This window comes from Microbacterium oxydans (assembly GCF_000956525.1).
GTDB lineage: Bacteria > Actinomycetota > Actinomycetes > Actinomycetales > Microbacteriaceae > Microbacterium > Microbacterium oxydans_A.
Genome location: NZ_JYIW01000024.1, coordinates 1 through 55983, shown reverse-complemented (window position 1 = coordinate 55983; position 55983 = coordinate 1). Strand labels below are relative to the sequence as shown.

The 55983-nt window shown below is 68.3% G+C and carries 53 protein-coding genes and 1 pseudogene (1 of these 54 only partly in view); 29 read left to right on the top strand and 25 right to left on the bottom strand.

Annotated elements, in window-relative coordinates; all coding sequences use genetic code 11:
• The 3 genes from RS83_RS18965 to RS83_RS08710 all read right to left on the bottom strand — a co-directional run.
• Nucleotides 1–32, bottom strand: partial view of a DUF4333 domain-containing protein gene (locus RS83_RS18965; RefSeq protein ID WP_197072095.1) — the 5' end (the start) only. It extends 577 nt beyond the left edge of the window; the window shows 32 of its 609 coding nt (coding positions 1–32); its start codon is at nucleotides 30–32; its stop codon lies beyond the left edge, outside the window.
• A gap of 62 nt (nucleotides 33–94) precedes the next feature.
• Nucleotides 95–1363 carry a hemolysin family protein gene (locus tag RS83_RS08715; protein WP_045279131.1) on the bottom strand — a complete coding sequence of 423 codons (1269 nt, stop codon included), beginning with the start codon at nucleotides 1361–1363 and terminating at the stop codon, nucleotides 95–97.
• A gap of 105 nt (nucleotides 1364–1468) precedes the next feature.
• A complete protein-coding gene (locus RS83_RS08710) occupies nucleotides 1469–2479 on the bottom strand; it encodes a TerC family protein (RefSeq protein WP_045279130.1) in 1011 nt (336 codons plus the stop codon).
• A gap of 269 nt (nucleotides 2480–2748) precedes the next feature.
• On the opposite strand from RS83_RS08710, the gene RS83_RS08705 reads away from it, so the two are divergent.
• From RS83_RS08705 to RS83_RS08690, 4 genes are all read left to right on the top strand, one after another.
• The gene (locus tag RS83_RS08705) at nucleotides 2749–3120 is read left to right on the top strand and encodes a DoxX family protein (protein WP_045279129.1); all 372 of its coding nucleotides are present in this window, start codon (nucleotides 2749–2751) and stop codon (nucleotides 3118–3120) included.
• Nucleotides 3111–4013 carry a VOC family protein gene (locus RS83_RS08700; RefSeq protein WP_082071598.1) on the top strand — a complete coding sequence of 301 codons (903 nt, stop codon included), beginning with the start codon at nucleotides 3111–3113 and terminating at the stop codon, nucleotides 4011–4013. The genes RS83_RS08705 and RS83_RS08700 overlap by 10 nt, the downstream gene beginning before the upstream one ends.
• A 95-nt stretch (nucleotides 4014–4108) precedes the next feature.
• A complete protein-coding gene (locus tag RS83_RS08695; protein WP_045279128.1) occupies nucleotides 4109–5071 on the top strand; it encodes an SDR family oxidoreductase in 963 nt (320 codons plus the stop codon).
• Between the two features lie 41 nt (nucleotides 5072–5112).
• Nucleotides 5113–5619 (top strand): hypothetical protein, encoded by a 507-nt coding sequence (locus RS83_RS08690; protein ID WP_045279127.1) that lies wholly within the window; start codon nucleotides 5113–5115, stop codon nucleotides 5617–5619.
• 259 nt (nucleotides 5620–5878) lie between these two features.
• On the opposite strand, the gene RS83_RS08685 is transcribed toward RS83_RS08690, so the two are convergent.
• Nucleotides 5879–6727: a helix-turn-helix transcriptional regulator gene (locus RS83_RS08685; RefSeq protein ID WP_045279126.1), complete on the bottom strand. Its 849-nt coding sequence runs from the start codon at nucleotides 6725–6727 to the stop codon at nucleotides 5879–5881.
• 161 nt (nucleotides 6728–6888) lie between these two features.
• Here RS83_RS08685 and RS83_RS08680 point away from each other — a divergent pair, with 161 nt between their 5' ends.
• The 3 genes from RS83_RS08680 to RS83_RS08670 all read left to right on the top strand — a co-directional run bounded on the left by RS83_RS08680 (nucleotide 6889) and on the right by RS83_RS08670 (nucleotide 9237).
• Nucleotides 6889–7914, top strand: coding sequence for a zinc-dependent alcohol dehydrogenase family protein (locus RS83_RS08680; protein WP_045279125.1), 1026 nt, complete (start codon nucleotides 6889–6891; stop codon nucleotides 7912–7914).
• A 72-nt stretch (nucleotides 7915–7986) separates the two neighbouring features.
• A complete protein-coding gene (locus RS83_RS08675) occupies nucleotides 7987–8772 on the top strand; it encodes a DNA/RNA non-specific endonuclease (protein ID WP_045279406.1) in 786 nt (261 codons plus the stop codon).
• Nucleotides 8773–8838: 66 nt separating this feature from the next.
• Entirely contained in the window at nucleotides 8839–9237 is a 399-nt protein-coding gene (locus RS83_RS08670; RefSeq protein ID WP_045279405.1) for a VOC family protein, read from the top strand.
• On the opposite strand, the gene RS83_RS19120 is transcribed toward RS83_RS08670, so the two are convergent.
• Nucleotides 9213–9893, bottom strand: coding sequence for a helix-turn-helix transcriptional regulator (locus RS83_RS19120; RefSeq protein WP_045279124.1), 681 nt, complete (start codon nucleotides 9891–9893; stop codon nucleotides 9213–9215). The two genes, RS83_RS08670 and RS83_RS19120, sit on opposite strands and share 25 nt — an antisense overlap.
• A gap of 67 nt (nucleotides 9894–9960) precedes the next feature.
• On the opposite strand from RS83_RS19120, the gene arr reads away from it, so the two are divergent.
• A complete protein-coding gene (gene arr, locus RS83_RS08660; RefSeq protein ID WP_045279123.1) occupies nucleotides 9961–10368 on the top strand; it encodes an NAD(+)--rifampin ADP-ribosyltransferase in 408 nt (135 codons plus the stop codon).
• A gap of 26 nt (nucleotides 10369–10394) precedes the next feature.
• Nucleotides 10395–11288, top strand: coding sequence for a dihydrodipicolinate synthase family protein (locus RS83_RS08655; RefSeq protein ID WP_045279122.1), 894 nt, complete (start codon nucleotides 10395–10397; stop codon nucleotides 11286–11288).
• Here the strand turns inward: RS83_RS08655 and RS83_RS08650 are convergent, their stop codons facing one another.
• Nucleotides 11289–12470 carry an MFS transporter gene (locus tag RS83_RS08650; protein WP_052679008.1) on the bottom strand — a complete coding sequence of 394 codons (1182 nt, stop codon included), beginning with the start codon at nucleotides 12468–12470 and terminating at the stop codon, nucleotides 11289–11291.
• A gap of 84 nt (nucleotides 12471–12554) precedes the next feature.
• Between RS83_RS08650 and RS83_RS08645 the strand changes: the two genes are divergently transcribed.
• The gene (locus RS83_RS08645) at nucleotides 12555–13013 is read left to right on the top strand and encodes a winged helix-turn-helix transcriptional regulator (RefSeq protein ID WP_045279121.1); all 459 of its coding nucleotides are present in this window, start codon (nucleotides 12555–12557) and stop codon (nucleotides 13011–13013) included.
• A 21-nt stretch (nucleotides 13014–13034) separates the two neighbouring features.
• On the opposite strand, the gene RS83_RS08640 is transcribed toward RS83_RS08645, so the two are convergent.
• Genes RS83_RS08640 through RS83_RS08625 form a run of 4 tightly spaced genes read right to left on the bottom strand, consistent with a single transcriptional unit; the run spans nucleotide 13035 to nucleotide 16730 of the window.
• Nucleotides 13035–14048, bottom strand: a complete 1014-nt coding sequence (locus RS83_RS08640) for a sensor histidine kinase (protein WP_045279120.1) — start codon at nucleotides 14046–14048, stop codon at nucleotides 13035–13037.
• A complete protein-coding gene (locus tag RS83_RS08635) occupies nucleotides 14045–14686 on the bottom strand; it encodes a response regulator transcription factor (protein ID WP_231587751.1) in 642 nt (213 codons plus the stop codon). The genes RS83_RS08640 and RS83_RS08635 overlap by 4 nt, the downstream gene beginning before the upstream one ends.
• A 14-nt stretch (nucleotides 14687–14700) precedes the next feature.
• Nucleotides 14701–15447 carry a phosphatase PAP2 family protein gene (locus tag RS83_RS08630; RefSeq protein ID WP_045279118.1) on the bottom strand — a complete coding sequence of 249 codons (747 nt, stop codon included), beginning with the start codon at nucleotides 15445–15447 and terminating at the stop codon, nucleotides 14701–14703.
• Nucleotides 15448–15479: 32 nt separating this feature from the next.
• A complete protein-coding gene (locus RS83_RS08625; protein WP_231587750.1) occupies nucleotides 15480–16730 on the bottom strand; it encodes a hypothetical protein in 1251 nt (416 codons plus the stop codon).
• A 167-nt stretch (nucleotides 16731–16897) separates the two neighbouring features.
• On the opposite strand from RS83_RS08625, the gene RS83_RS08620 reads away from it, so the two are divergent.
• From RS83_RS08620 to RS83_RS08610, 3 genes are all read left to right on the top strand, one after another.
• The gene (locus tag RS83_RS08620) at nucleotides 16898–18448 is read left to right on the top strand and encodes an Ig-like domain-containing protein (RefSeq protein ID WP_045279116.1); all 1551 of its coding nucleotides are present in this window, start codon (nucleotides 16898–16900) and stop codon (nucleotides 18446–18448) included.
• Nucleotides 18449–18588: 140 nt separating this feature from the next.
• Nucleotides 18589–19224: a hypothetical protein gene (locus RS83_RS08615; RefSeq protein WP_045279115.1), complete on the top strand. Its 636-nt coding sequence runs from the start codon at nucleotides 18589–18591 to the stop codon at nucleotides 19222–19224.
• Nucleotides 19225–19328: 104 nt separating this feature from the next.
• Nucleotides 19329–19613, top strand: coding sequence for a PASTA domain-containing protein (locus RS83_RS08610; protein ID WP_045279114.1), 285 nt, complete (start codon nucleotides 19329–19331; stop codon nucleotides 19611–19613).
• Between the two features lie 64 nt (nucleotides 19614–19677).
• Here the strand turns inward: RS83_RS08610 and RS83_RS08605 are convergent, their stop codons facing one another.
• On the bottom strand, nucleotides 19678–20904 hold the full coding sequence (locus RS83_RS08605) for an MFS transporter (RefSeq protein ID WP_197072094.1): 1227 nt from the start codon (nucleotides 20902–20904) through the stop codon (nucleotides 19678–19680).
• 139 nt (nucleotides 20905–21043) lie between these two features.
• Between RS83_RS08605 and RS83_RS08600 the strand changes: the two genes are divergently transcribed.
• Nucleotides 21044–21940: a LysR family transcriptional regulator gene (locus RS83_RS08600; RefSeq protein ID WP_045279113.1), complete on the top strand. Its 897-nt coding sequence runs from the start codon at nucleotides 21044–21046 to the stop codon at nucleotides 21938–21940.
• 115 nt (nucleotides 21941–22055) lie between these two features.
• On the opposite strand, the gene RS83_RS08595 is transcribed toward RS83_RS08600, so the two are convergent.
• Entirely contained in the window at nucleotides 22056–22481 is a 426-nt protein-coding gene (locus RS83_RS08595) for a cupin domain-containing protein (protein ID WP_082071629.1), read from the bottom strand.
• Nucleotides 22482–22590: 109 nt separating this feature from the next.
• On the opposite strand from RS83_RS08595, the gene RS83_RS08590 reads away from it, so the two are divergent.
• The 3 genes from RS83_RS08590 (at nucleotide 22591) to RS83_RS08580 (ending at nucleotide 25741) form a co-directional block, all read left to right on the top strand.
• A complete protein-coding gene (locus RS83_RS08590; protein ID WP_045279112.1) occupies nucleotides 22591–23637 on the top strand; it encodes a cation diffusion facilitator family transporter in 1047 nt (348 codons plus the stop codon).
• 95 nt (nucleotides 23638–23732) lie between these two features.
• The gene (locus RS83_RS08585) at nucleotides 23733–24497 is read left to right on the top strand and encodes a GntR family transcriptional regulator (protein WP_197072093.1); all 765 of its coding nucleotides are present in this window, start codon (nucleotides 23733–23735) and stop codon (nucleotides 24495–24497) included.
• Nucleotides 24498–24523: 26 nt separating this feature from the next.
• The gene (locus tag RS83_RS08580) at nucleotides 24524–25741 is read left to right on the top strand and encodes an ROK family transcriptional regulator (protein WP_045279111.1); all 1218 of its coding nucleotides are present in this window, start codon (nucleotides 24524–24526) and stop codon (nucleotides 25739–25741) included.
• 11 nt (nucleotides 25742–25752) lie between these two features.
• Here the strand turns inward: RS83_RS08580 and RS83_RS08575 are convergent, their stop codons facing one another.
• The gene (locus RS83_RS08575) at nucleotides 25753–27093 is read right to left on the bottom strand and encodes an aspartate aminotransferase family protein (protein WP_045279110.1); all 1341 of its coding nucleotides are present in this window, start codon (nucleotides 27091–27093) and stop codon (nucleotides 25753–25755) included.
• Between the two features lie 34 nt (nucleotides 27094–27127).
• On the bottom strand, nucleotides 27128–28195 hold the full coding sequence (locus RS83_RS08570; protein ID WP_045279109.1) for a phosphotransferase: 1068 nt from the start codon (nucleotides 28193–28195) through the stop codon (nucleotides 27128–27130).
• A 135-nt stretch (nucleotides 28196–28330) separates the two neighbouring features.
• On the opposite strand from RS83_RS08570, the gene RS83_RS08565 reads away from it, so the two are divergent.
• From RS83_RS08565 to RS83_RS08545, 5 genes are read left to right on the top strand one after another with little or no spacing between them, the layout of a single operon-like run.
• Complete coding sequence (locus RS83_RS08565) at nucleotides 28331–29005, top strand: HAD-IA family hydrolase (RefSeq protein WP_045279108.1); 675 nt, start codon at nucleotides 28331–28333, stop codon at nucleotides 29003–29005.
• 30 nt (nucleotides 29006–29035) lie between these two features.
• Nucleotides 29036–30319, top strand: a complete 1284-nt coding sequence (locus RS83_RS08560; RefSeq protein WP_045279107.1) for an NAD(P)/FAD-dependent oxidoreductase — start codon at nucleotides 29036–29038, stop codon at nucleotides 30317–30319.
• Between the two features lie 3 nt (nucleotides 30320–30322).
• Nucleotides 30323–31426, top strand: coding sequence for an alanine racemase (locus RS83_RS08555; RefSeq protein ID WP_045279106.1), 1104 nt, complete (start codon nucleotides 30323–30325; stop codon nucleotides 31424–31426).
• Nucleotides 31427–31454: 28 nt separating this feature from the next.
• Nucleotides 31455–31961 (top strand): RidA family protein, encoded by a 507-nt coding sequence (locus RS83_RS08550; RefSeq protein ID WP_045279105.1) that lies wholly within the window; start codon nucleotides 31455–31457, stop codon nucleotides 31959–31961.
• A complete protein-coding gene (locus tag RS83_RS08545) occupies nucleotides 31958–32698 on the top strand; it encodes an SDR family NAD(P)-dependent oxidoreductase (RefSeq protein WP_045279104.1) in 741 nt (246 codons plus the stop codon). The genes RS83_RS08550 and RS83_RS08545 overlap by 4 nt, the downstream gene beginning before the upstream one ends.
• A gap of 75 nt (nucleotides 32699–32773) precedes the next feature.
• Here RS83_RS08545 and RS83_RS08540 read toward each other — a convergent pair whose 3' ends face one another.
• The 6 genes from RS83_RS08540 to RS83_RS08515 all read right to left on the bottom strand — a co-directional run bounded on the left by RS83_RS08540 (nucleotide 32774) and on the right by RS83_RS08515 (nucleotide 42092).
• Complete coding sequence (locus RS83_RS08540; RefSeq protein ID WP_082071593.1) at nucleotides 32774–34276, bottom strand: aldehyde dehydrogenase family protein; 1503 nt, start codon at nucleotides 34274–34276, stop codon at nucleotides 32774–32776.
• Nucleotides 34277–34311: 35 nt separating this feature from the next.
• A complete protein-coding gene (locus RS83_RS08535; protein WP_231587762.1) occupies nucleotides 34312–35589 on the bottom strand; it encodes an NAD(P)/FAD-dependent oxidoreductase in 1278 nt (425 codons plus the stop codon).
• 88 nt (nucleotides 35590–35677) lie between these two features.
• Nucleotides 35678–37189, bottom strand: coding sequence for an ABC transporter substrate-binding protein (locus tag RS83_RS08530; RefSeq protein WP_045279103.1), 1512 nt, complete (start codon nucleotides 37187–37189; stop codon nucleotides 35678–35680).
• A 129-nt stretch (nucleotides 37190–37318) separates the two neighbouring features.
• Nucleotides 37319–39238: an ABC transporter permease subunit gene (locus RS83_RS08525; protein WP_082071591.1), complete on the bottom strand. Its 1920-nt coding sequence runs from the start codon at nucleotides 39236–39238 to the stop codon at nucleotides 37319–37321.
• Nucleotides 39239–39257: 19 nt separating this feature from the next.
• The gene (locus RS83_RS08520) at nucleotides 39258–40907 is read right to left on the bottom strand and encodes an ABC transporter ATP-binding protein (RefSeq protein WP_045279102.1); all 1650 of its coding nucleotides are present in this window, start codon (nucleotides 40905–40907) and stop codon (nucleotides 39258–39260) included.
• Nucleotides 40908–41036: 129 nt separating this feature from the next.
• On the bottom strand, nucleotides 41037–42092 hold the full coding sequence (locus tag RS83_RS08515; protein WP_045279101.1) for an isocitrate/isopropylmalate dehydrogenase family protein: 1056 nt from the start codon (nucleotides 42090–42092) through the stop codon (nucleotides 41037–41039).
• Nucleotides 42093–42236: 144 nt separating this feature from the next.
• Here RS83_RS08515 and RS83_RS08510 point away from each other — a divergent pair, with 144 nt between their 5' ends.
• Nucleotides 42237–43511, top strand: coding sequence for an aspartate aminotransferase family protein (locus tag RS83_RS08510; protein WP_045279100.1), 1275 nt, complete (start codon nucleotides 42237–42239; stop codon nucleotides 43509–43511).
• Entirely contained in the window at nucleotides 43508–44995 is a 1488-nt protein-coding gene (locus tag RS83_RS08505) for an NAD-dependent succinate-semialdehyde dehydrogenase (protein WP_052679003.1), read from the top strand. The genes RS83_RS08510 and RS83_RS08505 overlap by 4 nt, the downstream gene beginning before the upstream one ends.
• Before the next feature lie 51 nt (nucleotides 44996–45046).
• On the opposite strand, the gene RS83_RS08500 is transcribed toward RS83_RS08505, so the two are convergent.
• On the bottom strand, nucleotides 45047–45769 hold the full coding sequence (locus RS83_RS08500; protein WP_082071590.1) for a GntR family transcriptional regulator: 723 nt from the start codon (nucleotides 45767–45769) through the stop codon (nucleotides 45047–45049).
• A gap of 77 nt (nucleotides 45770–45846) precedes the next feature.
• Between RS83_RS08500 and RS83_RS08495 the strand changes: the two genes are divergently transcribed.
• Both RS83_RS08495 and RS83_RS08490 read left to right on the top strand, forming a co-directional pair.
• Nucleotides 45847–47106, top strand: a complete 1260-nt coding sequence (locus RS83_RS08495; protein ID WP_045279098.1) for an MFS transporter — start codon at nucleotides 45847–45849, stop codon at nucleotides 47104–47106.
• On the top strand, nucleotides 47099–47494 hold the full coding sequence (locus RS83_RS08490) for an ArsR/SmtB family transcription factor (RefSeq protein WP_045279097.1): 396 nt from the start codon (nucleotides 47099–47101) through the stop codon (nucleotides 47492–47494). The genes RS83_RS08495 and RS83_RS08490 overlap by 8 nt, the downstream gene beginning before the upstream one ends.
• Nucleotides 47495–47680: 186 nt before the next feature.
• On the opposite strand, the gene RS83_RS08485 is transcribed toward RS83_RS08490, so the two are convergent.
• A complete protein-coding gene (locus tag RS83_RS08485) occupies nucleotides 47681–48157 on the bottom strand; it encodes a DUF6301 family protein (RefSeq protein ID WP_045279096.1) in 477 nt (158 codons plus the stop codon).
• A 288-nt stretch (nucleotides 48158–48445) separates the two neighbouring features.
• Here RS83_RS08485 and RS83_RS08480 point away from each other — a divergent pair, with 288 nt between their 5' ends.
• The 3 genes from RS83_RS08480 to hrpB all read left to right on the top strand — a co-directional run bounded on the left by RS83_RS08480 (nucleotide 48446) and on the right by hrpB (nucleotide 53348).
• Entirely contained in the window at nucleotides 48446–48874 is a 429-nt protein-coding gene (locus tag RS83_RS08480; protein WP_045279095.1) for a MarR family winged helix-turn-helix transcriptional regulator, read from the top strand.
• Nucleotides 48875–48983: 109 nt separating this feature from the next.
• Complete coding sequence (locus tag RS83_RS08475) at nucleotides 48984–50594, top strand: SPFH domain-containing protein (RefSeq protein WP_045279094.1); 1611 nt, start codon at nucleotides 48984–48986, stop codon at nucleotides 50592–50594.
• A 201-nt stretch (nucleotides 50595–50795) separates the two neighbouring features.
• Nucleotides 50796–53348 (top strand): ATP-dependent helicase HrpB, encoded by a 2553-nt coding sequence (gene hrpB / locus RS83_RS08470; protein ID WP_045279093.1) that lies wholly within the window; start codon nucleotides 50796–50798, stop codon nucleotides 53346–53348.
• 105 nt (nucleotides 53349–53453) lie between these two features.
• Here hrpB and RS83_RS08465 read toward each other — a convergent pair whose 3' ends face one another.
• The 3 genes and pseudogenes from RS83_RS08465 to RS83_RS08455 all read right to left on the bottom strand — a co-directional run bounded on the left by RS83_RS08465 (nucleotide 53454) and on the right by RS83_RS08455 (nucleotide 55785).
• Entirely contained in the window at nucleotides 53454–54188 is a 735-nt protein-coding gene (locus RS83_RS08465; protein WP_045279092.1) for an ABC transporter permease, read from the bottom strand.
• Nucleotides 54185–54966: pseudogene (locus tag RS83_RS19250) on the bottom strand (ABC transporter ATP-binding protein). The gene RS83_RS08465 and the pseudogene RS83_RS19250 overlap by 4 nt, the downstream one beginning before the upstream one ends.
• A gap of 63 nt (nucleotides 54967–55029) precedes the next feature.
• Nucleotides 55030–55785, bottom strand: a complete 756-nt coding sequence (locus RS83_RS08455; protein ID WP_082071628.1) for an AAA family ATPase — start codon at nucleotides 55783–55785, stop codon at nucleotides 55030–55032.
• Between the last annotated feature and the right edge of the window lie 198 nt (nucleotides 55786–55983).

Below are 55983 nucleotides of genomic sequence, written 5' to 3'. Positions count from 1 at the left end.
GTGGCGAGCAGGACGGGACGAGACGTGCGCATGGAATGGTTCCCCTGATCGGATCGTCCGGCCAGCGTATCGCGCCCTGTCCTGCAGCCCCGGGTCATTCGTCGGCGTGAGGGGTGACCCGCACTCTGGCGATGCGCCGGCGATCGAGCTCGGCGACCTGGATGGTCGCGCCATCCACATCGACCGTGTCGCCGACGACCGCCAGGCGTCCGAGCTGCTCGGTCACGAAACCGGCCACCGTGTCGGACGAACCGCGCGGCAGCTCGATCCCGGTCGCCTCCTCGAAGTCCTGCAGATTGAGGCGACCGTCGAGGTCTCCGCCCGGCGACTCCAGCACCGCGGTGTCGTACTCGTCGAAGATCTCGCCGACGACCTCCTCGACCAGATCCTCGAGCGTGACGAGCCCGTCGGTTCCGCCGTACTCGTCGACGACCACCGCGATGTGGTGACCGTCTGCGCGCAGGCGAGTCAAGGTCGGCAGCACGCGGGCCGTCGAGGGGATGTATGGGATCGGACGCACGAGCGTGTCGAGCGGACGCACCGGATCGGCGGCGAATGCCTCGAACAGGTCGCGGACGTGCACGAAGCCCGTGATGTCGTCGATCGACTTGTCGGAGACCGGGTATCGAGAGAACGGCAGCTCACGAACCTGCGCCATGGCCTCGGCGACGGTCGCGGTCTCATCGAGCGCGACCACCTCCGGCCGCGGCCGCATGACCTCGCTGATCTGGCGGCCGCGCAGCGAGAGGACGTCGTCGAGGATCCGCCGTTCGTCGTCGGGGAGCCCCTGATGCGACGCCACGATGTCGCGCACCTCTTCGTCGGTGAGCTCGTCGGAGGTCTTGTCCGGATCGCCGCCGAGCAGACGCACGAGCGCGTTCGTCGAGATCGACAGCAGCCAGATCACCGGCCGCATGACGACTGCGAAGCCGTTGAGCGCCGGGGCGATCGCGTACGCGAACTGTACGTTGCGCTGGATCGCCAGCCGCTTGGGCACCAGCTCGCCCAGCACGAGGGAGAGGTAGGCGATGATCAGCGTCAGCACGAGCGTCGCGATCGTCAGCGACAGCGCGGGAGCCAGCCCCCACGACTCGAGCATCGGGGCCAGCGACGGCGCGATCGAGGTCGCACCGTACGCTGCCGACGCGAATCCGGCGACCGTCACGCCGATCTGCACCGCCGAGAGGAACGTGTTGGGGTTCCGCGCGAGCGCAGCGACCTTGGCCCCGCGGCGGCCACGGAGCGAGATCGCGTTGATCTGGCTGTCACGGAGTGTGACGAGGGCCATCTCGGTCGCCGCGAACACACCACCGATCAGGACGAACGCGAAGACGAGGGCGATGTTCCAGACGAGATCGCCCATCAGCGGGCGGCCTGCGTCGTGGTGAGGTGCGCGCCCGGCGTGAACCGGGCGCTCGTACTGTCAGAGTCCGAAGAGTCAGAACAGTGGGCGTTCAAGGAGGGCTCCTTAGTTGTCGGTGGATTCGGTGTGTTCGGATGCTGCGGTGACGGATGCGGGCGAGCGACGCGTCTTGATGAGGCTCGCCACGGTGGCGACGGCGATGGTCGCGCCGATGAACAGCAGCGAGAACCAGATCGGGATCTCGGGCGCCCACTCGACGCCGTGTCCACCGTTGATGAACGGCAGCTCGTTGACGTGCAGAGCGTGCAGCACGAGCTTCACACCGATGAAGGCGAGGATGACCGCGAGGCCCTGCGCCAGGTAGACGAGACGCTCGAGCAGACCGCCGATGAGGAAGTACAGCTGACGCAGACCCATCAGGGCGAAGGCGTTGGCGGTGAAGACGATGTACGCCTGATCGGTGAGGCCGTAGATGGCAGGGATCGAGTCGACCGCGAAGACCAGGTCGATGAAGCCGATCGCGATGATCGTGAGCAGCATCGGGGTGACGAAGCGCTTGCCGTTCTTGACGACCGTCAGCTTGTCGCCGTTGTACTCGTCGCTCACCGGAAGGTGGCGGCGCACGAAGTTCATGAAGCGGCCGTTCGCCGGGTTGCTGTCGTGGTTGCTGAACGCCTGGCGGTAGGCGAGCACGAGGAGCAGCGCGCCGAACAGGTAGAAGATCCAGGAGAAGTTCTCGATGAGGGTGGCGCCGACCGCGATGAAGATGCCTCGCAGGATCAGCGCGATCACGATGCCGATCATCAGCACCTTCTGCTGGTACTTCTTCGGCACCGCGAACCCGGTCATCACGATCAAGAAGACGAACAGGTTGTCGATCGACAGCGCCTTCTCGGTCAGGTAGCCGGCGAAGTACTCGCCGCCGTAGGTCCAGCCGGAGAACATGCCGATGCCGACGCCGAACAGCAGCGCCAGGCTGATGTAGAACACCGACCAGCGCGCGGATTCGCCGATCGTCGGCTCATGCGGCGTGCGGACGTGCGCGAAGAACTCGTACACGAAGAATGCGATCGTGACGGCGATCGTGATGATCCAGATGAGGGGGGTGATGTCCAAGAGAGGCTCCAGAGTCGGCGTAGCAGAAAGCAGCGCCAAAGTCTTCTCCATTCCTGAGATCAGGAACCGATGGACCGGGATGCGATTGCAACCGTAATGACGAACCCACCGTGTCGGAGTACTCCCCTTGGTGCGTCCATTCTACGGGACGCGGAACCCACTCGTCGACCATCGGCCGAGACGAGCGGAATGCGGAGGCTCCGATCGTGGTTGTTTGAAAAGTCAATCAATCTGCCTCGACAGGCAGCACCCTCGCAGAAGGACTTCACATGCAGATCGCGTACTGGATCGTCGCCGGTATCCTCGCTCTCGCCTACCTGGCAGCCGGCGGGCTGAAGGTCGTGCGACCGCCGAGGAAGCTCGCGGAGTCCGGCCTCACATGGGCGCCCGACTTCCCCACCTGGACCGTCAAGACGATCGGCCTGCTCGAAGTGCTGGGCGCGATCGGCCTGATCCTCGCTCCGCTCACCGGCATCGCCACGGTCCTGGCCCCGCTCGCGGCACTCGGCCTCGCGCTCGTGCAGATCGGCGCGATCATCACGCACATCGCGCGCGGCGAAGTGAAGACGCTCGTCGTCAACGTCGTACTGCTGCTCCTCGCTGTCGCGGCCGCCTGGCTCGGATTCGCGACATGGGCGTGACGCCGGCCGCCTGGCGCGGCACCCCGACCGCCACCGCCGGCTCCGCTCCCGACGGCACGCAGATGGACACCGTCGAGCTGCTCGTGCGCGACCTCGACTCGATGACCGCGTACTACCAGCAGGCCGTCACGCTCGACGTGCTCGACCAGTCCGGCGCCACCGCCGTGCTCGGCCGAGGCACCCAGCGGATCATGACGTTGCGCCAGGAGCGAGAGCTGCCGACCGCCGCTCCGCGCAGCGCAGGGCTGTACCACACGGCCATCCTGTTCCAGGATCAGCGGCACCTCGCAGCCTCGCTCGCCTCGATGGCGCAGCACGTGCCGCAGACGTACACCGGTTCGGCCGACCACCTGGTCAGCGAGGCGTTCTACTTCACCGACCCCGAGGGCAACGGCCTCGAGCTCTACCACGACCGCCCGCGCGATCAGTGGCAGCTGCTGCCCGGCGGAGGCGTGCAGATGGGATCCCTCCCGCTCGACCCGAACGGGTTCCTGCGGGAGTGGCTCGACGAGGATGCCGTTGATGCCGGCGACACCGCGGCGATCGGCCATGTGCACCTGCAGGTCGGCGACATCCCGACCGCCAAGCGGTTCTACGTCGACATGCTCGGCTTCGACGTCACGGCCGACATGGGGTCGGCGCTCTTCGTCTCGGCCGGCGGGTACCACCACCACATCGGCATGAACACCTGGCAGAGCGCGGGCGCAGGTCCTCGTGCCGCCGCGCTGGGGCTCGGCGATGTGCGCATCGTCGTGCCGACCCGCGACGACGTCGAGAGCATCGCCGAGCGCATCCGCTCCCACGGCATCGCCGGGGCCGACGACGGGCGCGCACTGCGCCTGGCCGACCCGTGGGGCACGAGCCTGGTGATCTCGCCCGAAGGCGCCGCCTGACCTGAGACGAGGGGTGCTCGCGCTCCATGGATCGGTGCTCCCTGGATACCCGTTCCGACCTCGGGGAGAGTGATGTGCGACAGAAGGAGTGCGACATGGCACCGAGATCGATCGACATCCCCGTCCCGTCACTGAACGGTCGACGTGCGCTGGTGACCGGCGGCAGCGACGGGATCGGGCTGCATATCGCCACCCGTCTCGCCGCGGCCGGCGCAGATCTCGTGCTGCCGGTCCGCAACCAGGAGAAGGGCGAGCGGGCGGCATCCGGCATCCGCTCTGCGATCCCGGCGGCGACCGTGACCGTTCTCCCGCTCGACCTGTCGTCGCTCGACTCCATCGCGACCCTCGGCGAGACCCTCCGCGCTGAGGGTCATCCGATCCATCTGCTGATCAACAACGCCGGGGTCATGATGCCGCCGAGCCGGCAGGTCACCGCCGACGAGTTCGAACTGCAGTTCGGCACCAACCACCTCGGTCATTTCGCGCTCGTCGCGCACCTGCATCCGCTGCTGCGCGCGGGGAACGCACGTGTGACATCACAGGTGAGCGTCTCCGCGACCGCCGGGTCGATCAACTGGGCGGACCCCAACTGGGAGAAGTCGTACAACGGGAGCACCGCCTACAGCCAGTCGAAGATCGCCCTGGGGCTGTTCGGCCTCGAGCTCGATCGCCGCAGTGAGGCATCGGGCTGGGGGATCACGAGCAATCTCGCGCATCCGGGGGTGGCGCCGACGAGCCTGCTCGCCGCCCGACCGGAACTCGGACGATCACGCGACACCGTCGGGGTCCGCGTCATCCGATGGGGCTCCGCTCGGGGGATCCTCGTCGGCACCCCTGAGACCGCGGCGCTCCCGGCGCTCTACGCCGCGACGTCTCCGGAAGCGCGACGAGCTCGCTTCTACGGCCCCCGAGGAATCGGACACCTCGGGGGCGCCCCGGCAGAGCAGCCGATGTACTCCCGACTCCGCAGCCCGGAAGAAGCCGCACGCGTCTGGGAGCTCTCGGAGGAGCTGACCGGCGTCGCCTTCCCTGAGAACGACACAGCGATGCGCTCGTAAGCTGAGGCGATGGACAGCACTCCCAGAGGGTCGGCGACAGCATGACCGCGGACATCGACGAGCCGGAACGCGCCGCACGTGCCGCGCACCTCAAGGAACGCATCTACCTGACGTTCGCGGCGCTCGCGGTCGTGATCACACTGTCGACACACGGCCACGTCACCGCAGGGGATGCGGCGAAGACACTGATCGTCACGGTACTCGGCACCCTGCTTGCCGTGTTCACCGCCGACCTCGTGTCACATCTGGTCGTGCACGGTCGACTGTTCACCGGTCCTGAGCTGCGGCACGCGGTGAGCTCGAGCTTCGGGGCGCTCAGCACCGTCGCGCTGCCGTTCATCTTCCTCGGCTTCGCAGGGCTCGACGTCTGGCACACCGACACCGCCCTGCGCGCGAGCGCGATCGCGCTGGTCGCCTCACTCGTCGTGATCGGATGGGTGGCTGTGCGGCGCATCCCGCTCACGTGGTTCCAGCGTCTGATCGCACTCGGCGCCGAAGCAGCCCTCGGTCTCGCCGTGATCGGGCTGCAGGTGCTCGCGCACGGATGACCTGACGCTGGGGCGCCTCTGGGTCGCCTCTGGGGCGCCTCTGGGGCGCTGAGCTGCCTCTGGGTCGCTGAGCCACCTCTGGGTCGCTGAGCTTGTCGAAGCGCGCCCCTCAGGACCCTTCGACAGGCTCAGGGACCCAACCTGGAGAGTCCCGACCCTTCGACAGGCTCAGGGACCCAACCTGGAGACTCCGGGCCCTTCGACAAGCTCAGGGACCCAGCCTGGAGACTCAGGGACCCAGCCGGCAGGGGATCACCGATCACCGCGCCTCGGTCGCGACCCAGCTGGCGAGCATCTTGAGCTTGTCCTCGGAGGGCGTGTTCGGCTCGGCGGTGTACGTCGCCATGCGGAGTCCCGGGTCGGCCGGCAGCTCGAAGGCCTCGTAGACGAGCTCGATCTCGCCCACCAGAGGATGGTTCAGGCGTTTCACCCCGCTGCGGTGATAGCGCACGTTATGTGCGGCCCACAGTGTGCGGAACCGGTCGCTTCGCGTGGAGAGCTCCCCGACCAGGTCGCTGAGCTTGCGGTCGTAGGGGTTGCGCCCGGCCTCGCCACGGAGCGCGGCCACGAGGTCCTGCGTGCTGCGCTCCCAGTCGACGTAGAAGTCGTGTGCCGCGGGGTTCAGGAAGGCGAAGCGCGCACTGTTCGGCTCGGCCTCGGCCCAGACCGGCGCGTACAGCGCTCGGCCGAGTTCGTTCGCGCCGAGGTAGTCGAAGTAGTTGTTGCTGACGAGGGCGGGCGCGCCGGTCATGGCGTCGAGCAGACGCTGGATGCTCGGGCGGATCGACTCGGTCTTCTTGCGCGGCTTGCGCGCGACCGGAGACGCGTTCGCGGTACGGGCGAGGTCGAACAGGTGCGCGGTCTCGGCGTCGTCGAGCTGCAGGGCTCTGGCGAGCGAATCGAGCACGCTGTCGGAGACGCCGGAGAGATCGCCGCGCTCGAGGCGCGTGTAGTAGTCGACGCTCACGCCGGCGAGCAACGACACCTCTTCGCGGCGCAGACCGGGCACCCGACGGTTGCCACCGAATGCCGGGAGCCCAGCCTGGTCGGGGGTGATGCGGGCGCGCCTCGTGGAGAGGAACTCGCGCACGTCGCTCCGGGTGTCCATACTCAGACGCTACGCCCTGCAGGCCCGAGAAGGGAGGTAACACCAGCCCCTCCCACTCCCCCGCATCCGTTCCCACACTGGAAGTGCGACCATGAATGCCATGGCAGCCCTGCCGACGGCCTGACTCGAAGACACCCACTCACCCGAAGGAGCATCACCACATGCGTGGAGTCATCATGCACGGACCCGGCGACGTCCGGGTCGAGGACCGGCCGAAGCCGACCATCACCCGACCGACGGATGCCGTCATCAAGCTCGCCGCGACCTGCATCTGCGGATCCGATCTCTGGCCGTACCGCGGCGCGGACGGCGTCGATGCCACGCCGATGGGACACGAGTACGTCGGCGTCGTCGAGGAGATCGGCGATGCCGTCGAGCACATCAAGGTCGGCGACTTCGTCGTCGGATCGTTCATGGCATCCGACAACACCTGCGAGATCTGTCAGGCCGGCTACCAGTCGCGCTGCGTGCATGTCGTCTCGATGGGCAGCATCGGCACCCAGGCCGAGTACGCGCTGATCCCGCACGCCGACGGAACCCTGGTCGCGACGCCAGGACAGCCCGATCCCGATCTGGTGCCCGCCCTGCTCGCGGCATCCGACGTGCTCGGCACCGGCTGGTTCGCCGCCGTCGCCGCTGAGGTCGGGCCCGGCAAGACCGTCGCCGTGGTCGGCGATGGCGCGGTCGGACTGCTCGGCATCCTCGCCGCCAAGGAGCTCGGCGCCGAGCGGATCATCGCGATGAGCCGGCACGCCGACCGGCAGGAGCTCGCCCGCAGCTTCGGCGCGACCGACATCGTCGAGGAGCGAGGGGATGCCGGCGTCGCCAGGATCAAGGAGCTGACGAACGGTCTCGGCGCGCACTCCGTGATCGAGGCGGTCGGCACGCAGGAGTCGATGATGCAGGCGATCCGCTCGACTCGCCCCGGTGGGCACATCGGCTACGTCGGTGTCTCGCACGACGTGGAGCTGCCGGGAGCGGAGCTGTTCTTCTCGGGCGTGCATCTGCACGGTGGTCCGGCTCCGGTGCGGCGGTTCCTGCCGAAGCTGATCCAGCTCATCTGGGATCGCGAGATCGACCCTGGCGTGGTGTTCGATCTCACGCTGCCGCTCGAGGATGCCGCGGAAGGCTACAGGGCGATGGACGAACGCCGCGCCACGAAGGTGCTGCTGACCCTCGGCGCGTGACGGCGGCGGGGCGCGGCCGACCCTGACGAACCGCCTCCCCGGATGTCACAGGCCTGCGGCACCATGGGACGCATGACCGACGGCTACGATCCCGCGTTCCTCGCCACAGCTGTGCCGATCCCCCGACCGTCCGGGGAGGTCCGCGATCTCGCCTATCCGCGATTCTCGGTCCTCCTCGACCCGGCACGGCGTCTCGCCGCCGTCACCGGGGTGAACATCGACGGTGCGCTGCTTCGCGATCTCCCTCGGGCGGGCGACTGGCGGCTCGACCCGAGGATCCCGGCAGCGGAGCAGACCGGAGCCGAGGTGTACTCCCGGAACGACCTCGACCGCGGTCATCTGGTTCGTCGGCGTGATCCGGGATGGGGAGAGACTGCGGCGGCGCAGGATGCGATGGCCGCGACGTTCTTCTATCCGAATGCTGCGCCGCAGGCGGCCGGCTTCAACCAGTCGAAGGAGCTCTGGCTCGGACTCGAGGACCACGTGCTCGCCTACGCCGAGGCCACGGATCAGCGGTTGAGCGTGTTCACGGCTCCGGTCCTCGGCGACGACGATCCCGCGTACCGCGGCATCCGGATCCCCCTCCGGTTCTGGAAGATCGCAGCCTGGCAGGCACCGACCGGTCTTCGCGCTGCCGGCTTCGTGCTCGACCAGACCGAGCTCGTCGACACCCGCGACGGGCTGCTCGCCCAGCCGCCACTCGGCGCCTTCCGCACGTTTCAGGTTCCGGTGGCGGACATCGCCGGAATCACCCGTGTCGACCTCGGACCGTTGCCTGCGGCGGATGTCCTGCAGGACCGGAACGTGCAGGCTGGTGGATGGCGCTCGCTCGGTTCGATCGGCGACGTGATCCTCTGAGTCGCGCCGCGACATGTGGCCGTTCTGTTCACGACGCCGCTGTTCGCGTCGCCATACGGTGAGACCATGACATTGAGATTCGGCTTCATCGGCATCGTGACACATGACATGGCGGCCTCGCTCGCGTTCTATCGGGCGCTGGGCGTGTCGATCGACGAGGGCCAGGATGACGCGCCCCACGTCGATGCGACGCTCGACGGCGGCGTGACGATCGCCTGGGACACGATCGAGACGATCCGCGGATTCGACCCGGGCTTCGTGCCGGCGACCGGCGGGCATCGCATCGCCCTCGCCTTCGACCTGGGCACCCCGGACGAGGTGGATGCCGCGTTCGCGGCCATCGTCGCTGCCGGGTACCCCGCGCACGTCGAACCGTGGGACGCGCACTGGGGCCAGCGTTATGCGACGCTGCTCGATCCTGACGGCAACTCCGTCGACCTCTACGCGGCGTTGCCTGCGAACTGAGCCGGGCTCACGCCGGCCAGCCGTCGGAACTCTCGCGAGAGATGCGGCTGGTCGGCGTAGCCGGCCCGCGCCGCGGCATCCGCGATCGGCACGCCCCGCAGCAGCAAGGTCTGTGCGCGACGAGCACGCTCGATGCGTACGAGCGTCGCGTACCCGTAGCCGAAGGTCGCGAGCATCCGCCGCCGCAGCGTGCGCACGGAATCTCCGAGCTCGACGGCTGCGACGGCGGCGGGCACCGAGCGCGCTGCCCTGCTCCGTACCTCTTCCGACCAGCGGTTCCGCGCTGCGGCATCCCTCGCCAGCCAGGTGATCCCGTCGATCGCCTGCGCGTCATCGCGAATATGCGACAGATCAGCGCGCAGCGATGCAGCGCGGCGTGAACCCACCACGTCATCGAGGCTCACCAGCTGGTCGGCGATCTCCGACAGCCCGAGGCGCAGGAACGAGCCGGCGAACCCCGGCGGCAGCCGGATTCCGAGTGACCCATCGTCGCCGTCGCGTTCGGTGACGATGAACCGCGTCGACGGTCCGGCGACGACGACGTGGTCGCCCCGCAGGATCAGATCCGCGCAGCCATCCGCAGGAATCGTCGATCCGCCACCGCCCGTCGAAAGCCACAGCACAGCGCCATGCGGAAGCGCGGTCTCGGAGTACACGTGACCATCCTCCCAAACCACCTTCCGATTTCTTCCGCTCGGTCGGCGTCCGCCCTACGCTGTCGTGATGAGCGAAGCGCTGGATGATGGACCGTTCTTCCACGGCACGAAGGCCGATCTCGCGGCGGGTGAGCTGCTGACCGCGGGTTTCCGGTCGAACTACCGCCCCGAGATCGTGATGAATCACATCTACTTCACCGCGCAACGCGACGGCGCCGGACTCGCTGCCGAACTCGCAGCCGGAGATGCCGCGCCGCGCGTGTATGAGGTCGAGCCGACCGGCGCGTTCGAGAACGACCCGAATTTGACCGACAAGAAGTTCCCCGGGAACCCCACTCGGTCATATCGGAGCACCGAGCCGATCCGCGTGATCGGCGAGGTCCTCGACTGGACGCGACTGACGCCCGAGGCGCTGGCGGCGTGGAAAGAACGGATCGCGACCATCAACGCGGAGCGCGGCGAGATCATCAACTGACCGCACCACCGACGATTGGACTGCCGATGTTCTCGGGCCTCAACGCGTTCCCCCACACCCCGCTTCGCGACGAGTCGTTCGACGAGGCGGCGTTCGCGCGCCTGATCGAGCGACTCCTGGTGGCCGGGGTCGATTCGATCACGGCGCTCGGGTCGACGGGGTCGTACATGTACCTCGACCGCGACGAGCGACGCCGCGTCGCGGAGGCCGCCGTGCGGCACGCGGGCGATGTTCCGGTCATGGTCGGGATCGGCGCGATCCGAACGTCGCACGTGCAGCAGCTGGCGGACGACGCGCAGCAGGCCGGCGCCGGGGCCGTGCTGCTCGCGCCGGTCACCTATCAGCGGTTGGGCGACGACGAGGTGTTCGGCCTGTTCGAAGCTGTCACCGCCGGGTTGTCCGTGCCGCTCGCGGTCTATGACAATCCCGGCACCACCCACGTCACGTTCAGCGATGACCTCTACGCTCGCATCGCGACGCTGCCCAAGGTCGCCTCGATCAAGATCCCCGGGATCTCGGCCGATCCGGTCGAGGCATCCGGACGGGTCGAGAAGCTCCGGACACTCCTTCCCAGCACCGTCACGATCGGCATCTCCGGCGATGCATCCGCGGCCACCGGCCTGAACGCCGGCTGCGACGCGTGGTACTCCGCCATCGGCGGCATCCTTCCGGCACCCGCGGTCGCGATCACCCGGGCTGCGCTCTCCGGCGACACCGACAGGGCCTCGGCCGGATCCGCTCGACTGCTGCCGCTGTGGACGCTGTTCGGTGAGTACGGCAGCTACCGGGTGACCGCCGCGATCGGCGAGCATCTCGGACTCCTCGCTCCCGACAGCCTGCCCCGCCCGGTGCGAGGACTCGACGCAAGCGGTCGCGCGCGGGTGGAGCGGATCATCGCCGAACTGCAGCTCTCGGACTGATCAGCGGCGGCTGATTCGGCGCAACACGCTGGCACCTCGATGGTCGACGGCCCAGACGATGAGGGCGCAGAGCGCGAAGGCGGCCCCCAGGATGCTGGATCCCGTCCATCCGGCGATCGCGAAGACGGACGAGGTGGCCGTCGCGCCGAGCGCCGAGCCGAGGGAGTAGAAGGCCATGTACCCGCCGATGACGCTGCTGGTGCGGTCCGGGTGCACGGTGGTGAGCGCGTGCTGATTGCTCACGTGCACGGCCTGTACGGCGAAATCCAGCACGATGACCCCGACGATGAGCAGCCACAGCGACCACATCGCCTGCCCGGTGGCTACCCAGGAGCCGATGAGCAGCACGAGCGCGCCGCCGGTCACCAGGCTCGAGCGCCCGGAGTCAGCCCATCGACCTGCTCGGGCGGCGCCGGCCGCGCCGACGAGCCCGGCGAGGCCGAAGAGCCCGATCTGCGCAGGATCGAGATGCCACGGCGCCTCGGACAGCGGAAGCGCCAGACCGCTCCAGAGCGTGCCGAACGACGCGAACAGGAAGAAGGCGATGAGGCCGCGAGAGAGGAACAGGCGTTCGCGGAAGAGCCCGCCGAGCGACCCGAGCACTCGACGATAGGTGGTGCGTTCGACTCTTCGATCGCTCGGCAGGAGTCGGAGCGCGAGGAACGCCAAGAGCAGCAGGAGCAGCGCGAGGACGAGATAGATGCTGCGCCAGCCCCAGGCATCCGCAAGGGCGCCTGCGGCGACGCGTGAGCCCAGGATGCCGAGGACGACCCCGGATGTCACCAGTCCGAGGTTCCGGCCCCGCTCCTCCGGGGCAGACGACGACGCCGTGTACGCGACGGCTGTCTGCACCACGACCGCGAACAAGCCAGCACCCGCGAGTCCGACGAACAGGACCCATGCCGTCGTCGCGGTCGCGGCGAGCGCGACGCCGACGGCCGCCAGCAGGAGATGAGCGGCGATCAGCCGCCGCCGGTCCATCAGATCACCGAGGGGCACGAGTGCCACCAGCCCGACGAGGTATCCGAGCTGCCCTGCCGCGACGATCCAGCCCCAGTGGCTGCTCGGCAGGGCGAGGTCGCGCCCCATCTGCTCGAGGACGGGCTGCGCGGCATAGATGCTCCCGACCGCCACCGCGCACACCGTCGCCAGCAGCATCCTGCGACCGAGGGGCACGCTCATTCATCCTCCTGATTGAGTAGCAAAGTGAAACCAAATTGACCGTACGGCATAATGGTTTCAATCAGCAACTCTTGAGGAGATGTGATGGCTCGAACAGCACCCGACTCGGCCGCCGTGACATGGACGGACCCCCTCTGCCCGACCGCGCGCGCACTCGACCTGGTCGGCGACCGCTGGTGCCTGATGATCGTCCGAGACGCGATGGAGGATGCGCGCACCTTCAGCGACTTCCAGCAACGCACCGGCATCGCCCGCAACATCCTCACCGACCGCCTCCGCCGCCTCGTCGACCGCGGCATCCTCGCGCGCGAGACGGCGCCGACCGGCAAGAGACAGCACTACGCGCTCACCGCAGCCGGGCACGACCTGTTCGCGGTGATCGTCGCGCTGCGGCAATGGGGCGAACGGCATGCCTTCGCTCCGGGCGAGGATCACTCAGCACTCGTCGACGAGCACGGCATCCCCGTGACGACGCTCTGGCCGGTCGGCACCGACGGCAACGCGCTGGACGCGACGTCGACGCGGGTCACGACGGAGCAGTAGGCCGCATCCGATCGTCCGGCCTCATGGACGTTCTTCGCGCCCCGGCACGTGCCGGGGCAGAACGATCTCGATGGCGGTGCCGCTCGGCGAGGTGGAGACGACGGCGACTCGTCCGCCGTACCTCGAGATGGTGTCGTTGACGAGGGCCAGGCCGATGCCGAATCCGCTCCGAGCAGTGCCTCCCCCGTCGACGGCGTCGGAGGATCGGGCGAAGCGGTCGAAGATACGGGACGCGTCGATTCCACGGATGCCGGGACCGTGGTCGATCACGGTGATCGTCACAGCGGCGCGATCCCATGCAGTCGACAGTTCCACGGCACCAGGAGGCGAGTGCTTGATGGCGTTGTCGAGCAGCGCGACCAGACTTCTCTGCAGGCTCACCTCAGGGATCGCGACCGAGACCTCCGGTGGCGCAGGCGTCGTCACGATGTCGACGCCGCGCTCGTGGGCGATCGCACGCATCGCGGCTGCTGCGGCCTCGACAGCGCGGTCGACGAACACGGCATCGGTTCGGCTGGCCGGTATCGCCTCCATGGAATCGAGGAGGTCGGTGACGATCTTCTGGAGGTCGCGTGAATCATCGCGGAGCTCGGTGATGAGCTGCGCGTTCGGGTCGTTCGGCCCCGACACGCGTTGCAGGACCTGAAGACGTGCGTCCAGGATCGCAAGGGGCGTGCGGAGTTCATGCGAGGCGTCAGCGACGAAATGTCGTTGACGACGAAGTGCGTCCATGAGCGGCACAACCGCCCGCCGCGTCGCGACGAGCGCGATCGTGCCCGCGAGGAGGATCGCACCGATCCCGACACCGATGGCCGCGACCACGATGTCCGCACCCTCGATGTCGATGGTGGTCTCGTCACCGCCCGGTGCGAACAATCGATCCGGGGGGATCTGACTGAACACGATGAGGAGTGCTGCGATGAGGACGCCGACGACCAGAGCGGACACCGCTCCGGCGATCCAGACCCCCACGCGTCGGCCGGCAGCACGCACGAGTCGGGTGTCGGCGTCGAGAAGGTCCGGCCCGCGGTTCACAGTTGCCCCAGACGGTAGCCGCGGCCCCGGACGGTGGTGACGATGTCCGCATCGGTCTTGCGACGCAGGTAGTGCACGTACGTGTCGACCGTGCCTGGCGTATCGGTCGCGGAGAACACGGAATCGAGGATGTCCTCTCTGCTGAAGGTGGTGTCGGGGTGCACGGCCAGCAGTTTCAGCAGCTCGTTCTCGCGGTCGGTGAGGATGGTGCGGCCGTCGTACGGGGAGTAGACGGCGCGGGAATCGGGATAGAACTCCCATCCGCCGATGCGCACGAAGGGGCCTTCGCCGTTGCTGACCCGACGGATCGCACGGAGTCGCGCGAAGAGCTCATCGAACTCGAACGGCTTGACGAGGTAGTCGTTGGCGCCGGCGTCGAGGCCGCGCACCTTGTCGTGCACGCTGCCGAGCGCCGTCAGGATGAGCATGGGCGTCGTGATGTTGTCTCGTCGGAGCGTCTCGACGATCGATATCCCGTCGACGGTGGGAAGCCGACGGTCGATGATCATCACCTCGAACCGCTCTGCCTGCGCTGCGCTGAGCGCATCGCCGCCGTCTGTGTGGAGGGTGACGTCGTACACCTCGTCGAGGACACGGGCGATGAGGGGTCCGAGTTGCGGATCGTCTTCGACGAGCATCAACCGAGGTCTACTCAGGGCCATCGATCCTCCTTCGGCTCGGTCGTTCTCGTTGCGTCTTCCAAGAATCCACCATGATCGGGGTGCTGGTCACTCTTTCTGACCGGCGCCCCGCCCGCCGCGAGGCGAGTTCGGTTCCACAGCGCGGACACGCAGATGCTGAGCAGCGGAACCAGCAGAAGCGACGCCAGCACGTCCGAGGGGAAGTGGGCTCCGAGGTAGACCCGCGACCACGCCGTGACGATGGCGACCACGACGACCAGAGTGACGCTGGTCCTTCGGTACCGCCGCCCGGCGAGCATCATGAGGACGCCCGTCCCGAGCGCCGCGGCGAACGCCGTGTGCCCGCTCGGGTAGCTGAACGTGGAGGGCTCCACCAGCACCGGATGCGCGAGCACGGACATGTCCGGCCGAGGCCGCTGCACGATGATCTTGACCAGATCGGCGAGGCCCCAGGGCACCACGACGAGGGTGGCCATCTTCAGCGCCGCGATCCACGACCTGCTGATCGCTCCCGCGGCACCGATCCCGATCGCCGCGATCAGCACAGCGAACGAAGGGCCGAACACGACGTTGATCGACAGCGCGATCGCGTCGAGTGCAGGCGAGTGCACGCTGTTCACTGCGACCACCGCGCTCGTCTCGACAGCAGTCATCGACGACGACCCGGCGAGCACGAACCCGGTACCCACGGTCGCAAGGAACAGCGTCGGGGGGAGAAGCCACCACACGATGAGGGGCTGTCGACGGGTGGACTTCATGGTTCCAGGATCCTCATCCGCACGAAGAGTGCTCATTTCAGCGTGGTGAGCAGCGTGGTCAGTACGCTCGCCTCCGACGCACTGTCGGGAGTGGGCGCGCGAAGTGCGGTGAGCACGTCGTCGATCTGCCCGTCGATGTACGTCCACCCGATGTCGTCCAGCGGCTGCAGCGTGGGTTGCGCGTCGTCCCAGGCGGTCTCCAGATCGGTGACCCTGGCAGTGGCGGCCTGCTGATCTCCCGCCTTGACCTTCGAGAGGGTGTCAGCCGCGATGGTCCGGAACTCGGACACGGACGCAGCCGGGAATCCGGCCGTGGCCGAGGTGCCGGGCGGCAGCGTGACGGATGCTGACGGCCCCTCGCCTTCGCTGGCGGGTGCGGCGGCGTGGGGCTGCGCTGCCGCCCAGACGAGCACCGCGACCGTCACAGCCGCGACGCCGCCGTAGAACACGAGTGCTTGCCGCTCGCGCTTCGGCGTCGTTCGAGCGACCGGCGCCGAGGATTCCTTCTCGACCACGTCCGCGCGCGTGACGGTGAGGAAGATCACCGTCGCGAGGATCGCTGCGAGAAAGATGAGACTGGTGATCGCGACCCCCAGGCCGAGACCCTGCTGGGCGGGCGGGAGCCCGAACCAGTCGCCGAGATTCGCCCCCAGCGGTCTGGTCAGGATGTACGCGAGCCAGAAGGCCAGCACCGCATTGCCGCCCATCCGCCATCCCACGACGACGGCGACGATCAGCCCGGCGGGGAGGAGCACGGAGACTCCTGGCCCCCAGCCGGTCAGCTCGAGGATCCAATCCCCTGCCGCAGTGCCGAGCGCAAAGGTCACCAGGATGGCGAGCCAGTAGAACAGCTCCCGCGGGGTGGTGGTGATGCTGTGGATCGAGAGGGTCCGCTGGCTGATCCACCACACTCCGAACACGACAGCGAGGAGTCCAGCGAACACGGCTGTACTGATGGCGAGGGGGACGCCCAGGTCGTCCGTGAGGATGTCCGTGTACAGCGTGCCCGTCACACTCACCACGACGACGGTGAGCCAGTAGACGAAGGGCACGTACCTTCGCAGCAGCAGTTGCCACCCGAGCACCCCGGCGAACACACCGGTGAAGATCAGCGCCGTGCTCTCCAGACCGACGCCCAGGGACATGTTGATCCAGTCGGCGAAACTCTCCCCCACCGTGGTGCAGAGGATCTTGATGATCCAGAACCACAGGGTGATCTCCGGAACCTTGCTCAGCATCTCGCGGCGGGCACGTGGTGCGGCCGCTCTCATCGTTGTCGTCACAGACGGCACGCTATGAAGCCGCCACTCAGACACCTCTAAGAATCGGCTGCAGCACGCGAGGTTTCGAGAACTCGCGTCATGATCGCCCGGTTCCTTCGTCTCACCTGTGGGGCCTGGAGCAACCGAGGCCCTCGAAGCGATTGGGGACAGCAGTGAAATCTGGGGCTATGGGTGCCGCGCGCACCTCGACGTCAGACGGGCGAGGTGGCCGGACCTCGTGGGGACGAGCGGTACTGGCAGCGCTCGGTGCATTCGCCGTGGTGAGCGGCATCTTCGGGACGACACAGGTCGCGAGTGCTGCGCCGACAGTCACGTATCCGGGAGCGATCAGCAACATCTCGCTGACGAATGACAGTGGCAGCGGTCCGCTCACCCAGTGGCAGAAGGTACGGATCACCGGCGATTGGGCTGTACCTGCGGGAGCCGTCGCAGGAGAGACATTCGGCATGACCCTGCCAGAAGAGTTCAGCCGACTCTCGACCGGCTCCTTCACGATCGCCGACCCGGACACCGGCGCCGTGATGGCGAACTGCGTCGTCGACAACGGTCAGGGTGCAGCGGTCGTCTGCACACTCACCGACGCGGTCAACGGTCTCGACCAGGTCGGCGGATCGTTCTGGATGCAAGCAGAAGCGTCGCAGACCACCACGAACGAGACCGTCGAGTTCGACCTCGGTACGTCGATCGAGGTCGTGGACCTTCCGGGCGAGGGCGGCATCATCGTCGGCACCGACGGGGAACCTGCCGAGCCTGCCAAATGGGGAGACGCCACTGTCGAGGACGGCATCATCCGATGGGTGATCGCCATCCCCAGCGGCTACGTCGCCGACGGCTCGTTCACCATCAAGGACTCCCTCGCGGACAGCGAGACCGAACACCACTACACCGGCCGCGCGGTCTTGAAGCAGCGCGCGGTCGAGAACGGCACCATGGTCGGGGACTGGGTCACACTGGACCCGACTGCATATGAGATCGCGTTCGCTCCTGATGGAAGGTCATTCGACTTCTCTGCATCAGGGCTTCCGAGGAGCGGTTACACCTACGAGCTCATCTACTTCACCGAGGCCGACGGCGCCACGTCCGCCGGCGATGTCTTCGGCAACGCGGCCATCGTGAACACCACCAAGACATCTGCCGAGCACGTCGCCACCGACTCCGGAGGCGGAGACGGACACGGAACGACGTACACGCAGTTCTCCATCACGAAGGCCCTCACTGGTCCGCTCGCAGATGAGGTTCGCGATGCCACCTACACCGTCAGGTACTCCGTCAAGGGCTCCGATGCCCCAGCAGTGACCATGACCGTTCCGGTCGGCGAGTCCGTGACCAGCGGACGCGCTCCCATCGGATCGACGTTCGTCATCGAGGAGATCGACCTCCCGGCTGTCACGGGTGTGACCTGGGGCGCGTGGACGATCACCGGGGAGGGTGTGACGGCTGCCGCCGACGGCAGGTATGAGGTCACCCCCGGATCGTCGGCAGGGGTCGCATTGACGCTGACCAACACCGCGAACACGGTCCCGTCCACGCCTCCGCCGACGACGCCGCCGACGCCGACGCCATCCGAGCCGCCGACGCCGAAGCCGACACGGACAGGCTCTCTCGCACAGACGGGTGGCGGCGACGGTCTCGCGGCACTCCCCGCCGCCATCGGTCTCATCCTCGCCGGTGCGATCACGGCCATCGTTGCTTCCCGACGGAGGCACCTCGCGAAATAGGTGACCTCAGCAGGCGACCTCAGGTGGTCTCGACCCGTTGGCGGTGGCGCTCAGCCACCGCCAACGGGTTTCGTGTTCCAGGGCGACGTGTGCCGACGAATCGGCGCATATTCGCAGGTCGCGTACCTCATACTCGGGTGATGTCAACCGCCGAGGAACCGTATCTCAGGGAGCGGGCGCTTCCGCAGCCCGGGCGTCGGCGTGCGCAGCAGATCGTCGCGACAGCGACACTGGCGTTGGCGTTGATCGCGGCTGCGGCTGTGGCCCTCGTCGATTCCATGTCCGGCGGTGATGCGCAGCTGCTGCTCGTCGTAGTACCGTCGCGGCACATCCTCGGAGTCGCCACGATCCTCGCTTTCGTGGCGCTGAGCTCCATGTTCTGGACCCTCTCGCTCCCTTCCGGCTGGTCCGCAATGGTCGTGATCGGGCGCGTGCTGTCCATCGGCGGCGCACTGATAGCCGTGTTCTGGGGCGTTCTGACGACACCCTGGCCCGTCACACCGTTGCTGATCCACGGGTGCGAATCCGGGTACGTCGTCGAAGAACGCTCGTTCCTCTTTCTTTCGTCGATCACGGTGCTCGAGCGGCACGGACTCGTCGCAACTCCTGTCCTGGGCACGAGCGCGGATGACGGATATCAACCATTCGCCGCCGGCGAGTACGACGCGTGGGTCGATGACGGGCATATCGAGGGATGGTTCGCCTTGGAGCCCGGATCGAATACGGCATTGAGCCGGTTCGAGCTCCCGCTGTCGCAGTCACCGCACTGCGGATAGGCAGCCCGGAAGCCGTCGCCGCTTGTGTTCACGTGCGGACGCGGCCTCGCGGTCATCGGCCGGGGGTCTCGTCAGCCCGGGCCCGGCGGCGTATCGTGCAGTCCATGGCAGACAGAGCTGCTGACAGGGTGACGGTGCCGAACGTCATAGGACTCCCCTTCCACGTGGGCCGCGACCTCGCCCACGATGCGGGGGTGACTCTGGCGAACCCCGACCCAGATGGGCCACCCATCGGAGCCCTCGCGTGGCCGGGGCTCTTCTACATCACCTCCCAACAGCCCGCAGCTGGAGCCACGCTCTACCGCTGGGACTCAGTCGCCGTCGAATTCATCGAGCACGGCTCGGCGGAATCCACAGCGATCGGGAGTGACAGCAAGCCGGGTGGATGAGCATCGCCGCGCGAGTTCCATCAGCAGAATGACTGGCACGAAAAGCACCCGCACGGAGGTTCGTTCAGCTTGCCCTCCTCGGAGCACACGTGACAGCGACCAGCACGGCCAGCAGGGCGATACCGGCGTTGATCCAGAAGACCTGAGCGGGCCCGGTGCCATCGAGCCACCGCCCTCCCGTGAACGCGCCGAAGGCGATGCTCGCGTTGAAGACGCTGACCCACAGCGCAGACACCGCTTCTCGCTGTTCAGGTGACGCCTGAGCGATCCAGGTCTGTGTCGTCACGGAGACGCCGCCGTAGACGAAGCCCCACATCGCCATCGAGATCGCGGCGGCGACAGGGGTGATCGCGACGGACGGGAACAGCGCCAGCACTCCGGCGATGCCGAGGCTCAGCCCGATGGCGACCACCTTCGAGTTTCGTGAGGAGATCGGCCCTGCCACGAAGTTGCCGAGGATGCCGAGGTCCCCGTAGATCAGGAGCATGGTCCCGATGACGGCCGGCGCGAAGCCTCCGAACGTCTCGAGCGCAGGGCGGACGTACGTGTACGCAGCGAAATGCACGATGACGAGCAGCGCGGTGATCGCGAGCCCCGCGCGCACCCCCGGGTTTCGGAATGCGAGCGCGAGCGCGCCGAGCGGAATCGTCGTGGTGGACGGCATCTCGGGCAGCACGATGGCCATCGCAAGAGCGATTGCGGTTGCAGCCGCCGCGAGGACCCAGAATGCCGCATTCCAGTTGACGGCGTCACCGATGAACGTGCCGACGGGGACTCCCAGCACCGAGGCGACCGCGATCCCGCTGAAGATGATCGTCGTCGCAAGACCGAGGGAGCGGGAGCTCACGAGTTTCGGAGCCAGGCTCGCGGCGAGGGCCCAGACCCCACCCATGCTCACGCCGAGGATGACTCGGGCGATGGCGAGGATCAGGAAACTCGGGGCGATCGCGGTGAGGGCGTTGGCTGCGGCGACGAGCGTCATCAGGGCGATGAGCGTCGACCGACGGTCGATCCGGCCGGTGACGATCGGGACGAAGGGCGCTGTCACCGCTGCGGCGACGCCGGTGATGGTGAGCGAGAGTCCGACCGTCCCCTCGCTCTCGCGCAGGGATCCGCTCATCGGGGTGAGCAACCCCACCGGCATCATCTCCGCCGCGACGACGATGAACGTCGCTGCGGCGACGAGGACGACAGCACCCCAGCGATTCCGATCCTGCATCGATGACCGGGGGCGGGAGATGTCAGGAGCGTTGTCCCGAGGCGATGCGGATGCAGGCAGGGGCGAATTCATGCTTCCAGCGAATCGCGGACGCGACGCCTGATCAACGGCGAATCGGTGATCGATCCATGAGTCAGATTCATTGATGATCGGCGTAGGCTCGCACTCGGATGCACGTGCGCAGGTATCCGAGACGGAGATGGGGCGAGGGATGGCTGAGTTGCCGATCCGAGAGATCGAGTGCTTCCTCGTACTCGCCGAAGAGCTGCATTTCGGACGGACCGGCGAGCGGCTGTTCGTCTCTCAGAGCCGGGTCAGCCAGCTGATCAGCGCGCTCGAGCATCACGTCGGCACACGCTTGGTCTCCCGCACCAGCCGACGCGTCGAGCTCACCGACGCCGGGACGCACTTCCTGGCTGCCGTCTCTTCGGCACACCAGGCGCTCGTCGACGTGGTCGACGATGCGCGTGTCCGCGCGCGAAACGCGCCGACGCCGATCGTCGTCGGTTTCCAGGGCGCGATCTACGACTCGATCGCGAAGGCGATCGCCGCGTTCGAACGACAGCATCCGCGGGTTCCGGTGCACATCAGGGAGCTGCCCCTCGGCGACCCGTTCAGCGACGTGCTCGCCGGCCGTGTCGATGCCGCAGTGGTGCTGCTTCCCGTCGACGATCCCGATCTCGTGACGGGTGTGATCTTCTCCCGGCAGCCTCAGATGCTCGCGATCTCGATCGACCATCCCTTCGCTCGTGAGGGCGAGATCGCGGCTGAGCAACTGGCGGAGATCAGCCTCGTCCCGATCATCGGTCCGGCACCGGCAGCCTGGATGCAGGTGCATTCGCCACGGACCACGCCTGGCGGGTCACCGCTACGGATGCGTGGCGGAGCGGCGACCGTGCAGGAGGGTCTCTCTCATGTGGCGTCCGGCCACAGCGGCCTCATCCTGTGTGCAGCGACGACGGACTACAACAAGCGAGTCGACGTCGCATTCGTGCCTGTGCGAGGGCTGCCCGAATCCTCGCTGGGTCTCGTGTGGCGCGTCGACCGTGAGAGCCCGCGCATCCGCCACTTCGCTACGGCTGTCGAGGACGCGCTCGACACGCCATGACCTCACGGAATGACGCGGAAGAGTGAGAGTCAGGCGCCCATCCCGATCCAAGGTGCATGTACTCGAACGGGAAACACGTTCGTCATGACATCGAGAGCACTCTGCAACGGGCTCTCTACGCTGATTCTGCGGTGATCGTGCGCACGGTCTCGCGCGCACTGAGCTGGGGGCCTGCCGCGTCGACCAACGCAGTGAACGGGATGACGATCCATGCTTTGCGCAGGGTCTCATGGACGGTCCACCGGCCGACCCATCCCTCCGGTGTGATGAACAGGGAGCCCGCCTGTACGTCGAAGGTCCTTCCATCCTCCTCCTCGATGGTGGCGCTCCCCGACACGATCTGACACATCTCGTGGTACTGCGGACGCGTGCTGCGGAACGAACCCGGCGTCACCTCCCAGACACCGGATCGGATCCCTTCGGGCGACTCCCACACTGTGCGAGAGGACTCCGTCTGACCCTCACGCTCGGCCGTGGCCTTCGCCTTGTGGTCGCCGGCATCCGTTGTGGTCACGTCATGGACGACGATCGCTCTGGTCATGTTCTCCGCCTTGTCGATGCATGGGTGGGCGCGGTCTCGCGCCACGTGGCCAGTATCGATTCTTACAATCAGATTGTCAACAATCCTACCTTGCTGTTACATTCGTGCCATGACCTCTTCACACCGGCATGAGCATGGAGACCAGGGCCACTCCCACCAGGATCACGACCACGGGCACCCGTTCAGCGATGGACACCCGACGCGGCCCGTCACCGTCGAGGCGGGCGGCCACGGACACAGTCACGACCACGGGCTCGAAGGCCACTCCACTGCCGGAGGAAAGCACCGCAAGAAGCTCGTCCTCGTGCTGTGCATCACATTCACCGTCTTCGCGGTGCAGGTCGTCGGCGCCCTGATCTCGGGATCGCTCGCGCTCCTCGCAGATGCCGGCCACATGCTCACCGATGCGACCGGCGTGCTCATCGCGCTCATCGCGACCTTCGTCGCCGCGCTCCCGGCGACGTCCAAGCGGACCTACGGTCTCATGCGCGTCGAGGTGCTCTCGGCCATGATCAACGGCATCGTGCTGAGCGTGATCTGCGTCGTCATCGTCTGGACCGCGATCCAGCGCCTCGGAACCGAGGTCGAGATCGAGACGGGTCCCATGCTGATCGCGGCCATCGCCGGCGCCATCGCCAACCTCATCTCGCTGCTGATCCTGCAGTCGGGCCAGAAGGAGAGCATCAACGTGCGCGGTGCGTACCTCGAGGTGCTCGGAGACCTGCTGGGCTCGGGCGCCGTGATCGTGGCCGGCTTCGTGATCCTCTTCACCGGATGGAACTGGGTGGACCAGGTCGCGGCGTTCGCCATCGCGGCACTGATCGCCCCGCGCGCCTACAGCCTCCTCAAGGACGTCGTGCGGATCCTCCTGGAAAGCACTCCGAAGGACGTCGATCTCGACAAGACCCGCGAGCACATGATGTCGGTGCCCGGCGTCGAGCGCGTGCACGACCTGCATGCGTGGACCATCACCTCGGGCGTCAACGCCATGTCGGCGCACGTGGTCATCGACCAGGATGCCCTGGACTGGGACCACTACGACCGCATCCTCGACGAGCTGCACGCCTGCCTGGGTGAGCACTTCGATACGAATCACTGCACGATCCAGCTCGAGCCGGTCCACCACTCCGACCACGAGAACGACGTCCACGCCTGAGACGACCACCGCCGCTCGGCGACGAGAAACGAAACGAATCGGCGCGGACACCCCGCGACCCCGTAAGCCACGGTAGATTGTCTACAATGCAAGTGATGCCGGTGCCGGACAGCGCACCGATCTCGCGACGGGGGACGACCATGAACGGTGTACAGACGCTTTCGGCGATCAACAATCGACCGACGGCCGTCGTGATCGCCGACCAGCTGCGCGAGAGCATCATCAACGGCGGGTTCTCGCCCGGCGACCAGGTGAACGAGGCGCAGGTCGCCGGTCAACTGAACGTCTCGCGCGGCCCGGTCCGTGAGGCGCTGCATCGCCTGGTGCAGGAGGGTCTGCTGCTCGCTCGACCGAACCGCGGCGTTTTCGTGCAAGAGCTGACGGTGCGCGACGTCGCCGAGGTCTACGAGGCGCGCGAGGTCATCGAATGCGCGGCCGGCGAGATCATCACCAAGTTCAGCCCGGAGCAGCGCGAGGCCACGGCCGCGCGGCTCACCGACATCGTGCAGCAGATGCAGGCGGCGCTCGACGCCGAGGACTGGACGCGTCTGGGCCGCATCGACCTCGAGTTCCACACTGCCCTGGTGCAGGATGCCGGCAACACCCGGCTCGTGCGCGCCTATGCCACTCTCGCCACTGAGGCGCTCATCTGCCTGTTCCACTTCCCCGACGCGTACCCGAAGCCCGACCGTGTCGTGCCTGGCCACCAGGAGATCGCGGACCTGCTGAGGGCGGGCGACATGGAGCAGCTGCACCATGTGCTCCACACGCACTTGTCGCTCAGCGACTACCAGCTGCACAGTCACGACGACGAGGGTGCGCTGCGCCACGGTCGCAACGAAGAAGGCGAAGAGTCCTGAATCCTCAGCCGGCACCGTCGGCGGTCGTGAGCCTCACCGAGCGCTCGCGCAATCAGGCGAACGTCTTCGCAGCCGCGATCACCCGGGCGACCATGACCCGCGGCGATCTCATCGCAGACACCGGACTCAGCAAGGCGACGATCGCCCGCATCGTCGACGATCTCGAGGCGCTGGGGCTGCTCTCCCCCGAAGCCCCAGCCCCCGTCGATGGGCGGGGCGAAGCCGAATCAGCGCCACGGCCGGCGTCCCGCGGACGCCGCCCCACCGCGCTCACGGTGCCGGCTGCGGTCGGCCAGGTGATCGGCGTCAGCCTGGGCCTGCAGCGCACCGGCGTGCTGGCCGTCGACCTCGCCGGTCGCGAGCTCTCGTGGGGAACCGTCGCGACCCCCTCGCATGCCGACGTGCTGGCCACCGTGGACTGGCTGGGCGGATTGATCGCCTCGGCTCGCGAACGCACCCCCGCCCCACTTCGTCGCGTGCTGATCGCCGTGCCCGCGCGGGTGGTCGACGGCATCCGGGTGCCGAACCCGCCAGCCGCCATGACCGCGATCGGAGAGGCGGAGTTCCTGTCGCTGCTGACGGATGCCGTCGGTGCCGAGGTCGTGCTCGACACCGACGCGAACATGGCACTCGCCGGCCTCACGGCCGAGGGCTTCATCCCCGATGACGCGCGCCCGCTGCTCCTCAACATGAGCACGGTGCTGACGATGGCCCTGGTGCGGCGCGACGGATCGACGGCACAGGGCGCGAGCAGTTCGTTCGGCAACTTCTCGGCGCTCCCGTTCCCGCGTGGCGACGAGGAGAGCACGCTCGGGTCGCTGCTGAGCACCCATGGGCTCGAGGACTACTGCGCTCGGCGAGGTCTCGCGCTCGGGCACATCTCGGAGCTGTGGGGCGGGGACGACGAGCTCGGCCGTTTCGACACCGCTTCACCCTCCACTGCGCGCGACGCCGTGGTAGACGTGTTCGCCGAGGCACTCTCCGCGGCACTGCTCATGGTGTCGGTGATCTCCGACCCGCTGCTGGTCGTGCTCGCCGGGCGCCTCGCCCCGCTCGCCCAGCGCGTACTCCCCCGCGTCACCGAGACTCTGGCGGAGGCGCTCGACGAGCCTCCCCAGATCCTCGTCGCCAACTCCCGCACCCGTGCGCACACCACCTCGCTCGGCGCCGCCCACATGGCGCTGACGACCGTGCAGCGCGACATCTGCGACCGCCTCGCGAACGGCACCTGGGCGCGGGGCTGACCCCTCGCGCGTCAGAGGTGCAGGGCAGCGACCTCTCGCAGCCCGTCGAGGAAGCGCTCGACGTCGTGCTCGTCGAACGCGAGCGGCGGACGGATCTTCAGCACGTTCACCTCGCGTCCGGCACCGCTGATGAGGATGCGACGATCGCGCATCCCATCGATCACGCGGGTCGTGCGTGCGCGATCCGGGGTTCGCTTCTCGCGATCCTCCACGATCTCGACCCCGACGACCAGCCCCGCACCGCGCACCTCGGCGACGTGCGGCGAGTCAGCGAGCAGTTCGCGGATTCCCGTGCGCAGCAGTTCGCCGATCCGTTCGACGCGAGCCGGCACCCCCTCGCTCTCGAAGACGTCCAGCACGGCCGCGCCCGCGGCGATCGGCACCGATGATCCGCCGAAGGTGTTGAAGTAGCGCACCTTCTCGCCGAAGTCGCGGGCCACCTCGGGCCGGAAGACGACGGCCGAGAGCGGGATGCCGTTGCCCATCGGCTTGCCCATCGTGACGATGTCGGGAACGACCTGCTGCATCGCGAATCCCCACATGCAGGTGCCCAGTCGACCGAAGCCGGCCTGCACCTCGTCGGCGAGGAACAGCCCACCGACGGCATGGACCTCGTCGACCATCCCCTGCAGGTAGTCGCCGGCCTCGGGGAAGATGCCGTCGCTCATGAACGACAGATCGAGCACGAGCGCCGACACACCGAATCCGTGACGGGCGAGGTCGTCGATCGCTCGGCGCGTCTCGGCGCGCATGTGGTCGGCGAGGCTGAGCCCCGCGGGGACGAGCTTCGGGTCGGGCGGGTCGATCTCTCGCACGTGCGGTCCGAGCGGAGACCCGTCGCCCAGCGCCGGCGAGATCGCCGCGACGGCGCGGGTGATGCCGTGGTACGCCCACCTGTTGACGATGACGCCCTCGTTGCCCGTGTGATGCGCCGCGACTCTGAGCGCGAGGTCGTTGGCTTCGGAGCCCGAGCAGGCGAAGGTCACGCGCCGCAGCTCCTCGGGGAAGTACGACACGAGACGCTCGGCGTAGTCGACGAGCCCCTCCTGCGCGTAGCGGGTGTTGGTGTTGAGCGTCGCCACCTGGCGGTTGACCGCCTCGACGACGTGCGGATGGCAGTGCCCGACCGAAGGCACGTTGTTGTAGGCGTCGAGATAGTCGGCTCCGTCGGCGTCGAACAAGTGCGCCTTCTCGCCGCGCACGAATGCCACGGGGTCGTTGTAGATGAGCAGGTAGCCGGGACCGAGCACGTCGAGCCGTCGCTCGATGTTCGCCCGGATCCCCGGATCGACCTCGTCGAGTCGCGCCGGATCGAAGCGGCTGGGGTAGCGCGATGCGCCGAGTGACACCATGGTCGTCCTCTTTCGTCAGCCCGCGGAGCGCGGGTCAGTCCTGATGCAGCAGGTAGGAATGAGCAGCGTCGAAGCCGAGGTCGATGACGCCGGCCACCCGTCCCCAGTCGTGCAGGGCGTGGCGGCGCACGTAGTCGGCACGGTCGGTGCCCTGCTCGAGTCGCCACGTGGCGATGAGCGCGCGCAGCACGACACGCGCCGCGGCCGCGACGGCGACCATCCCGACCTCCTCGTCGCTGAGCGGGAACATGTCGCGATAGCCGTCGAGCAGGTCCCGCGCCTCGACCCACGGATGCCGGGGCGCGGATTGCAGGTGGTTGCCGAGCAGCACCGCGGGGTCGAAGACGACCGGCGCGCGCATGGTGTCGCCGAAGTCGATGACACCGCTGACGTAGCCGACGGCGGACGGATCGACGACGACGTTGTAGGGACTGAAGTCCCCGTGGATGACCTGCGATCGTGCTGTGGCGAGGCGGGGCTGCACCTCCTCGCGGAACGTCCCGAAGACCTGTCGGGCGAGCTCGTGCCGTCGTTCGTCGGCCTCGAGCTCGATGAGCGGCTCGAAGTGGAGGAACCGGCGCAGATCCCAGGCCAGCAGGGGCGTCTCCCCCGGATGCGCGAAGTCGGCGAGCGCGGAGTCGACCCGGCCGAGCATGGCGCCCACCGCGTGCCGCTGCTGCGGGGAGGCCGGATGCTCGGCGAGCAGGAGTCCCGGCAGGAACCGATACACCCGCAGGATGCCGGCGGGCTGACCCGTCTCGTCGTCGAAGGGTCGCCAGAGTCGTCCGTCGAGCGCCGGACGCACGTTCTGCAGCGGGATGCCGGGGTCGGCATGCTCGATCGATCCGATCACGTCGACCTGGCATCGCACGACGTCGAGCGGCTCCTCCGGATGCGAGATCTTGACGAGGAACTCGCCGGCAGCATCCGCGTCGCCGTGACGTAGGCGATAGGTGGCGTCCTTCTCCGTGTCGAGGCGCGAGAGGTTCCCCTGCAGTCCGTAGCGCTGATCGAGCACACGGGCGAGCCAGTCCTCGTCGACGCGGTGCGCCGTCCCGGCGAGCCCGGTGTCGCGGAGAAGCGCCTCGGTCGCGGCATCCATCACGGGTCCTTCCCTGTGCGGGTCGTCGGCCGTGAACCGGCCGATCGAGACTGACCCTAGCATTTCGTCTCTGACTGAGACAATATGGAGTGCACGCGGATCCCATTCCCCGCTCCCCACACCGAAAGGCAGATCGTGTCCATCGAACTCCCTCGCCCGAAGTACATCTCCTTTGACGTCATCGGCACGCTCATCTACTTCGAGATGCGCAAGACCGTCGAACCCCTGCTCGCCGACCGGATCACCGGCGACGACTTCGAAGCGTTCTACAACCGCTTCCGCCTCGACCGCTACGACGAGATCATGGAGTACCGCCCGTACGAGGAGATCCTCGACCGGGCCTTCCGCCGCACGGCCGCGCGCTTCGACGTCGAGGTCCGTGAATCCGACGTGGCCACGATCCTCGAGGACATGCGCGGATGGGGTGCGCATCCCGACGTCCCCGCGGCGCTTGCGACCATGGCCGAGCACTTCCCGCTCGTCGCCCTCTCGAACGCCGACGACAGCCACCTCGCGAACTTCATCCCGCGACTCGGGGCACCGTTCCACACCGTCATCACGGCCGAGCAGACCCGCGCCTACAAGCCGCGTCACCAGGCGTTCGACCACATGCTGAAGCAGCTCGATGCGAAGCCCGAGGACTTCCTGCACATCTCCTCGCACCAGCTGTACGACCACGTCCCGATGTCCGAGCTCGGCTTCACGAACAAGGTGTTCCTCGACCGCGGCTACGACCCCGACCTGCCCCACTACGGCGCCGTGCGCATGACATCGCTCGACGAGGTCAACCGCGCCCTCGGCATCGCCTGAGTCAACCGGATCATTCTGAGAGGCTCCCCCATGAAGATGCACTCCTATTGGCTCGACACTGCGACACCGAGCGGCGATCACACCGAGACGCCCATCCCGCGCGAGGTCGATGTCGCGGTCGTCGGCGCCGGGTTCACGGGTCTCTCGACCGCATACCACGCCGCGAAAGCCGGGCTGTCGGTGGCCGTGCTCGAGGCGAACACCGTCGTCTGGGGAGCCTCCGGACGCAACGGCGGCATGGTCACCAACGGTCTCGGCATGGGCTTCCGCGACGCGGTGGCCCGCTACGGCGAGGCGAAGGCGAAGGAGTACATCGACCTGTACAACGACGCCGTCGACCTGATCGAGCAGCTCGTGGTCGAGAACGACCTCGACGTCGACTTCGAGCGGCGCGGCAAGCTGATCCTCGCCTCGAAGGAGTCCCATTTCGAGGGTGTGCGCAAGACGAGCGAGGCTCTGCGGCGCCTCGCCGGGCACGACACGGAGGTGCTGGACCGCGAGCAGATCCGAGCCGAGGTCGGCAGCTCGGCGTTCTTCGGAGGCTTCACAGAGACGCGCTCCGCCGCCGTGCACGTCGCGAAGTTCGGCCATGCCCTCGCGGCTCTGGCGATCCGCGAGGGAGCTTCGATCCATGAGAACGCGGAGGTCACCGACCTCCGCCGCATCGGCTCCGGCACCACGCACGAGCTGGTCACCACGCGCGGCACGATCCGCGCCGGCAAGGTCGTCGTCGGCACGAGCGGATACACCGGCCGGCCCTTCGGCTGGCTGCAGCGCCGGGTCGTCCCCGTCGGCAGCTTCATCACCGTCACCGAGCCTCTGCCGAAGGACCTCGCCCACGAGCTGCTGCCGAACCGTCGCGTCGCCACCGACACGTTCAACCTGCTGCACTACTTCCGCCTCACCCCCGACGACCGTCTGCTGTTCGGCGGGCGGGCGCGGTTCGCACTGTCCGACCCGGCATCCGACCGCAAGAGTGGCGAGATCCTGGTCGCGGCCCGCGACGCGATCTACCCGCAGCTGCGCGACGTCACGACCGAATACATGTGGGGCGGACTCGTCGACATCTCGATGGATCGCATGGTGCACGCCGGCGAGCGCAACGGTCTGTTCTACTCGATGGCGTACTCGGGCCACGGGGTGCAGATGGCGACCTACATGGGCAAGGTCATGGCCGATGTCGTCGCGGGGCGGCCTGAGGCGAACCCATGGCGTGATCTGAAGAACCCCTGGATCCCCGGCTACTTCGGCAACCCCTGGCTGCATCTGCGCGCCGGCGGGACCTGGTACGGGCTGAAGGACCGGATGAGCTGATCCATGGACGACTTCCCGAGGATCCTGGCCGCACTCGGCACGGAGATCAGCACGCCGGCGCCGATCGTCCTCATCGACGTGGTCGAGGAGAACATCACCCGGATGCAGGCGTTCGCCGATGCGCACGGCAAAGCGGTCCGCCCGCATGTCAAGACGCACAAGAGCGTGCGGATCGGGAAGATGCAGCTGGATGCCGGGGCCATCGGCCTGACGGCCGGCACCCTCAGCGAGGCGGAGATCTTCGCCGCCGCCGGATGCCCCGACATCCTGCTCGCCTACCCGCTGTGGATCACAGGGGCGAAGGAAGGACGTCTTCGACGTCTGTCGCGGGCGACGCGGCTGAGCGTGGGCGCGGAGAGCGCCGCCGCGATCGAGCGGCTCGCTGAGGTCATGGGCGATGCTGCCGACGCTCTCGGGATCGTGATCGAGGTCGACTGCGGCGCTCGGCGCTCCGGCGTGCGACCGGAGGACGCCGGAGTACTGGCCGCTCACGCGACGCGGCTCGGCCTGCGCGCCCGCGGTGTCTTCACCTACCCGGGGCACGGCGGCACGATCGGCGCCAGGGAGAGTGCCGCAGCGGACCAGGCCGCGGCACTGCGCACCGCCGTCGAATCGCTGCGCGCCCACGGCATCGAGCCCGAGATCGTGAGCGCGGGATCGACACCGACCGCCGAGTTCAGCACCGATCCCGTCATCACCGAGGTCCGCCCCGGAGAGTACGTCTTCAACGACTGGGACAACGTGCGCCTCGGCGACAGTGCACCGCAGAACATCGCCCTGTTCCTGGCCAGCACGGTCGTGAGCGATCAGGGGCACCCGCATGTCATCCTCGACGCGGGCACGAAGGCGCTGGCCCGCGAGGGCAATCCCGAACGGGGCTACGGACAGGTGCCGAGCTTTGACGGGTATCTCCGGGTACTCAACGAATACCACGGGTTCCTCGAACTGCCAGCTGGGGGTCCGCGACCGGTGGTCGGCGAGACCGTCGCCGTCGTTCCGCATCACGTGTGTCCGGTCGTCAACAGCTTCGAGGAACTCATCATCACGGACCGCACCGGCGCGCTGCTCGACCGCTGGCCCGTCGACGCCCAAGGCCGCCTGAACTGACCCCACCCCTCTGCGAAAGGACCCTCCGATGACCGTCGCGCCCCTTCCGTCCGTCGCCGACCCGCATGCCGCGCTTCGCGAGCGGGGACTCGAGCTCCCCGCGATCGCGGACGACCCGAAGTACATCAACTGGCGCTCGTCCGAGAGCGGGCTGATCTTCGTGTCGGGCCAGCTGCCCTCCCGCGACGGCGCTCTGCCCGTCACCGGAGCCGTCGCCGACGGCGATGCCCCGGCATCCGATCAGGTCGACATCGACACGGCCCGCGAGATGATGCAGCAGGCCACCCTCAACGCGCTCGCGGTCGCCGCAGACGCCGTCGGCGGACTGGAGCGCGTGCGCGTCGTGCAGCTGCTCGTGTTCGTGCTCAGCGCGCCAGGGTTCGGTCAACAGTCTCGGGTGGCCGATGCCGGCAGCGAGTTGCTCGTGCAGGTACTGGGCGAGGAGGGCCGTCACGCACGCACCGCGATCGGCGTCGCCGGTCTTCCGCGCAACAGCCCGGTCGAGGTGCAGATGGTGTGCGAGGTGCGGGCATGAGCGTCGACGCACCCCTCGCCGTCCTGATCACCGGCGCCTCCAGCGGCATCGGCGAGGCCGTGGCGGCGCGCTATCGTGCCGCCGGCGCCCGTCTCTTCCTCACCGGCCGCCGCTCTGAGCCGCCGACGATGCTGGCGGAGGGCGAGACCTATCTTCCTGGCGACCTCGACGATGAGGCGTTCGTCGAGCGACTGGTCGCGGCGGCGGCCGAGGCCCTCGGCCCGCTCGACTCCGTCGTCGCGTGCCACGGCCTTCAGGCTGAGGGCGCTCTGACCGCGACGTCGGTCGAGACGGTGGCACGCGTGCTCGACGCCAACATCCTGAGCGTGTTCTCGCTGCTCAAGCACGTCGTCCCGGTGCTCCGCGAGACGGGTGCCCAGATCGTTCTCGTGAGCTCCCGACTCGGGATGGTGGGCATCGCCGACCAGGTCGCGTACAGCGCAGCGAAGGGCGGGCTGATCATGCTCGGCAAGGGCGCCGCCATCGAACTCGCACCTCGCAACATCCGCGTGAACGTCGCCGCCCCCGGACTCACCGAGACCCCGGTCATCGAAGCAGGCTTCCAGAAGAAAGACGACCCGGAGGCGTACCGCGCCGAGCGAGCGGCGACCATCCCGATGCGCCGCCTCGCCCGCCCCGAGGAGATCGCCGAGGCCATCTACTTCCTCGGCTCCCCCGCATCGTCGTACGTCACCGGGGCCGTGCTGCCGATCGACGGCGGATACACGGCCGCCTGAACCCCGCCGCTGCGCGGGAACGCCAGAGGGCCGGTGGCCGGATGCGAATCCGACCACCGGCCCTCTTCTCGCGTCTCAGCCCATCCTGTTGAGGATGACGTTCTTCGGCTCGCTCATCTCGCGCACGGCCTCGGCGACTCCCTCGCGGCCGACCCCCGAGCGCTTCGACCCGCCGAACGGCATGGCATCGATGCGGAAGTCGCTCGTGTCGTTGATGAGCACGCTGCCCATGTGCAGCCGATCCACGGCATGCATCGCCGTCGTGAGCGACGCCGTGAACACCCCGGCCTGCAGCCCGTAGTCGGTGTCGTCGATCGTCTCGAGTGCCGCGTCCAGATCGGTGAACGGCTCGACGAAGACCACGGGCCCGAAGACCTCCTCGCGGTAGATCCGAGCACTCTCGGGCACGTCGACGAGCACCGTCGGCCAGTAGAAGGCCCCCTCACGCCGTCCGCCGGTGACCGCACGAGCGCCCCCGGCCACGGCCTCGTCGACCCAGCTCTCCACGCGCCGGGCCTCCTGCTCCGAGATCAGGGGCCCCACATCCGTCATGGCGTCCTTCTTCGACCCCACGACGAGTCGGTCGGTGTCGCGGGTGATCAGCGCCAGCATCCGCTCGTACTGCGACTCATGCACGAACACTCGCTGCACCGACAGGCAGTTCTGTCCGGCCACGCCGAACGCGCCGTCCACGATGCCCGCCGCCGCGGTCTCCACATCGCCGTCCTCGCAGACCAGGACGGCGTTGTTGCCCCCCAGTTCCATCAGGATGCGGCGGGCGCCGACGAGACGCGCGATCGCATCGCCCGTCGTCGGTCCGCCGGTGAAGCTCACGGCCGCGACACGCGGGTCGCTCACGAGCGCGGAACCGGCCTCACGACCGGCGGCGAGCACCGCCATGCGCCGCGGAGGCATGCCAGCGCGCAGCAGGATGTCGTGCAGGGCGAGCGCCGACAGCGGTGTGACGGCCGCAGGCTTCAGCACGATCGCGTTGCCGGCCAGCAGGCCAGGACCCACCTTGTGCGCGACGAGGTTCATCGGATCGTTGAACGGCGTGATCGCGGCGATGACACCGAGCGGCACCCGCCGGTAGTACCCGAACTTGCCGGACCCGCGAGCGGTGTCCTCGAACGGCAGCGTCGAGCCCTCGAGCAGCGCGGCGGAATGAGCCGAGATGCGCAGCGTCTCAGCGGTACGGGCCACCTCGCGCGTGGCCTCCGTGATCGTCTTGCTGCCCTCCGCCGAGATGATGCGGGCAAGTCGCGGAGCCTCTTCGCGCACGAGGTCGGCCGCACGTTCGAGCACCTCGCGGCGCTCCCACAGCTCCCAGCGCTCCTCACGGAGACTGCGCTGCACGTCACCGACCGCGCGGTCGACGTCCGACGTCGTCGCCTGATACACCGAGGCCACGAGGCTGCCGTCCTCAGGATCGGTCACCTCCAGCGTGAGCGGCCCCCGCACCCACTCTCCGGCGATGTAGCCGCCGCCCGGGAGTCCCAGCTCGCGCAGGGTCTCGTCGCCGGGGTGGGTGGCCGCCGGCAAAGCCTCGCACTCGCACACGGTCGCGTGGTCGCTCATGTCCGTCTTCCCTCTCTCTCGATCTGTCGCCGGGTTCAGCTGAACTTGTCCTGCAGGCCGAAGTAGGCGCCGCCCACCCGGAGGTGCAGCCACGGCTGCCCGAAGTACCCCGGGATCCAGGGGTTCTTCAGATCGCTCCAGATGTTCGCCTCGGGCTTGCCAGAGACGGCATCCGCCATGACCTTGCCCATGTAGCTCGCCATCTGCACCCCGTGTCCGGAATAGTTCAGCGAGTAGTGGATGCCCTTGCGTTCGCCCGCGTGCACCATCTGGTCCATCGAGATGTCGACGAGCCCGCCCCACATGTAGTCGATGCGCGCATCGCGCACCTGCGGGAAGACGCGGTGCATGGCCTTCGTCAGGATGTCGCCGCTCTCCTTGTCCTGCGAGGGGTCTGACAACGCGAAGCGTGCGCGGCCACCGAACAACAGGCGGTTGTCCGGCGTGATGCGGAAGTAGTAGATGAAGTTCTTGCTGTCCGAGGCCATCCGGCGGTTCGGCAGCAGCTCATCGACGACGTTCCGCGGAAGGGGCTCGGTCACGACGATGAAGCTGCCGACCGGGATCACCCGGCGCTGCTGCCAGCCGAAGGGCTTGCCGGTGTAGCCGCTGGTGCCGAGCACCACGGCGCCGGCACGCAGGTTCCCTCGCGTGGTCTTGAGATCGTGCACGGTCCCGCTGCCGACGCGCTCGACGTCGACGACCTCGGCCTTCTCGTGGATCGTCGCACCGGCGTCGATCGCGAGTCCCGCGAGCGCGTGGCCGAACTTGCCCACGTGCAGACCGGCCCCGAGCGGATCGACCATCGCGCCGTGATACACGTCGGAGCCGATCTCGGAGCGGATGTTCGCCCGGTTCACCAGCTCGACCGGCTGACCGACGAGGCGTTTCAAGGCCTCGGCGGTCTGCTTCATCCCCTCGAAGTGCGAGGGCTTCCAGGCGAGGTTCATCTTGCCGGAGCGCTCGTAGTCCACGTCGAGCTCGTTCTCCTCGACGATGTCCTCGATCAGGTCGATGGCCTTGTTGTACTCGCGGAAGTAGCCGACGGCCCGCTCCTCGCCGTAGCGCTTGATGGCGTCGCGGAAACCGATGGCGAGACCGGTCGTGGCCATCCCGCCGTTGCGTCCGGAGGCGCCCCAGTTCACCGTGTTCGCTTCGAGCAGCGCCACCGACTTGCCGGCCCGCGCCGCGTGGAGGGCAGTCGAGAGGCCGGTGAACCCGCCGCCGACGACGGCGACATCGACCTCTTTGGGCACCTCAGTGCGCGTGTAGTCGCCGCTGGGAGTGGCGGTGTCGAGCCAATAGGAGTGCATTTTCACGATCGGATGCTCCGTCATTTCTTCGTGGGGTGGGGGCGGTCGACGCATCACGGCGTCGACCGCCCGGGTACAGAGGAGGGGATCAGCCGCGCTTGGTGTGCTCGGTGATCAGGCGGCGCTCGAGCGGATCGCGGAGGATGTCGACGTACCCACCGGTTTCGGCCTGCACGACGCGCTCGTGCACGAGCGGGATGACCGCATCGAGCTGCAGCACGGCGGCCTCAGCGTCCATGGTGGCCTGGCGGCGATCGTCGCCGGCGACCTGCATGCCGGCGTCGATCAGCTCGTCGACCTCGGCGTTGCAGAGCTGTGCGATGTTGAAGCCGCCCTCGCAGGTGAAGTCCTGCGAGAGGAACGACAGCGGGTCACCCATGTCGAGCAGGGTGTTGCGCGAGACGACGACCGCGTCGAAGGCTCCGTCGAGCATCTCGCCCTCCATCGCGACGTACTCGCGTACGTCCTGTTCGACGATGAAGCCGGCGTCTTCCAGCTGCTTCTCCAGCTGCACAGCGATCTCCGGGTTCTCAGCGCGGTCGGTGTAGGTGGCGAGCGTGATGGTGATGCCGTCGACCTTCGCCGGCTTGACCGACGACTCGACGTCTCCGCGCATGTCCTCCGCCCACTCGATCGCCGGGCCCAGGAGACCGACGGCCGGGTCGGCCTGGCCCTCGTAGACGGTGTCGACGATCACGGACGGATCGATCGCCGCACGCGCTGCGGCACGGACGGCCGGGTCGGCGAACGGGCCGCTCTCGGAGTTCAAGGTCAGGAACGAGGTGCGGGGCATGAAGACCTCGTGCGCGTCATCCGGGTTGAGCAGGGTCACCTGCGAGACGGGCACGCTCTCGGCGATGTTGACCTCGCCGGAGCGGATCGCACCGGCGCGCGCCGTGCCGTCGGGCACGAAGTCGACGTCGATGCCGGCCAGCTGCGCCACATCGCCCCAGTAGTCGTCGTAGCGGTCGAGGGTGGCCGTCGAGGTGCCGTTGAGCTCGACGAGCTCGAACGGGCCCGTGCCGGTGCCGACCGGGGTGACGTTGCCGTCGTCGAGGTAGGCGGCGGCGGAGAGGATCGACATCTGCGGGCTGGCCAGACGGTTGACGAGCAGCGGATCCGGTACGTCGGTGGTGACGGTGATCTCGTTGTCGCCGGTGACCTCGGCCGTGAGTGTGACGCCCTTGATCACGCGCGGCGGGCGGGGTGCCGCGACCGCATGATCGATGGAATTCTTCACTGCCTCGGCGGTGAACTCGGTGCCGTCGTGGAAGGTGACGCCTTCGCGCAGTGTGAAGACCCAGGTCAGGTCGTCGGTCTGCTCCCATTCGGTGGCGAGCAGTGGCTCGGCCTCGAGGGCATCGTTGATGCGAACGAGGGTCTCGCCGGTGCTCCAGCGCGAGATCTTCATCACGTCGTCGCTGTACGGGTTGAGCGCCGCGGTCGGCGGCTGCATCATCGCCAGCTTGATGCGATCGTCTCCCGGCGCGGCGCCGGATTCGCCTTCGGTGCCGCCTGTCGCGCAGCCGCTGAGCACCAGGGTGGTGGCCGCGACGAGCGCGACGGCGGCGGCGACCTTGCGACCAGTGTGCTTGCTCATATCTCGTGTCCTTTTCATGGAGGAGGGGGCGGAGCGGTCGGGGGGACGCGTTCCGGATCTCGGGTTGTGCGGACGACTCGGCAGCCTGCGCTCCTCGTGGGAGCGTGGGCGTGCGGAGAACGACTCGGGTCAGTCAGTGCGTCGGGTGGAGGTGCTGTCGGGTGTGAGGGTGGGAGCATCGTTCCCGACAGCGGGCATGATGCCCGTGTCGGTGGCCAGCGCCGAGCGAATCGAGCGCCGACGACGGCTGGGCCGGGCACGCCCGCCGCGGAGGTCGAAGCTGAGGCTCGAGAGCGACACGGCGAAGATCGACAGGACGACCAGTGCGGCCGCGGGAACGAGCACGACGAGCGGTGCACGCTCGACGTACGGCATCCCTTCGCCGAGCACGAGTCCCCAATCGGGAGCCGGCGGCTGCGGGCCGAGGCCGAGGAATCCGAGGGCGGCGAGGCCCAGGGCGATGCCCGGCAGGCGGAGGCACGCGTGGCGGAACACCGGGCCGATGACGCTCGGCATCACGTAGCGCAGCATGAGCCTGGTCCTGCCGACGCCGAGCACCGGCGCGATCTGCACATGCGGCTGCGCTTTCACCTCGGAGACGAGGGCGGCGGTATGCGCTGCGAGAGGTGCCCAGCTGACGACCGTCACCGCGACGGCGGCGCCGAAGGCCGACGGGCCGAGGATGGCGGCGACGATGAGTCCGGCGATGATCGTCGGGGCGGCGTTGGTGACCTCGATGGGACCTGCGCCGAGGTTCGGGAACATGCCGACGAGCAGGCCGAGCGCGAGGCAGATCGCGGTGACGACCGCCGCGACGCCGATCGTCGACATCGCGCCGTGCGAGATGCGGGCGAGCACGTCGCGTCCGCTCGCGTCCGCCCCCAGCGGAAGCTCCCAGCTCGGCGGTTGCAGTCGTGTGTAGTCCAGGGCGAACGGGTCGCGCGGGAGCCCGGCGACGATCATCACCACCAGAAGGAGGAGCATGATCGCCGGCAGCACCAGCGCCCACTTCGAGCTCGGCGTCTTCGGCACAGCAGCCGGCAGCGAGTTCGAGCGCAGCGCGGGTCCGAGCAGCAGTCGACGGATGAGGCTGGCGCCGATACCGAGTGCGACGGCCAGCACCATGAGCAGGATCACCGCTGCCTGCAGGGTCGGAAGGTCCTGCGATTGGGCGGCACCGAGTGCGGCGCGGCCGATGCCGGGGATCGAGTAGACCTGCTCGATGACCACTGCGCCGGCGGTGATGCCGACGAGGATGAGCGCCATCGGGGCCGCGACACCGGGGAGGGTGCGGCGGATCGCGGCCAGGATGATGCGGCTCTTCGAGTAACCGGCGACCTGCCAGGTCGCGACCCACCGCTCGCTGAACGTGCTCGCGAGCGAGTCCGACAGCAGTCGGCCGAGGAAACCGCCGGCCGGGAGACCGAGTGACAGCGCGGGCAGCACGGCGTAGATCGGACCGCGCCAGCCGAACGGCGGGAGCCAGCCGAGCCAGACCGCGAAGACCACGAGCAGCACCGACGCCAGCAGGAACTCGGGCAGCGCGGTGAAGGCGGCGGCGACACCGCCTCCCGTGCGGTCCGAGCGACCGGCGAGACCGCGCCGGAAGGTGGGGATCGTGAGCAGCGCTGCAAGGATCACGGCGACGACGAGGGCTGCGAGCATGACCAGGAGTGAATTGCTGAGCGACACCAGGAGGTCGGGGAGCACGGGCCGGTTGCTCGTCCATGAGGTCCCGAGGTCGCCGCGCAGGGCGTTGCCGAGCCAGGCGAAGAACGCACCGAGCACGCCGTTCTCGAGGCCGAGCTCCTGACGGATCGCCTCCAGAGCTGCGGGGTCGATCGCGCCTTCCGCGTATCGCGCACGGTAGACCGAGGTGGCGATGTCACGGCCGGAGAGCAGTGGGAGAACGCCGAGCATGAAGATCACGAGGAAGATCATCACGACCCGGGAGAGTCCTGCGATGATCGCACCCTTCGATCCGCTCGAGAGGGAGTTGCGACGCTGGGTGCGGCTGAGCGCCGGCACGGCTTGCGTGGAGAGAGCCATCGGGTGTCCTTTCCTTGCCTCAGACGGCCGGCGCGAGCTCGGCGGGGGCGACCTGCAGCACGGGGATCGCATCGACGAGCTCTCGGGTGCGTTCGTGGTTCGGGGCGGCGAGGAGGTGCTTGGTCGGCCGGTCCTCGATGACGTTCCCGCCGTGCATGACGACGGTGCGCTCGCAGAGGCTCGCGACCATCGAGAGGTCGTGCGAGACGACGAGGATGCCGGTGCCGCGCTCCTCCGAGATGCGACGGAGCAGGGCGACGATCGCCTCCCGCATGGGGAGGTCGAGTCCGCTGACAGGCTCGTCGGCGAGAAGGAAGTCGGGCCGGGTGGCGATCGCGCGGGCGATCGCGAGGCGCTGGGCCTGGCCGCCGGACAGCTCGTTCGCGCGACGGTTCATGAACTTCTCGTCGAGGCCGACGGAGTCCAGCGCCTCTTTCACCATCGCGTCGTGGTCGCCCGTGACACCGAGGCGCACGAGGGGTTCGCGCACGAGATTGCGCACCGTCATGAGCGGGTCGAGCGTGCTGGCCGGGTCCTGGGGCACGTACTGCACCTTGCGGCGGTACCACTTGAGTCTGCGGACATCGGCTGGGTACACCTCGTTCCCCTGGCAGGTGACAGCTCCGGTGTCGGTCGACTCGAGAGCGAGCATGATGCGCAGCAGGGTGGTCTTGCCCGAGCCGGAGACTCCGACGATGCCGACGCGCGAGCCCTCCTCGATCACGAGGCTCGTCGGGTGCAGCGCGGTCTTGGTCTCGCGTCTCGCGAACAGGCTCGTCTTCGGCATCGCGTAGGCACGGCTGACCTCGCCGATGTCGAAGAACGAGGCCGCGGTGGTCTCGATGTCGGGCGTGGAATTGCCCGCCGCGAGCTCGGCGCGGAACTGCTCGACGTAGGGCTCGACGGTCGCGGCGCGGGCGGCCCGGATCAGCTCCCGCGTGTAGGGATCGGTGGGGGTGGCGAAGATCGTGTCGATGCGGCCCTGCTCGACCACGTCGCCGTCCTTCATGACGACCGCGTCGCTGCAGAGCTCCGATGCCACGGCGAAGTCGTGCGTGATGAAGAGGAGCGCGGGAGTGTTCTGCCCCGCGGTGTATTTCTTCAGCACGTCGAGGACGCGCTTCTGGGTGACGACGTCGAGAGCCGTCGTCGGCTCGTCGGCGACCATGAGGCGCGTGTTGCAGGCGAGTGCGAGGGCGATGCAGACGCGCTGGCGCTGGCCGCCGGAGAGCTCGGCCGAGAACCGCCGGATGAGGGATGCCGGGTCGGGGAGGCCGACCGACTCGGCGAGTTCGACAGCGGCGGCCTCGGCGGCGGCGCGGCTCAGGCCCCGGTGCCGGCGCAGCGGCTCGATGATCTGCTCGCCGACGCGGACGAGGGGGTTGAGGGCGACGGCCGAGTCCTGGAAGACCATGGCGACGCGCGCTTCCTCCGGTCGCTTCGACGCCCGCATGCCGAGCACCTCCACGCCGTTGATCCGGATGCTGCCGGTTGCGACGGCGTTGGCGGGAAGGCGGCCGAGAACGGCGCTGGCGGTGAGGGACTTGCCCGATCCGGATTCACCGAGGAGGCACAGCCGCTGGCCGACACCGACGGAGAACGTGGTCCCCTTGACGATCGCACGACGACCGATGGATACCCGCAGATCCGTCACTTCGAGACTGTTCATGGTCCCCCGTAGAAGGTGTCTGGGTCTGCCACCTAAGCTGACCTGTGGGGCGAGCGTAACCCCGCTTCTGTTGGATTGTCAACAATCCAACGATTGGGAAATCAGATCGCAACATCCCCGTAACAGCGCTCACGCACGGGTCAGCTCCGCGATCACGGCCGTCCCCACTTCAGCCGTCGACAGCGTGCCGCCGAGATCGGCCGTCACGTCGCCGCGTTCGATGACCGTCGTGAATGCCGCCTCCACCGCATCCGCCCGCTCGCCGTGCCCGAGATGGCGCAGCATCATCGCCCCTGCCCAGATCTGACCGATCGGATTCGCGATCCCCTGCCCGGCGATGTCGGGCGCCGAGCCGTGCACGGGCTCGAACATCGACGGATGGCGGCGCTCGGGATTGAGGTTGGCGCTCGGGGCGATGCCGATGGAGCCGACCGCACCGGCGACGAGGTCGGACAGGATGTCGCCGAACAGATTCGAGGCGACGATCACGTCGAGGCTCGCCGGGGCTCGCACCGCCCGCGCGGCGAGCGCGTCGATGAGCACGGACTCGAGCTGCACTCCCCCCTCGTCGGCGACGACCTCCGCCACGATCTCGTCCCAGAACGGCATGGTGTGGATGATGCCGTTCGACTTGGTGGCCGAGACCAACCGACCCGAACGGGAGCGCGCGACGCCCACCGCGTACCGCGCGATCCGCTCGACGCCGTGCCTCGTGAAGATCGACTGCTGGTGGGCTGCCTCGTATGGGGTGCCCTGATAGCTGCGCCCGCCGATTGCGGAGTACTCCCCCTCGACGTTCTCGCGCACGATCACCGTGTCGATCTCGGGATCGCCGGCGAGTGAGGACCGGACGCCGCGGAACGAGCGCACCGGCCGCAGGTTGACGTACTGGTCGAACTCTCGACGGATCGGGATCAGCATGCCCCACAGGGTCTCGACGTCCGACACATCGGGGTGCCCGACGGCGCCGAGGAAGACCGCGTCGGTCGCGGCCATGGTCTCGAGGGCGTCGACGGGCATCATGCGGCCGTGGGTGCGGAAGTAGTCGGAACCCCAGGGCTGGATGTGCCAGTCGAGGTGGATGCCGTGGTCGCGGGTGGCGGCCTCGAGAACGTCGATCGCCACGGGCATCACCTCCGGACCGATGCCGTCGCCAGCCAGGACGGATATCGCGTACACGCTCATGTCGTTCCTCCGAGATCAAAAATCTAAATGTCAACAATCTACAATATTGCGAAAAAGCTGGTGCTGAGTGATGCCTCATCGTAGTATTGCCCTACAATTCGGCGGGAACGCAAAACACTCCCCGCAGTAGAGGAAAGAGAGCTCATGCACGAATCGACCGGCTCCGGCTCCGCACTCTGGAGCGCACAGGCCCACATGCCGTCCGTCCTCGGCCGTCAGATCGTCATCGATCGCGGCGAGGGCAACTACGTCTTCACCACGACCGGTCAGCGCCTCTTCGACGGCACCGCGGGGCTGTGGCACGCCAACATCGGCCACGGCCGCGCCGAGATGGCGGAAGCCGCCGCCGACCAGATGCAGCGGCTCGAGACCTATCACGTGTTCGGGCGATACCTGAACGACCGAGCGATCGAGCTCGCCGAGAAGGTCGCGACGCTCGCCCCCGTCGCAGACTCGAAGATCATCCTCAACAGCGGCGGATCCGACTCCATCGACGTCGCCCTCAAGCTCGCTCGACGCTACTGGCAGGTGCAGGGCCGGCCCGAGAAGACGACGATCCTCAGCCGCGACCTCAGCTATCACGGACTCCACGCCTACGGCACGAGCGTCGCGGGACTCGATTTCAACCGCGAGGGCTATGGCACCGCATCACTGGTGCCCGAGACCGCGCGCGTCGACACCTCCGACATCGATCGGGTGCGCGCGACCGTCGCCGAGATCGGCCCCGAGCGCATCGCCGCGATCATCGCCGAGCCGATCCTGGGCACCGGTGGGGTGATCCCGCCCGCTCCCGGCTACCTGGAGGGGCTCCAGCAGATCGCCGACGAGCACGACATCCTGCTCATCCTCGACGAGGTGATCACCGGCTTCGGGCGTACCGGGCACTGGTTCGCCGCACAGCGCTACGGCCTGCGGCCGCACATCGTCGCGATGGCGAAGGGCATCTCCTCGGGATACTCGGCAGTCGGCGGCATCATCGTCGCCCCTGAGGTGTGGGAACCGTTCTACCGCACCGGCGCACCCATCTACCGGCACGGCACCACGTATTCGGGCCATGCGACGTCCGCCGCACTCGCTCTCAAGAACATCGAGATCATCGAGCGCGAGGGTCTGCTGGACCGCGTGCAGCATCTGGAGGGCGTGCTGACGACCGAGTTCGCTGCGCTCGCCGCCGACACGCGGATCGAGGAGACCCGGGTGGCCGGCCTCCTCGGCGGCATCCAGTTGCGTCCCGAGCTCTCGGCGGAGCAGGTCACGGACCGCATGGTCGACACGGGATGGATCGCCCGCCCCCTGCGGGGGAACGTTGTGCAGATCAGCCCCCCGTTCACCACCACCGATGACGAGCTGCGTGGCATCGTCGCTGCGGCCGTGTCGGCGATGGATGCTGTCGCCCCGGCGCTGGAGTCGGTGCGATGATCGTGCGCGAGATCGTGCGCGACGTGGCCCCAGGGCTCGTCGAGAGCTCGGATGCCGCGGTCGCGAGCATCCTGCTGGACCGTCAGGGCACTGGCACGACCGCCGTCTTCGACGTGCGGGATCCCGCGACCGGCCAGGTGATCGCGACGCCGCCCGATCATTCCGTGGACGATGCCCTCGCCGCCCTCGGCCGTGCCGACCGGGCGGGGAGGGCCTGGGCGGGCGAGACCGCGCGGCTCCGCTCCGATGTGCTGCACCACGCCTACGACCTGCTGATCGAGCAGAAGCACCGCCTGGCCCGCATCATCACCCGCGAGATGGGCAAGCCGCTCGCCGAGGCGTACGGCGAGGTGCAGTATGCCGCCGACTACGTGCGCTGGTATGCCGAAGAGGCCCTGCGGCCGGCCGGCAATTTCCGTGAGAACCCGGCTGGCGGTTCCACGATCCTCACCAGCCGCGCCCCCATCGGGACCGCCCTGCTGATCACGCCCTGGAACTTCCCGATGGCGATGGCGACGCGCAAGATCGCCCCGGCGATCGCCGTCGGCTGCGGCGCCGTCGTGAAGCCCGCCGAGCTCACCCCTCTCACGACCCTCGCGGTCGCGGAGATCTTCGTGCAGGCGGGTGTTCCCGAAGACCTCATCCAGGTGGTGACCACCACGGATGCCGCCGGGATGAGCTCCGCGCTCATGGCGGACCCCCGCGTGCGCAAGGTGTCGTTCACGGGGTCGACCGGGGTGGGGAGCATCCTCCTCGGGCAGGCCGCTCAGCATGTGATCAAGAGCTCGATGGAACTCGGTGGCAATGCTCCCCTCCTGGTCTTCGACGATGCCGATCTCGAACGCGCTGTCGAAGGCGCCGTGGTCGCGAAGCTTCGCAACGGCGGGCAGTCCTGCGTCGCCGCCAACCGGATCCTCGTGCAGTCCGGCATCGCCGACGCCTTCGTCGAGGGTTTCACCGAGCGGATGGCCCAGGCAGTGCTCGGCAATGGCCTGGGCGAGGGGGTCACCCTCGGTCCCGTGATCGACGATCGTGCAGTCCGCAGACTCGCAGCCCTCGTGGACGACGCCGTCGCTCAGGGCGCGGAACTGCGACTCGGCGGCTCCGCGCCCGGCGGTCCCGGTCATCTCTTCGAGGCGACAGTGCTCGACCGGGTGCCCGCGACATCCGATATCGCGCTGACGGAGATTTTCGGACCGGTGGCGGCGATCGCCCGGTTCGACACGGACGCGGAAGGACTCGAGCAGGCGAACAGCACGCCGTTCGGGCTCGCGAGCTACGTCTTCTCGGAGAGCATCGACCGGGCGTTCGACGTCGCGGATCGGCTCGATGTCGGCATGGTGGGCATCAACCAGGGCATCGTCTCGAACGTCGCCGCGCCCTTCGGCGGCACCAAGGCCTCGGGTCTCGGGCGCGAGGGCAGCGGCGAGGGGCTCGAGGAGTACCAGGAGATCCGGTTCTACAACCTGGCCCGCCGAAACTGAAGACACCGAGCGAGGGGTCCGGATCCGCAGAGAGCGGAACCGGGCCCTTCGTCACGTCCGGCCCGCCCCGTCCTGAAGGATCTGCCGGATGCGTTCATGGTTCTCGCGCAGGTGGTCGAGCAGTGTCTCACGGGCGGCATCCGCGTCTCCGGCGACCGCCATGTCGAGAAGCAGCCGGTGCTGGGCGAGCACGGCGTCGTCGACGTGCGCCGGCTCGTCGTCCACGTGCGACTGGATCAGCAGGTAGTACCCCATCTCGGTGGCGACCTGCGCGAAGAACGCGGAAATGCGCCGACTGCCGAGCCGTTCGACGAGAGTGGCATGGAAGCCCATGTCCGCGGCGACGATGTCGCGGGGTTGTCCGTCGTGCGCGGCGGCGACGAGGGTGTCGAACGCCCCCTCGAGCGCGGCGATCTGCTCGACCGTGGGCGCGGTCATGATCGCGAGCGTCTCGAGGTGCACGCGTGTGCGGTAGAGATCGTCGAGCTCGTCGATGGTCGGGGTCGCAACGACGGCGCCGCGATGCATCTCGTAGCGCACGAGCCGACCCTGCTCGAGAAGACGGATGCCCTCGCGCACCGAGTTGCGCGAGATACCGAGCGTCTGCGACAGCGCGCTCTCACGCAGCCGCTCGCCCGGACGAAGGCTCCCTCCGAGGATCAACCCGGTGAGCAGGTCAGCCACCTGCTCGGCCGCGCTCGTACGCTGTAGTCGAAGGGGCGGCGCCGCGGCGCTGTCTCGCCCGTGCTCGTGCTCGTTGCGTCCCGTGCTCACCGCTGCACGGTATCACTGCACGGATGCCGCCCGAGTGAGACTCTTGCGTATTTGCGCATATATGCAAATACTGAAGTATGTTCATCGTGCTCCGCCATCGACCGTTCCGTCGGCTCTTCGCTGCGCACGTCGTCGCGCTCTTGGGAACCGGGCTCTCGACGATCGCCATCGGCTTCCTCGTGGTCGACGTCGCAGGCGGCGATGCGGCAGCCGTGCTCGGCACCCTGCTGGCCATCAAGATGTTCACCTTCCTCCTGCTCGGGCCGCTCGCACCCGCCATCGCGCGCCGCGTCGGCACGAGGCGCCTGCTCGTCGCCACCGACATCACCCGCGCGCTGATCGCGGTCTGCCTGCCCTTCGTCGACAGCATCGGCGTCGCGTATCTGCTGATCTTCCTGCTGCAGGGATCGTCGGCGCTGTTCACCCCGACGTTCCAGGCCGCTCTTCCCCGCATCGTCACCGACGAACGCGAATACACCGGAGCGCTCGCCCTCAGCCGCCTGGCCTACGACCTGGAATCACTGGCCTCGCCATCCATCGCGGCCGCCGTCCTCGTGTTCGCGCCCTCGTCGATGCTATTCCTGGGCACAGGAGTGGGGTTCCTCGGCTCTGCGCTGCTCATCCTCTCCGTCGCCATCCCGAAGACCACCGGATCCGACGACGACACCGTCCGTTCCGAGCTCACCCGCGGCATCCGGCTGATGTTCACGGTCGGCCCCCTGCGTGGCGCGCTCGCGCTGCACCTCGCCCTGGCTGCCGTCGGCGCGATCGCCATGGTGCTGACCGTACCGCTGGTGCGCAGCGAACTCGGCGGAACCGAGGCGCAGGCCGCTGGGCTCCTGGCCGCGTTCGGCGCCGGGTCCCTGGCGTCCGCCGCGCTCATGCCGAGCATCCTGAAGCGTGTCGCTCCTCGGCCCTACATGCTGACGGGCCTGTCGGTCTTCGCGACGGCGATGCTGTTCGTCTGGCCCGTCCTGGCGATGCGACCGGGCACGGCGGCACTCCCCTGGCTCTGCGCCATCTGGTTCATCTCCGGCGCCGGCAATTCGGCCGTCCTCGCCCCGATGGGGCGGATCTACCGCGACGCAGTGACCGACCGCGATCTGCCCCACGTCTTCGCAGCACAGTTCTCGCTCGCGCACGGCTGGTGGCTGCTGACGTATCCCATCGCCGGATGGGGAGCCACACTGCTCGGCTTCGGGCCGATCACACTGGTCCTCGCGACCGCCGCCCTGCTGGCGCTCCTGCTCGCCGCACGCCTGTGGACGACACTTCCCGCCGGCTCCCGGGACCCATCCGGCACAATGGAGGCACGACGAGAGGGTGACCATGGGTAAGCCCACCACAACGCCGGCGAGACACCAGCCCACAGCGGCCGAGCTCGATCACGCCGCCGCCGTGCTGCACCTCCTCGCTGACCGCACGCGGCTCGGCATCGTCTCCCTCCTGCGCGACGCCAGCGAGATGTCGGTGGGCGAGATAGCGGAACGACTGGACCGCCCGCTGCCTGCTGTCTCACAGCACCTGGCCAAGCTCAAGAGCGGGCAGCTCGTGCTCGCGCGTCGCGATGGAACCTCGATCAAGTATCGCGTGGGCGGCGAGCACGTCACTCTCCTCGTCGAGAACCTCCTGCAGCACGCCGAGCACGAGCTCTTCGCCGATCCGCCCCACCATCGCGAGCAGCCGACGCTCGGCCAGTCGGAGGGCAGCGAACCCACTCGGTGACGCCTCGGCCCTTTCGCAGTGCCCGCCGATGCGGTGATGGCCGCTCGTCGTCGCCGCGGTCGAGCCGCGCACCCGGTTCGTCTCACGTGAGTTGTCAGAATCTTCGACGCCCCTGAGAACATCGCGGTCCGCTCACGCAACAGCAGATGAACCGGAAGTGCGCAGGTAATTCCCCACTCGTGGGCGTCAGGGGCGAATGCCCATGCGTTCCTCGCGTCGTTCCACGTCGGCGAATCGCTGCTCCTCGACGACGAGGAGCACCTTCTTCGGCACCATCCTGAGCCAGATTCTGCCGCCGTTGCCGAGTTCCCAGTAGTGATCTCCGTCTTCGGAGGAGCCGGACCGCGGACCAAGGCGCCCGCCGAGCGCTGACTGTAGCTCGAGGGTCGCGCAACGCAGCCCCCGCGGGTCGTCGCTCTTGTCCGAGACCGCGACCGTGACCTGGGATACCGCTTCCTCGGTGGCGAGCGAACGAACGGTCGGCAGGTTCACGGGATAGCCTGAGCGGTGTTGGACGCCGCTCGAGGTCTCCAACTTGAGCGACCACCCGAGGCCCTCTGCCAATGCGTGGAAGTCGACGCGACCGAGCGGCCACGATACCGACGTGAAGGCATCACAAAAGGAATCGATCTGTGCGTCTGTGGCCCTGCCCAGTGCGGTCATCCGACGATGCTATCGATCCCAAGAACCAAGGACATCGACGCCGACGGAGCTCTCGTGACCAAGACCCCCTGATCCACAACTCGGGTGCGAATCCACAACTCCTGATGCGCCGAAAACTTCCGTGATCAAACCGTTGCATTCGTTATCTCGCCGTTATACAGTGATCACACGGTGAATGTTTGCTGTGGCACTCACCGCATGTGATTGCAGGACACTCTTGGTGCAAGGGACAAGGGCCGGTCGGAAGCCTCTCCGATCGGCCCTTACTGTTCGCACTATCCTGTGAGGATGACCGATCGCAAGCTCGCCCTGGAAGCATGGGAGAGCCTGTTCCGCGCACAGCACGAACTGTTCACCGACATGATGGCCGACTTCGAGGACTCCGACCTCGCGCAGGCCGAGTACGACGTGCTGCTCACGGTGACGCGCTCCCCCGACATGGTCGCCCGACTGCGCGACGTGACCTCGAACATGCTGATCAGCCAGCCGAGCGTCTCGCGCCTGGTCGACCGGATGGTCTCCCGCGGACTCATCTCGAAATGCGCTGACCCCGACGACGGCCGCGGTTCGTTGATCAGGGCGACGGATGCCGGCGCCAGAGCGTTCCGCGCACTCGCGACCGTGCACGGGCGCTCGATCGCCGAGCGGATGTCGAGCCTCGACGATGCCGAACTGCGCCAGCTGCGCGACCTCGCGGAGAAGCTCCGCACAGCCTGAGCTGCGCTGCCCTCACCGCGCATCCCACCGATCTGGCAGGGTGGTCGTGAGGGCGCGCATCACGGTGCGCCCGGGACCACCCCCTCGGGGGGAACCAGGGAGGTCATCCATGGAGATCGCCGGAGCAGTCGGCATCCTCGTCATCGTCGGTGTCGCAGTCGTCGCCGCAATCGTCATCCTGCTGATCCTGCTGCTGTTCGCACGCAGCTGGATCAAAGTGGCCCGAGCCGACGAGGCCCTCGTCATCTCGGGACGCAAGCAGAAGGTGCAGCGCGCCGTCGTCGCTGCCGACGGGTCGAGCCGCGACGAGATGTCGGAGTCGCCCGTCACGGTCATCGTGAACGGCAAGTCGCTCGTCAACCCGATCACGCAGCGCCACGAGATCATCTCGCTGCGCTCGCGCCAGGTCTCCCTGAACGCCGAAGCGCAGTCGCTCGACAGCGTCACGCTGAACGTCGACGGCGTCGCGATCGTCAAGATCGGTTCCGACCCCATCCTCGTGCGCCGCGCAGCAGAGCGTTTCGCCTCGCAGGACAAGGCCATCGAACAGTTCACCACCGAGCAGCTCGAGGGTGCGCTCCGCGGCATCGTCGCCACGCTGTCGGTCGTCGAGCTCATGCGAGAGCGCAAGAAGTTCTCCGACCAGATCGCCGCCGACGTCTCGCAGGAGCTCGCCGAGCAGGGTCTGATCCTCGACTCCTTCCAGATAAAGGGCATCACCGACAAGGTCGGCTACATCCAGTCGCTCGGTGCTCCCGAGATCCAGGCGAAGCGCCAGTCCGCGGAGATCTCGCAGACGAACGCCGACCGTGCGATCAACCAGAAGAACATCGCCAACCAGGAAGCCAACCTGATCGAGCAGACCGCGCTCGACACGAACACGGCCAACTCCAACGCCGGCATCGGCCGGGCACGCGCCGAGGCCGAGCAGGCCGAGAACCTCGCCCGCGAGCAGGCACAGCAGGCCGTGCTGCAGCAGCAGGCCGAGAACCGGCAGGCGCAGCTCGACGCCGACGTCAAGCGCGTCGCCGACGCGCAGCGGTATGAAGCCGAGACCCGCGCACAGGCCGAGCTGTACACACGTGAGCGTGCGGCCGAAGCCGCCGCGATCGAGCAGGTGAAGCAGGCAGAGGCCCGCACCCGCATCGCCGAGCAGCAGGCACAGGCCGACAAGGCTCGCGCCGACGGTGAGGCCGCAGCCGCGGTCGCGAAGGCACAGGGTGAGGCTGATGCGCTGCGCTCGCAGGCGGAAGCCGAATCCGAGGCACGCCGCCTGCGGGCCAACGCCGAGGCAGACGCCATCCGCGCCGAGGGTGACGCGCGAGCAGCCGCCCTCGAGGCCGAGGCGAAGGCCATCGCGTCGAACCAGGACGCCTTCCTGTCGCAGCGCGTGCTCGAGGTGCTGCCGTCGATCATGGCGGAGTTCTCGAAGGGCTACGCCTCGATCGGCAACGTCTCGATCATCGGCGGATCCGGCACCGACGGCGCATCACAGGTCGTCGGCGCCGACAGCGCGATCGCGATGCGGTCGGTGTTCGACAGCGTGCACTCCGCGACCGGACTCGACCTCGCGGGCATCATCCAGGGCCAGGCCGTCGGTCGTGGCATCGGCGAGGGCGTGGCTGCTGCCACCGCTCCCGCACCCGCGGCCGCGAAGCCCCGGGTGTCGAAGCCGACCACTCCGCCGCCTCCCGCGGCACCGTCGCTCAGCGACGAGTAAGCAAGAACACAGCGGATGCCGCGGCCGATTCGGTCGCGGCATCCGCTGTGTCCACGTCTGGGCGGACACAATTCAGCAAGAACTGCGCGCAGCCGCCCGGATCCGACGCGAACGGCCCGATCCGCGCCGTTCTTGCTGAATCGTGCACGCGCCCGAAGCGGCAGGGCTCCGGAGAACGGTGCGACCGGGCAGACTGAGAGCATGACGCCCGCCGCCTTCGACCTCGCCACGATCGGCGCCGGTCTGTCGTTCGCGGCGGCGGTCGACGAGCTCTCGGCGGCCCTCGACACGAGCACGGCAGCGGTGGTGAGCGCGCCTCCCGGCACCGGGAAGACGACGCTCGTGCCGCCGCTGCTCGCATCGCGCTCTGCCGGCCGCGTGATCGTCACCCAACCGCGCCGGGTTGCCGCCAGGGCAGCCGCACGCAGGCTGGCGCAGCTCGACGGATCATCGCTCGGCACCCGCGTCGGGTTCACCGTCCGCGGCGAGCGCGTTGTCTCGCGGGAGACGCAGGTCGAGTTCGTCACCGCAGGCGTGCTCCTCCGCCGTCTGCTCGATGACCCGGGTCTCGCCGGCGTGGATGCCGTGATCATCGACGAAGTGCACGAGCGCGCGATCGAGACCGACCTCCTCATCGGCCTGCTCTCGGAAGTGCGCGAGCTGCGAGACGACCTCGTGCTCGTCGCCATGTCGGCGACGCTCGACGCGGCTCGGATCGCGGCCGTCATCGGGACGGACGACCAGCCCGCGCCGATCGTCGACCACGAGGTCCCCGCCTTCCCGCTCACCGAGCGTTGGGCGCCGAGCCCGGCTCCGCGCCTCGACGAACGCGGCGTCACCTGGGGGTTCCTCGACCACGTCGCGCAGACCACCGCATCCGCCGCCCGGGAGCTGACCCGAGACGACCCTGCGGCAGACGTGCTGGTGTTCGCGCCGGGCGCGCGCGAGGTCTCGGAGATCGCACGCCGCATCCGTGACGCGACCGACGCCTTCGACGTCCGCGAGCTGCACGGCCGGATGCCCGCAGCCGAGCAGGATGCGGTGATCCGCGGCCGTCATCCCGGCGAGCAGGCCCGCATCATCGTCACGACCTCGCTCGCGGAGTCTTCGCTCACCGTGCCGGGCGTGCGACTCGTCGTGGACACCTGCCTCGCCCGCGCGCCGCAGCGCGACGCCGCCCGCGGGATGACGGGGCTCGTGACCACAGCCGCCTCCCGTTCGTCATGCGTGCAGCGCGCCGGACGCGCCACCCGCCAAGGCCCCGGGATCGTCGTCCGTTGCGTCGACGAACGCACCTACGCCACTGCGCCGGCCCGCCCGACTCCCGAGATCGCCTCGAGCGACCTCGCGGATGCGGCGCTGCTGCTCGCCTGCTGGGGTGCGCCAGGCGGGGCGGGTCTGCGGCTCATCGACCCGCTGCCCGCCGACAGCCTGGCCGACGCCATCACGGTGCTCCACGGACTCGGAGCGATCGACGACGAAGGTCGGGCGACCCCCGAGGGGCGCACCCTCGCCCGCATCCCGACCGATCCGAGGCTCGCCCGTGCGCTGCGCGACGGAAGTCCGCTGGTCGGCGCTCGGCTCGCGGCCGAGGTGGCGGCGCTGCTCGGTGGTGACGTGCGCATCGCGGACTCCGATGTCGCGCAGGCACTCATCGCGCTGCGAGGCGGTCGGACGCCGGACGCACGTCGGTGGCGCAGCGACGCGGATCGTCTCGAGCGCATGACGACATCGACGCCTGGCGTGCGCTCCGATCTCGACGGCGTCGGGCTCGTGATCGCGCTGGCGTTCCCCGAGCGGGTCGCCCGCCGCGTGGACACCACTGCCGTCGGGGCGACCTTCCTGCTGGCATCCGGAACGCGTGCGGGCGTGAGCGGTTCGCTCGCAGCGGTCGAGTGGCTGGCCGTCGCCGACGTCGCGCGCGCATCCGGCCGCGCGGCCGCCGGCTCCGGAGCGATCATCCGCTCAGCCGCGGTGCTCACCGAGGAGCAGATGACGCTGGCCGCGAGTCATCTGGTCACGGATCGTGTCGAGGCCGAGTTCGTCGGAGGACGCGTCCAGGCACGCCGCGAGCGTCGCGTCGGCGCGATCCTGCGTTCCGCTGCGCCCGTGCGCGCATCGGCCGACGAAGGGCGGGATGCCGTACGCAGAGCGCTCCGCCGCGACGGCCTGAGCATGTTCACCTGGTCCGGCGCCGCCGCGGAGCTGCGATCCCGCCTGGCGCTGCTGCACCACCAGCTGGGATCACCCTGGCCGGATGCGTCGGATGCCGGGCTCCTCGCCGCCCTCGACGCCTGGCTCACGCCAGAGCTCGACGCGCTGGCCGGCGGCACCCCCCTCGCACGGTTGGATCTGACGACCGCGCTGCGTCGTCTGCTGCCCTGGCCCGAAGCCGCGCGCCTCGATGAGCTCGCGCCGGAGCGACTCGAGGTGCCGAGCGGATCCCGCATCCGAATCGCGTATCCAGCCCCGGATGACCCGGACGCGCGGCCCGTCGTCGCCGTGAAGCTGCAGGAGTGCTTCGGCTGTACCGAGACGCCGCGACTCGTCGACGGCCGCGTCCCGGTGCTCTTCCATCTGCTCTCCCCCGCAGGACGCCCGCTCGCCGTCACCGATGACCTCACCTCGTTCTGGTCTGGTCCCTACGCCCAGGTGCGGGCCGAGATGCGCGGGCGCTATCCGAAGCATCCGTGGCCGGAAGACCCCTGGGCCACCGCCCCGACCAGGCACACCAAGAACCGTGCCGCACGCTGAGCGTTCACAATTCAGCAGATCCGTGCGCCGCAGCACCGAGAACCCGGCGCGCCGTCGGCCCCGATCGCATCCTTGCTGAATTGTGAACGCCCGACCCCGCAGACCTCAGCGGGTACGTCGACGCAGCGTCAGCGATGCCAGCACCAGCGCAGCCACCGCGAACGCGAGTACGACGAGCAGCGGGCCGAACACGTCCCACCCCTCGTCGCCCGCAGCGACGGCGTTGATCGTGTCGATCGCGTAGCTCAACGGCAGAACATCCGAGATCGCCTGCAGCACGTCGGGCATCTGGTCACGCGGCATGAAGAGTCCGCCGAGGATGATCTGCGGGAACACCAGCAACGGCATGAACTGCACGGCCTGGAACTCGGTCTGTGCGAACGCGCTGGCCAGCAGGCCGAGCGCTGTGCCGAGCAGGGCGTCGACGACCGCGACGAGACCGAGCTGCCAGAGCGGACCGTCGACATCGAGCCCGCAGACCCCGACCGCGAACGACACCGTGATCACGGCCTGCAGCAGCGCCATCAGTCCGAAGGCGAGCGCGTACCCGAGGATGAAGTCCGCCTTGCCGAGCGGAGTCGTCATGAGCCGCTCGAGCGTGCCGGAACGCCGCTCGCGCAGCGTCGTGATCGAGGTGATCAAGAACATCACGATGAACGGGAAGAGCGCCAGGATCGCGCCGCCGAAACGGTCGAACACACCGTCCTGCTCGCTGAACAGCCACGCGAAGAGCCCCACCAGCAGGCTCGGCGCGATGAGCATGAGCGCGATCGATCTCGGGTCGTGCCGCAGCTGGGTGAGCACCCGACCGGCGGTCGCGAACATCCGCACGCCGTTCACGACGCCACCTCGCCGCCGTCGGCTCTGGCATCTCGTCGCGACCGCCGCGTACCACCGGACGCCGCCCGATCGCGCTCGATCAGCGCCAGGAACGCCGCCTCCGGATCCGCGGTGCCGGTGTCGACCAGCAACGCTCGCGGAGTGGTGTCGGCGATGATCCGCCCGTCCCGCATGAGCAGCAGCCGGTCGCAGCGCAGCGCCTCGTCCATCACATGACTCGAGACGATGAGGGTGACCCCGCGATCCGCGAGCCCTCGGAACAGTCCCCACAGCTCGGCCCGCAGCACCGGGTCGAGCCCGACGGTCGGCTCGTCGAGCACCACGAGCTCCGGCGATCCGATCAGCGCCATCGCGAGCGAGACGCGGCTGGCCTGACCGCCGCTGAGCGAATCGACGAGCTGACCGGCCTGCGGGCCGAGGCCGACCTCGGCGATCACCCGATCGACGTCACCCTTCGGCGCCTTCAGCAGCGCCGCGAAGTACGCGAGGTTCTGCCGGACGCTCAGGTCGCCGTAGACCGCTGCGCCCTGCGTGCCGTACGACACCCGATCTCGCAGTTGGCGTGATCCGCCCTGCTCCCCAGCACGGTGACCTCGCCGGATGCGATCCGCTGCACCCCGACGATCGACCGCATGAGGGTCGTCTTGCCGCACCCCGACGGACCGAGCAGGCCGGTGATCTGCCCCCGCAGAATCGCGAGGTCGACGCCGTCGAACACGGCGCTCCTCCCTCGACGCACGTGCAGCTGCGAGATCTCGACAGCGAGAGTATTCGTCATGCGATGAAGTATGCGCCTGCGGGCGGCGTCAGCCTAGGCCTTCCGCCGCGGCCGGGACCGAGGTCAGTCAAGCAGGTGGCGGAGGTACCGCGGCGGCGAATCGAGGAAGGAGCGCCAATGGTTCACGAGCTCGAGGTCGTTCCACTCCGCCGGACGGATGCCCCAGTCGCCGACCTCGAGGATGCTGGCACCCGGCAGCGCGGCGAGCACCGGCGAGTGCGTTGCGCACAGCACCTGACCTCCCTCGCCGACGATGCGCTGCAGCACGGCGATGAGGGCGAGCGTCGAGGAGAACGACAGCGCAGCCTCCGGCTCGTCGAGGCAGTAGAACCCCGGCTCGTCGAACCTGCTGTCGAGCAGCGCGAGGAAGGACTCGCCGTGGCTCATCTCGTGGAACGGAACGTCTGGCCCGCTCATCGACGGATTCTCTTCGAGGTAGGTGTAGAACGAGTGCATCGTCTCGGCACGGAGGAAGAATCCCCACCGGTTCGCACCGACACCGCGCTGCACCTGCAACCACTCGGACAGCGGGGATTCGGTCGGCCGCGTGCTGTGCTTCGACTGCCTGGACCCGCCCTCGGGCGACAGGCCGTAGGCGATCGCGACGCCCTCGACGATGGTCGACTTGCCGCTGCCGTTCTCACCCACGAGGAACGTGACGCCCGGAGAGAGATCGATACCCTCGCGCAGCACCTGCGCGACCGCCGGGATGCTCGTCGGCCACTGCGCGCCGGGAGTCGGCGCATCGTCGTTCGGTCGCACGGCCACGACGGGCTGCTGGCGCCGGCGTGTGCTGCGCGGGTCCCAGAACGGATCCATCATGCTCCCCTCGGTCTCAGAGGAGGCTACCCCGCATCCCCGACACTGCCCCCGCCTCTCCTACTCCTTCTCCTCCTTCTCCGCCGACCCACCCCTTTGTGTGCGAGCGGCCCCCTTGTGAACGCGCATAAAAGGGGTGGCTCGCGCGAAAAGGGGCCGCTCGGCGGGAGACAGGGGCGGGGAGGAGAGGAGGAGGGA

Bases quoted from the DNA above. Each gene is read 5' to 3' on its own strand.
- RS83_RS08715 (WP_045279131.1), bottom strand. From the start codon at position 1,363: ATGGGCGATCTCGTCTGGAACATCGCCCTCGTCTTCGCGTTCGTCCTG.
- RS83_RS08705 (WP_045279129.1), top strand. From the start codon at position 2,749: ATGCAGATCGCGTACTGGATCGTCGCCGGTATCCTCGCTCTCGCCTAC.
- RS83_RS08700 (WP_082071598.1), top strand. From the start codon at position 3,111: ATGGGCGTGACGCCGGCCGCCTGGCGCGGCACCCCGACCGCCACCGCC.
- RS83_RS08695 (WP_045279128.1), top strand. From the start codon at position 4,109: ATGGCACCGAGATCGATCGACATCCCCGTCCCGTCACTGAACGGTCGA.
- RS83_RS08690 (WP_045279127.1), top strand. From the start codon at position 5,113: ATGACCGCGGACATCGACGAGCCGGAACGCGCCGCACGTGCCGCGCAC.
- RS83_RS08685 (WP_045279126.1), bottom strand. From the start codon at position 6,727: ATGGACACCCGGAGCGACGTGCGCGAGTTCCTCTCCACGAGGCGCGCC.
- RS83_RS08680 (WP_045279125.1), top strand. From the start codon at position 6,889: ATGCGTGGAGTCATCATGCACGGACCCGGCGACGTCCGGGTCGAGGAC.
- RS83_RS08675 (WP_045279406.1), top strand. From the start codon at position 7,987: ATGACCGACGGCTACGATCCCGCGTTCCTCGCCACAGCTGTGCCGATC.
- RS83_RS08670 (WP_045279405.1), top strand. From the start codon at position 8,839: ATGACATTGAGATTCGGCTTCATCGGCATCGTGACACATGACATGGCG.
- arr (WP_045279123.1), top strand. From the start codon at position 9,961: ATGAGCGAAGCGCTGGATGATGGACCGTTCTTCCACGGCACGAAGGCC.
- RS83_RS08655 (WP_045279122.1), top strand. From the start codon at position 10,395: ATGTTCTCGGGCCTCAACGCGTTCCCCCACACCCCGCTTCGCGACGAG.
- RS83_RS08650 (WP_052679008.1), bottom strand. From the start codon at position 12,470: ATGAGCGTGCCCCTCGGTCGCAGGATGCTGCTGGCGACGGTGTGCGCG.
- RS83_RS08645 (WP_045279121.1), top strand. From the start codon at position 12,555: ATGGCTCGAACAGCACCCGACTCGGCCGCCGTGACATGGACGGACCCC.
- RS83_RS08635 (WP_231587751.1), bottom strand. From the start codon at position 14,686: ATGCTCGTCGAAGACGATCCGCAACTCGGACCCCTCATCGCCCGTGTC.
- RS83_RS08630 (WP_045279118.1), bottom strand. From the start codon at position 15,447: ATGAAGTCCACCCGTCGACAGCCCCTCATCGTGTGGTGGCTTCTCCCC.
- RS83_RS08620 (WP_045279116.1), top strand. From the start codon at position 16,898: ATGGGTGCCGCGCGCACCTCGACGTCAGACGGGCGAGGTGGCCGGACC.
- RS83_RS08615 (WP_045279115.1), top strand. From the start codon at position 18,589: ATGTCAACCGCCGAGGAACCGTATCTCAGGGAGCGGGCGCTTCCGCAG.
- RS83_RS08610 (WP_045279114.1), top strand. From the start codon at position 19,329: ATGGCAGACAGAGCTGCTGACAGGGTGACGGTGCCGAACGTCATAGGA.
- RS83_RS08605 (WP_197072094.1), bottom strand. From the start codon at position 20,904: ATGAATTCGCCCCTGCCTGCATCCGCATCGCCTCGGGACAACGCTCCT.
- RS83_RS08600 (WP_045279113.1), top strand. From the start codon at position 21,044: ATGGCTGAGTTGCCGATCCGAGAGATCGAGTGCTTCCTCGTACTCGCC.
- RS83_RS08595 (WP_082071629.1), bottom strand. From the start codon at position 22,481: ATGACCAGAGCGATCGTCGTCCATGACGTGACCACAACGGATGCCGGC.
- RS83_RS08590 (WP_045279112.1), top strand. From the start codon at position 22,591: ATGACCTCTTCACACCGGCATGAGCATGGAGACCAGGGCCACTCCCAC.
- RS83_RS08585 (WP_197072093.1), top strand. From the start codon at position 23,733: ATGCCGGTGCCGGACAGCGCACCGATCTCGCGACGGGGGACGACCATG.
- RS83_RS08575 (WP_045279110.1), bottom strand. From the start codon at position 27,093: ATGGTGTCACTCGGCGCATCGCGCTACCCCAGCCGCTTCGATCCGGCG.
- RS83_RS08570 (WP_045279109.1), bottom strand. From the start codon at position 28,195: ATGGATGCCGCGACCGAGGCGCTTCTCCGCGACACCGGGCTCGCCGGG.
- RS83_RS08560 (WP_045279107.1), top strand. From the start codon at position 29,036: ATGAAGATGCACTCCTATTGGCTCGACACTGCGACACCGAGCGGCGAT.
- RS83_RS08555 (WP_045279106.1), top strand. From the start codon at position 30,323: ATGGACGACTTCCCGAGGATCCTGGCCGCACTCGGCACGGAGATCAGC.
- RS83_RS08550 (WP_045279105.1), top strand. From the start codon at position 31,455: ATGACCGTCGCGCCCCTTCCGTCCGTCGCCGACCCGCATGCCGCGCTT.
- RS83_RS08545 (WP_045279104.1), top strand. From the start codon at position 31,958: ATGAGCGTCGACGCACCCCTCGCCGTCCTGATCACCGGCGCCTCCAGC.
- RS83_RS08540 (WP_082071593.1), bottom strand. From the start codon at position 34,276: ATGAGCGACCACGCGACCGTGTGCGAGTGCGAGGCTTTGCCGGCGGCC.
- RS83_RS08535 (WP_231587762.1), bottom strand. From the start codon at position 35,589: ATGCACTCCTATTGGCTCGACACCGCCACTCCCAGCGGCGACTACACG.
- RS83_RS08530 (WP_045279103.1), bottom strand. From the start codon at position 37,189: ATGAGCAAGCACACTGGTCGCAAGGTCGCCGCCGCCGTCGCGCTCGTC.
- RS83_RS08525 (WP_082071591.1), bottom strand. From the start codon at position 39,238: ATGGCTCTCTCCACGCAAGCCGTGCCGGCGCTCAGCCGCACCCAGCGT.
- RS83_RS08520 (WP_045279102.1), bottom strand. From the start codon at position 40,907: ATGAACAGTCTCGAAGTGACGGATCTGCGGGTATCCATCGGTCGTCGT.
- RS83_RS08515 (WP_045279101.1), bottom strand. From the start codon at position 42,092: ATGAGCGTGTACGCGATATCCGTCCTGGCTGGCGACGGCATCGGTCCG.
- RS83_RS08510 (WP_045279100.1), top strand. From the start codon at position 42,237: ATGCACGAATCGACCGGCTCCGGCTCCGCACTCTGGAGCGCACAGGCC.
- RS83_RS08505 (WP_052679003.1), top strand. From the start codon at position 43,508: ATGATCGTGCGCGAGATCGTGCGCGACGTGGCCCCAGGGCTCGTCGAG.
- RS83_RS08495 (WP_045279098.1), top strand. From the start codon at position 45,847: ATGTTCATCGTGCTCCGCCATCGACCGTTCCGTCGGCTCTTCGCTGCG.
- RS83_RS08490 (WP_045279097.1), top strand. From the start codon at position 47,099: ATGGGTAAGCCCACCACAACGCCGGCGAGACACCAGCCCACAGCGGCC.
- RS83_RS08485 (WP_045279096.1), bottom strand. From the start codon at position 48,157: ATGACCGCACTGGGCAGGGCCACAGACGCACAGATCGATTCCTTTTGT.
- RS83_RS08480 (WP_045279095.1), top strand. From the start codon at position 48,446: ATGACCGATCGCAAGCTCGCCCTGGAAGCATGGGAGAGCCTGTTCCGC.
- RS83_RS08475 (WP_045279094.1), top strand. From the start codon at position 48,984: ATGGAGATCGCCGGAGCAGTCGGCATCCTCGTCATCGTCGGTGTCGCA.
- hrpB (WP_045279093.1), top strand. From the start codon at position 50,796: ATGACGCCCGCCGCCTTCGACCTCGCCACGATCGGCGCCGGTCTGTCG.
- RS83_RS08455 (WP_082071628.1), bottom strand. From the start codon at position 55,785: ATGGATCCGTTCTGGGACCCGCGCAGCACACGCCGGCGCCAGCAGCCC.